A 53886-nucleotide genomic window follows, 5' to 3' on the forward strand; every position below is an offset into this window, starting at 1 on the left:
AATCAGTCCAAACTTTGGGGTGCACATCACGATGGGTACCCCTTTTTATCATGCAGCCGCGACGAAGGCTCAGCCATTCCCCTCCAACCACTTCAGGAAGTCGTCGACCCGCGACCGGCTCACCACCATCTCGAACTCAGGACGCGGACGTGCCGTGATCTTCAGCCGGTTGCCCAGATATTTCACGATGCTGACGATCGCCGGCATGGCGATGATGCAACTGCGCGATATGCGGAAAAACCGCCCGGGATCCAGTTCGTCCGAAAGGACGTCGAGCGACTGATCCACAACATAGCGGTTGTTATCGCTCGTGACAAGGTAGGTGTTTTTCTCTTCCGAGTAGAAATAGGCGATGTCGGTGGTTTGTACCGGAACGATCCGGTCGTTGAAACGCACGACATAACGCTGTTTGTATTCGCGCGGGCCGCGGATCGCGTTCAGCAATACGTCGGGGTCGATGCCCCCGCTCCGCACCCGGCAACGCTCCACGGCACGCCGCAGCGCTGCGGGGTCGATCGGTTTGAGCAGATAGTCGATGCTGTTGACCTCGAACGCCCGCACGGCGTAATTGTCATATGCGGTGGTCATGATGACCCGCGCCGTCACGTCCGCCTGGCGGAATATCTCGAAGCAATCCCCGTCGGAGAGCTCCACGTCCATGAAAATCACATCGGCACTGTTCCCCGGCGTGCGCAGCCAGAGCACCGTCTCCCTGACCGAGCCGGTCGTCCCGACGATCCGTACGTCGGGAAAATGCTGGGTCAGCGCTCGCGCCAGGTTTGCCTGGGCCATCATTTCGTCTTCTACGATCAGTACGTTCATATTACAGCAACGGTAAGGTGACACAATATTCGGTATCGGTACGGCGTATCCCGATCGGGATGCCCGACAGGTCGAGGTATTGCTGGCGGATGTAGTTCAGCCCCACACGGGTCGAGGTAGTGCCGGATACCTTCAGCTGAAGGTTGTTCGACACCGTCACGGCTCCGGCCCCGGCGACGATGCGGATCACCAGCGGCCGGTCGGCCCCCACCGAGTTATGCTTGATGGCGTTTTCGATCAGCAGCTGCACCGAGCAGGGCAGGACATGGCGGTTCATGGCCTCGTCCGGAATGTCGGTCTCCACGCGAAACCCCTCGGGGAAACGCACCTGCAACAGGTCGACGTACATCCCCACGAAAGCCATCTCCTCGCGCAGGCGCACGAGCGTCTCCTCCTCGTTCTGGAGCATGTAACGGTAGATGCCCGCCAGTTTATGGATGTAGGCGCTGGCCTGCTCCGTGCGCTGCTCGCAGACCAGGCAGTCGAGGATATTGAGCGAGTTGAACAGGAAATGGGGGTTGACCTGCTGTTTGAGTTTCATGTAACGGAACTGCGCCTGGTGCGCCTTGCCGCGCTCGGCACGCAGCACGGCACGTGCGACCAGGGCGTAATCAACCATAAATACGACCGAATAGAGGGTCACCTCGACCAGCAGGGTGACGATCCACAGTTGCAGGAACTCCCGTGCGGAGAACGAGCGGTCGAAGGCGAACGGCAGGTGCAACCCCGTAATGAGCGCCACGCAGGCCGACGTGAGCAGCACGAACAGGAGGAACGCCGCGATTTCGGCGATCAGACCGTGCCGGGTTTCACGCCTGCGCGTATGCCGGACATAGATGATATTGACGCACAGCAGGATAATCAGTGCCGCGGAATTGGAAGCCAGCATGTCGGCCATGTGGTAGAGGCGGTCTGTGGAAAAGGAGGGCGAGGCGAAAAGCTCGACATAGGCCAGCCTCAGCACGAAAATCACCCCCACGGCCAGCAGCAGCAACCCGATGCGGGGCGTCCAGGCCGAGGAGCGGCTCGCCGTGTCGTCGCCGCGGCGGAACAACTTGGTGAACCACACGATGCTCCAGCCCAGAATCTCGGTGGTTATGAAGGTCGAGACGGCATGCACCACGGGCGGGGCGTGCAATAACAGCTCGATCAGCTGCGCACCGCCCGTACCCAGTAGGTAGCCGATCACGTTGACGACGATCACGCTGGCAGCGGTGAACTCCACGTTCAGGCCGCGTTTGAGGCAGATCAGCACGATCAGCACGATCGTCAGCAGCGTCAGCACCAACTCGTCGTTGATCCCCGCCAGATGGCATGAAAGGGCGACCACGGCATGGAGCACGGCGAACAGGTGGATGATTCCGGACACTTTGAGCGATCGCATATAGGCTGACTGAGGCTGTATTAAAGTATATACGGGTTTTGTTTATTTATGAATAAAGGTAGTGTTTTTCCGCGGAAATTCCAAATCGTCCCCCGCGGGCTACCGTTCGTCGCAAAAATCCGCCCGTTCATCCGGCTGAACCTTCCGTTCGTCGCCCTGCGGTTCGCCGTCCGGATTTTTTTATTAAAATTTGTATAACCTGAAAACCAACCGAAAAACCGAAATGACCAAGCCTAAACTCTCATTTTGGCAGATTTGGAACCTCAGCTTCGGCTTCCTCGGCGTGCAGATCGGATATTCGCTCCAGAATTCCAACACGTCGAGCATCTTCGAATCGCTGGGGGCAGATGTCAGCCACCTGAGCTACTTCTGGCTGGCGGCACCGCTGGCCGGCATGATCGTCCAGCCCATCGTGGGGCTTTTTTCCGACGGCACCTGGACGCGCTGGGGCCGCCGCATCCCCTACATCCTGGGCGGGTCGCTGATCTCGGCGCTGGCGCTGGTGCTCATGCCCAACTGCCCCAAACTGCTCGCCTTCGCCCCGCTCGCCATGGGGGCTTTCATCCTGCTGTTCATGGATTTGTCGTTCAACGTCACGATGCAGCCCTTCCGGGCGCTGGTGGCCGACATGCTCGACGATTCGCAGAAGACACAGGGCTACGTGGTACAAACCTTCCTGATAAACCTCGGTGCGGTCGTCGGCGCTATCCTGCCGCTCGTCATGACATGGCTCGGCGTGTCGGACGAGGCCGCTCCGGGGCATGTTTCGCCGCACATCGCCTACTCCTACTATGCCGGGGGCGCGATCCTGCTGCTCACGGTGCTCGTCACCTCGTTCAAGACACGGGAATATCCGCCCGGGGAGTTCGCCCGCTACAACAACCTCTCCGAGGAGGACGCCAAACCGGTGAGCTTCGTCGGCCTCATGCGCAACGTCCCCGGCGTGATGGTGCGGCTGGGCGTCACGCAGTTCTTCTCGTGGGCGGCGCTCTTCCTGATGTGGACTTACCTCAAACCTGCCATCACGGGTGTGGTCACCGACCATGCCACGGGCGAAGTACTCTCGGCCGGTGCCACGCAGACCTGGGTCGGCGTGCTCAACGGCACCTACCCCATCCCCGCCTGCATCGCCGCCCTGTTCCTCGGGCGCGTCGCCGCGCGCTACGGCAACAAACCCGTCTACGCGGCCTGCCTGCTCGCCGGGGCGCTGGGCTTAGCGGGGTTGTGCCTGCTGCACGACCAGTACGCGCTGATGCTCCCGATGGTGGGGATCGGCATCGCCTGGGCGGGCATCCTCGCCATGCCCTACGCCATCCTGTCGCGCGCAGTCGAGCCACGCCGCATGGGCGTATACATGGGTATCTTCAATTTCACGATCACCGTCCCCCAGATCGTCATCGGACTGACCGGCGGTGCCATCGTCAAGTACTGCTTCGCCTCCGACGCGGCCGACATGCTGGCGCTCGCCGGGGTCTTCATGCTGCTGGCCGCCGTGTCGGTCTTCCTGGTCAAAGAACACAAGGCCCAATGACCTACAATCCATAAAATCAACTTATAAACTAACCAAAATTCTTATGAAACGATTTTTAACTATGTGTGCGGGTATCTTGCTCATATGTCAATTTACCCCCCCCCTCACGCTGGCGCAAAACGCTGGTTATGAGGTTAAAGGCGTAGTTGTCGACAAGTCCGGAATGCCGATCCTGGGCGCTACCGTCGTCGAAAAGGGCACGACCAACGGCGTCTCGACGGGCATCGACGGCGACTATGCCATCCGCGCCGCCGGCCCCGAATCGGTCATCGAAGTCAGCTATGTCGGTTACAAGACCGTCAGCCTGGTGGCCAGTTCGTCGCTGCTGGCACACCTCACGCTCGAAGAGGATGCCATGGGCATCGACGACGTGGTGGTGATCGGCTACGGTTCGGTCAAGAAGAACGACATGACCGGTTCGGTCGTGGCAATCAAGGCCGAAGAGTTCAACCGCGGAGCCGTGGTCTCCACGCAGGACATGCTCAAGGGCAAGGTTCCGGGCGTACACATCATCCCCGGCGACGGCGGCCCCGGATCGAGCGCCACCATCCGCGTGCGCGGTGCGGCTTCGCTCAACGCCTCGAACGACCCGCTGATCGTGATCGACGGGGTACCCATCGCAGTCGACGGCGGCAAGGGTATGGCCAACCCGCTGGAGACGATCAACCCCAACGACATCGAATCCTTCACCGTGCTCAAGGACGCTTCGGCGGCGGCCATCTACGGTTCGCGTGCTTCGAACGGCGTCATCCTCGTCACCACCAAGAAGGGGCGCGGCAACACGCCCCGCGTATCGTACAGCGGCAGCGTGAGCGTCCAGACCAACTCCGACGAGCTGCCCGTGATGTCCCCCGGCGAGTTCCGCACCTACATCGACCAGGTATACCCCGCAGGTACGACCACGGGCGACAAGGTGCAGTCGATGCTCGGCGACAAGAACACCAACTGGCAGGACTTGGTCTTCCGCACCGCCATTTCGCATGACCACAACGTCAGCCTGATCGGCAACATCAACGACCGCATGCCCTACCGCGCATCGGTGGGCTATACCAACCAGCAGGGTACGCTCGAAACGTCGAAATACGAACGCGGGACGCTCGACCTGAGCCTCTCGCCCAACTTCTTCGACAAGCATCTCACGGTCAACCTCAACGCCAAGGGCGTCATCACGTCGCAGCGCTACGCCTCGGGCGGCGTGGTGGGTTCGGCGGCCTTCTTCAACCCCACGATCGACCCCTATTTCCGCAACGACGACGGTTCGATCGACTACACGACCACCAACGGATACTGGAACTACGGATCGGGCCGCGGCGAGGACTTCACGCCCAACACCCTGCTGGGCGCAGGCCCGCTCTCGCAGCTCTACGACCGCGACAATACGGCGCGTGCCAAGCGTTTCATCGGCAACGCCCAGATCGACTATAAGGTTCACGGCTTCGAGGCGCTGCGCTTCAACCTCAACCTCGGCCTCGACGTATCGAGCGCCAAGACCTACGACGGCGTGAACCCCGGCTCGTTCCAGGCATACACCGACACCGAGGCCCGCGGCTGGGGACAGTATTCGTGGACGACGAACTTCCGCCGCAACCAGCTGCTCGAATTCTACGCCAACTTCAACAAGGAGTGGGGCATCCACCACCTCGACGTGATGGCCGGTTATTCGTGGCAGCATTTCTACAGCTCCGACCACTCGGTATCCTATTTCAACGAAACGCACGAGCAGAAAGGCGAGGATTCGCGCTACCCGTTCAACCGCCAGGAGAATTACCTGCTCTCGTTCTACGGACGCCTGAACTATTCGATCGCCTCGAAATACCTCTTCACCTTCACGCTGCGTGACGACGCCTCATCGCGTTTCTCGAAGGATACCCGCTGGGGCCTCTTCCCTTCGGGCGCCTTTGCGTGGAACATCGCCGAGGAGAATTTCCTGAAGGATTCGCGTGCCGTCTCGGCCCTCAAGCTGCGCGTCGGCGTGGGGCAGACCGGGCAGCAGGAGATCGGCTCCAATTATCCCTACCTGGCGCGTTACTACATGTCGACCGACGTCTATAAGACCTATTACATGGGCAGCGCCGGGCACATGTTCTACCTCACGCCGGGCGCCTACGACCCCAACATCAAATGGGAGACCACGACGACCTACAACGTCGGACTCGACTTCGGGTTCCTCGGCGGCCGCATCAACGGTAGCGTCGACTGGTACCTGCGCCAGACGGACGACCTTCTGAACAGCGTCATCACCCCCATGGGCTCGAACTTCGGCAACACGGTGCTCACCAACATCGGCTCGATGGAGAACAAGGGCGTGGAATTCAACCTGAATTTCATCCCCGTGCAGACCAAGGACTGGAACCTCACGGTCGGCTTCAACGGCACGTTCCAGCACACCGAGTTCACCAAGCTCAACAACACCGACGACCCCGACTACAACATCCAGACGGGAAGCATCACCAAGGGCACGGGCAACCTGCTCCAGATCCACAAGGTAGGCTATGCGCCCTACACTTTCTACTGTTTCCAGCAGGTATACGACCAGGACGGCAATCCGATCCAGAACGCGCTGGTCGACCGTGACAAGGACGGCAAGATCACACAGGCCGACCGCTATGTGACCGACAAGAGCCCCAACCCCGACTTCTTCTACGGCATCAGCCTCAAGCTGAGCTACAAGAACTGGGACTTCGGCTTCAACGGCCACGGTTCGGCGGGCAACTGGGTCTTCAACGACTTCGCCTCGGCCAACTCGACGTCCAACATCGACATCAACGCCGGCAACCTGCCCAACTTCGCACGGCTGGTCAAGAAGACCGGCTTTACGAAGGCCAACAGCGGCGAGCAGTGGTATTCGGACATGTTCCTCGAAAACGCCTCGTTCTTCCGCATGGACGACATCAACCTCGGCTACACGTTCAACAAGATCGGCAACTGGAAGGGTTCGATGCGCGTCGCCTTCGGCGTGCAGAACGTATTCGTCATCACCGATTACAGCGGCGTAGACCCCGAAATACCGGGTGTCAACGGCATCGACGGCTCGATCTGGCCGCGCCCGCGCACCTATTCGCTGCGTCTGAATGTAAACTTCTAAAAACGAACGAACCATGAAAATCGACATAAAACATTTCGCCTTGGCGGCGGCAGGTGCAGCGATGCTGCTCACTTCGTGCATCGGGGATCTCGACACCCTGCCCCTCAACCCGTCCGACTCGACCTCGGAGACCGTCTACGGGAAAGACGAGAACGGCTACCTGGCCGGGCTCACCAAACTCTATTTCAATTTCGTCTCGAACGACACCACCGACCTGCAGGTCAGCGACGGCGGCGCCTCGGAGCTCATCCGCGCATTCTGGACGATCCAGGAGGTTACGGCCGACGCCTGCAAATGCGCCTGGGAGAACGACGCCTGGGTACGCGCCATGAATACCGACACGTGGTCCGACGCCGACAACGACGCGACCTACGCCGTCTACGTACGTACGTTGCAGGGCATCGCCTACGTGAACGAGTACCTGCGCCAGACCGCCTCGGACAAACTCTCCGACCGCGGCGTGAGCAGCGAACTGGCCGCCAGGATCCAGAGCTTCCGCGCCGAGGCCCGTTTCCTGCGCGCCTATTTCTACTGGATCGCCCTCGACGTGTTCGGCGACGTGCCGTTCACGACCGAGACCTCGCCCTTCGGCGGCGGTGTGAACCCCAAACAGGCCTCGCGCAAGGATGTCTTCGACTACTGCATCTCGGAGCTGACCGACCTGGCTTCGGACGAAAGCGCGATGCCTGCCGCACGCTCGAACTACCCGCGTGCCGACAAGGGTGCGGTCAACGGCCTGCTGGCCCGCATGTACCTCAATGCCGAGGTTTATGCCGGCACCCCGATGTGGACGGAGGCCAAATCCGCCTGCGAAGCGATCTTCGGCATGGGCTACTCGCTCTGCCCGGAGTATTCCGACCTCTTCCGCGGCGACAACGGCGAGAACGCCGACGCCCTGAAGGAGATCATCTTCGGCGTGGCATACGACGCCGAGCAGACGCAGTCCTACGGCGGCACGTCGTACCTGACGCTGGCAGCCATCGCCGCCACCGACGTGACGGCCGAACAGAAGATCAACGGCGTGAACAACGGCTGGGCCGGCATCCGCGTACCCTACGAATACGTGCAGAAATATTTCAACGCCCGCAACGCGGACTACACCACGGGCGAATATACGGTCAGTGACAAACGCGGCGGAATGTTCTACATCAAAGGCCGCCAGGAGTCGATGAACGATGCGCTCTATGTCTTCCTCAACGGGTGGACTTGCCTCAAGTTCAACAATATCCCCCACAACATGACCAACGACGAATTCCTTGCCACGGCTGCATCGAAGGCATACAGCGACATCGACTTCCCGATGATCCGCCTGGGCGAGATCTACCTGATCTACGCCGAGGCCTGCATGAACCTGGGACAGGCCAACACCGCGCTGCCGAAACTCCAGGAGCTGAGCAACCGTGCCGGGGTATCGGCCCCCTCGTCGGTCACGGCCGACTACCTACTCGAGGAGCGTGCCCGCGAGCTGATGTGGGAGGGGCACCGCCGCACCGACCTGATCCGCTACGGCAAGTTCACCACCCCGTCGTTCCTCTGGACATACAAGGGCGGCACCTTCACCGGACAGGGGTTCGATGATTACATGAAAATCTTTGCCATCCCTTCGTCGGAGCTCGCTTCCAACCCCGAACTGCACCAGAATCCCGGCTACGGAAACGCAACCGATAAATAACCAACCCTAAAAATCGTACGACTATGAAAATTACACGATATGCGATGATGCTGGCGGCTGCGACGGGACTCCTCTCCGCCTGCCAAAAGCTCGACGAGGTAAAGGCCTACGACCCCGACAAGGTCGTGGCGCCCGTGCTGCATGCGCTGCCCGGGGAGATCGTCATTACGCCCGACAACATGGGCTCGACGCAGACCTTCACCTGGGACGCCGCCGACTTCGGCGTCCGCACCCAGATCAACTACTCGATCGAAGCCTCGTACAACGACGGTGCGAAACTGGTGCTCTTCACGGGTATGGACGGCACCTCGTCCGAGCAGACCTATGAAAGCCTCAACAACATCCTTGCGCTTTCCGTCGAAGACGGCGGCCTGGGAGTACCCTCGGGCGAACCTACGGACGTGGATTTCTACATCAGCGCCACGATCGGCACCGACTTCGAAAAATTCTACTCCGCCCCCGTCACCGTCCGCATGACCGTGACCACGGCCGAGCGCACCTACCCGACGGTCTGGGTGATCGGCGATTACTGCGGCTGGAACCACGGTAACTCTCAGTTCCTGTTCAGCTTCTCGGGCGACGAGATCACCTACGAAGCCATCGTGGACTTCGGCGAAAAGGCCGCCAACGGCTTCAAGCTCACCGGCATCGCAGGCTGGGACGACACGTGCAACTGGGGCACCGACGGCGATGCCCCGGCCCCCGATCCCGAAGCAGCCTCCATCTCGCTAATCTCCAGCGGCGGCTCCGGAAACATCATGGCCTATTCCAAGCGCTTCTACCGCCTCGTATTCGACCGTTCGACATTGACGTTAAGCAACAAGCTGTCGTTCAACTCGATGGGCATTATCGGCGATGCCACCCCGGGCGGCTGGGACACCGACACGGAGATGAATTTCGACACCCAAAAACAGCGTTTCTGGGTCGACGTCACACTGAGCGCCGGGGAATTCAAATTCCGTGCGGACAACGACTGGACGATAAACTTCGGCGGGGCGGACGGACACCTTTCGCAGAACGGCGACAACATCAAGGCCACGGCGGGCAATTACCGCGTATACGCCACCCTGAACAACTCTGCGGAGATCACCTACGAACTCAATGCCGGCGACTACGGCGCGGGCGGCGGCGAAGAACCCGACCCGGGGCCGGAAACGGCCGACTGGTACATCCACGGCCAGACCGTCGCAACCCCCGACTGGGGCCCGACGGCCATGGAGAGCGCCAGCTCGAACATCGTGGCCTACAAGGCCGCAGGAATCGAGGTAGCCGCCAACTCGGAATTCCTCTTCAAGAGCGGCGACGAGTCGCAGTGGATCGGGGCCGACGCCGCATTCGCCGGCAGCAACCCCTACACCTGCACGATCGGCTCGGCCTTCAAGGTTTCCGCCGACAAGGTCAATGCCGTGATCGCCGAAGCCGGCACGTACGACTACTGGCTGCTGCCCGAGGCGGGACGCGCCTACGTGATGGCCGCAGGCGCCAAGCCCGAGCTGGTCGCCGACACATGGGGACTGGTCGGCAACATCACCGGATGGGGTGACCTGGGCGACTTCTCCATGAGCGAGGAGGGCGCGTACCTCGTTCGCAAAGGCGTAGCCCTGACCACCGCCAGCGAGTTCAAGATCCGCTTCAACAACGCCTGGGACGACTCCAAGAACTACGGCACGGCGTCGGGCGGTGCGGTCGATATCAACAAGGCCGTAGACATCATCACCAGCGGCGGTTCGCAGAACATGAAAGTCCAGCTCGACGGCACCTACGACATCTATTTCGACCTCGCGAATTCGCAGATATACATCATGTCCGAGGGCAAGACCCCGGCAGAGGCCGAATAACGGCCACCCTTTCACGGGACGGCGCACAGGCTGCCGTCCCGTTTCTGGCCTGCCGTCCCTGACCGGGCGGCAGGCCCCGAAACGAACTTTAACCAAGATTCCGCTATGAAAAAATTTCTTTTCCTGCTGCTGGCACTCGTACTTTCCGTATCCGTGTCGTGCAGCGACGACAAGACCGGCGATACCGGCGGCAGTATGCTCTCCGTGACCCCCACGGAGATAGAATTCGAAGCCGCGGGCGGCAGCCGGCTGCTCGACCTGCGCACCGATGCGGGCGCGTGGTCGCTGACGCAGAGCGACAATACCGCATGGTGCACACCGGCCCTCACATCGGGCAAAACCTCCACGTCGTTCGCGGTCACGGCGATCGCAAACGAGTCGTCGAAACGCTCCGCGACGCTTACCTTCACCGCCCCGGGCTGCGATCCGGTCGTCGTCACCGTGACACAGAGCGGCGATGCCTCCCAGGATTTCGAGGGCGAGCAGGTCGTCGCCCAGCCCGATGCGTGGGACAACCGCAAACGCGCCGACATAAGCTACCAGCTGCTGGTATACAGCTTCGCCGACGGCAACGGCGACAAGGTGGGCGACCTGCCGGGGCTGACCCGGCGGCTCGACTACATCGACGCACTCGGCGCCTCGGCCGTGTGGCTCTCACCGATCCATCCGGCGGCTTCGTACCACGGTTACGACGTGCTCGACTACGAGGCGGTCAACCCCGCCTTCGGGTCGGACGCCGACCTGAGGGCATTCATCGACGCGGCCCATGCCCGCGGCATCCGGGTCTACCTGGATTACGTGCTCAACCATACGGGCAAAGACCACCCGTGGTTCAAATCGGCCGCCGCGTCCGAAGGGAGCCCTTACCGTGACCGCTATATCTTCTCCGAAGACCCGCAGGCCGACATCGCGGCCGGGCGGATCGACCAGATCGCCACGGAAGGCGCCGCAGGCTACGATGCCGGACAATGGTTCTCGACCGACACGGGGGCGGGTGCCGCCGGGCGCTTCAAGTTCGTACTCGACTGGACAAATGCCGACAGCCCGACGGTGACCGTTACCGAAACGACCGACGCCGCGGACGCGGACAACACGCAGGGCGGCCCGGACGACAAGTACCTCTATTTCGGCAACGGCACGAGCAAACGCTTCTACACCAGGGGCGGCAACAGCTACGAACTGACGCTCGACTTCGATTCCGACTGGGGATTCCTCGTCCGCACCTCGACCACGTCGTGGGCCGCAGGCACCAAATACGGCGCCCCGGACAACCGGACGATCATCCGGTTCGGGGAGCCCTTCACCCTGACATCGAACCGCTCGGCCGACCCGGCCAACGTGCAGTTCTCGCTGCCGACGATGTACCATTCGCACTTCTGGACGGCGGCATTCGCCGACCTCAACTACGGCAAAGCCGCCGAGGCGGAGCAGTCCGGGGCGTTCAAGGCCGTCGCCGAAGCGGCTGACAAGTGGGTACGCATGGGCGTGGACGGGTTCCGCCTCGATGCCGTGAAGCACATCTACCACAACGCCTACAACGACGAGAACCCCACGTTCCTCAAGAAATTCTACGACCGCATGAACGAGACCTACAAGGCCGCCGGCGGAGAGGGCGATTTCTACATGGTGGGCGAGATGCTCGACGAAGCGGACAAGGCGGCACCCTATTACCGGGGGCTGCCGGCACTGTTCGAATTCACGTTCTGGTACAAGCTCAAATGGGCGCTGCAAAACGGCATCGGATGCTATTTCGTCAAGGACATCCTCGACGTGCAGCCCCTCTACGCACAGTACCGCAGCGATTACATCGAAGCCACGAAACTTTCGAACCACGACGAGGATCGCACGGGCTCCGACCTGGGGCAGTCCGTCGAAAAGATGAAGGTGGCGGCCGCCGTACTGCTCACGGCGCAGGGCGCACCCTACATTTACCAGGGCGAAGAGCTCGGGTACTGGGGCACCAAATCCAACGGCGACGAATATGTCCGCGCCCCGATCCTGTGGGACAAGGCGGGCAACGAACTGGCTTCGGGAAGCCTCTCAGGCAAGATCGACATGCAGATGCTGACCGCAGCGATCTCGGTCGAGGCGCAGGCCGACGACGACGGTTCGCTGCTCAACCTCTACCGCACGTTCGCCCGGCTGCGCAACACCTACCCCGTGCTGGCGCAGGGCAAGATGGTCAAACACCCGGTCTACAACGACGGCAACACCTCGCAGCAATCCATCGCGGCCTGGTACCGCGAGCTGGACGGCGAACGGATGCTCGTCGTGCACAACTTCGGCCGGGAGGAGCAGATACTGACCCTTACCGACCAACCGGACAAGGCCGTAGGCGTCTCAGGTGAAGTGAAGCTCCAGCGCGGCGACGCTTCGTCGAAACTGCTCATGGGTGCCTGGTCGTCGGTCGTGTTCACGCTCTAAACGACCCGCCATGAAACGGTTGCCCGCATTACTTCTCGCAATGGTACTGGTTGCCTGCGGCACACGGCCGCAGCAACCGGCCGCCCACCCCGACTGGAGTTACAACTCGGTCGTCTACGAAATGAACGTGCGCCAGTACACCCCCGAAGGGACGCTGACGGCAGCCGCACGCGAACTGCCCCGGCTCAGAGAACTGGGCGTGGACGTCGTCTGGCTGATGCCCGTCTACCCCATCGGCGTCAAGGAGCGCAAGGGAACCCTCGGCTCGTACTACGCCATCTCCGACTACGAAGCCGTCAACCCCGAATTCGGCACGCTGGAGGATTTCGACCGGTTCGTAGCCGACGCCCACAGACTCGGGCTGCGCGTAATCCTGGACTGGGTGGCCAACCACACCTCGCCCGATGCCCGCTGGATCGAGGAGCATCCGGCCGACTGGTATGTGCGCGACTCGCTGGGCAACACCATCGTGCAGTACGACTGGACGGACATCGCCAAGCTCGACTACGGCAACACGGACATGCGTGCCGCAATGGCGGCCGCCATGCGTTTCTGGCTCAACCGCGGCATCGACGGATTCCGCTGCGACATGGCGTGCGAGGTACCCATCGACTTCTGGCAGCAGACGCTGCCCGCACTGCGGAAGGAGTACCCCGGCATCTACCTGCTCGCCGAGGGCGAAGCCCCCGCATTGCACGACGGGGCGTTCGACGCCTCGTATGCGTGGGAACTGCACCACCTGCTGAACGACATCGCACAGGGACGCAAAAGCGCCGCAGACCTGCGTGCCTACGTCGCCAGAGACTCCGCTGCCATGCCGCGCGAGGCGTTCCGCCTGATGTTCACCTCGAACCACGACGAAAACTCGTGGGCCGGGACGGAATTCGAGCGCATGGGCGACGCAGCACGCGTGATGGCGTTGCTGACCTTCACGCTGCCCAACGGGCAGCCGCTCGTCTATACCGGACAGGAGATGGGGTTCGACCACCGCTTCGAGTTCTTCGAGAAAGACCCCGTACCCGCGTGGGAACATAACGGGTTTACGGATTTCTACACCGCACTGATCCGGCTGCGCCACGAGAACCCGGCGCTCGCGGCCGGAGAACGCGGCGGGCAGGCCGCATACCCGCTCGGAGAACGAACACCCGACGGCCTGATGCTGTTTTCCCGCACGGCCGGCGGCAACGAGGTGACAGTCGCTGCGAACCTCAGCGCGGAGGAGGTCGCATTCGACCTGCCGTTCGAGGGCTCGCGCCGCGAGTTCTTCACCGGGAAGGAATACACGGGCGGCACCCGCACCGTGCTTCCCGCATGGCAGTGGCTGGTCTTCGCACAAGACAGGAGATAAGGGTTGCGGACATGCGCCGGGGATGCGCGGAAACAGCGCCGGGAACCCGATAGCACCCGACGGGAATAGACAGTAAACCATCCGAGAAGCACGGGGATGCGCATGAGAAGCACAAGGATGCCCCGGGCGAAACGGGAATCGCTGGAAACCGATTTTTTGCTAACTTTACAAACGACGATATTTTGAACCGATTTTTCATGACACTCGCAGCAGCCGGACTGCTCTCCTGCACAGGGACAGGACAGTCCGCATTCGACCCCGCCTCGGTGGCAGACGCCTCGGGCGAGGTTACCCGCGTCGAACCCCTCTCGTGGTGGACGGGAATGCAGACCCCGCTCCAGTTGCTCGTCAACGGGGCCGGCATCGCGGCATACGACGTCCGCATCGAAGGCGGACAGGGCGTCGGGGTGAAGGCCCGCCACAAGGCCGACAGTCCCAATTACCTATTCGTGGACGTGGAGGTGAAACCCGACGCGGAGCCGGGCACCTACTACCTCGTATTCTCGCAGGGGGAACGGCAGTTCAAGGTTCCCTATGAGATCGCGGCACGCGCCGAAGGCTCGGCCGCACGCAAGAGTTTCACCACGGCCGACATGATCTACCTCCTGATGCCCGACCGCTTCGCCAACGGCGATGCGTCGAACGACTCGACGCCCCACACGCGGGAGCGCGCCGACCGCAGCGCCTTCTTCGGCCGCCACGGGGGCGACCTGCAGGGGATGATCGACCACCTGGATTACATCGCAGGGCTGGGCGCCACGGCCGTATGGCCCACGCCGCTGCTGCTGGACGACGAACCCGAAGGTTCGTACCACGGCTACGCCTGCGGCGACTACTACCGCATAGACCCCCGGTTCGGCTCGAACGAACTGTATCGGGAGTTCGTCGGCAAAGCCCACGAGCACGGGCTGAAGGTGATTATGGACATCGTCACCAACCACTGCGGCACGGGCCACTGGTGGATGAAAGACCTACCTTTCAGGGACTGGATACACCAGTTCCCCGAATACACCGGGACGAACGTCTGCTTCTCGACGAACATGGATCCCAACGCTTCGCGCTACGACCTCGACCTGCAGGAGAGCGGCTGGTTCGTGCCGTCGATGCCCGACATGAACCTCGACAATCCCTACGTGCTGCAATATTTCAAGCAATGGGCCGTGTGGTGGATCGAGTATGCCGGCCTGGACGGGTTCCGCGTCGACACCTACCCCTACAACGAGAAGGTGCCGATGAGCGAGTGGTGCGCGGCCGTACGCAGGGAATACCCTGATTTCAACATCGTGGGCGAATGCTGGACGTCGTCGATCCCGCAACTGGCATACTGGCAGGGCGGCAATCCCAACAAGGACGGCTTCGACTCACACCTGCCGTCGATCATGGATTTCCCGCTGCAGGAGGCCATCTGCCGGGCGCTGCCCACCGACTCGCTCCGCTGGGGCGAGGGCATGACGCGCGTCTACGACTGCCTGTCGCACGATTTCGTCTACCATGACCTGTCGAAAATGATGATCTTCGTCGCCAACCACGACACCGACCGCATCGGCGACATCGTACGCAGAAACCCCGACCGGCTGAAACTCTCGATGGCGATGCTGGCCACGATGCGCGGCATCCCGCAGATATTCTCGGGCGACGAGATGATGTTCACCTCGAAAGACCTCTCGCAGGGACACGGCGGGCTGCGCGTGGATTTCCCCGGCGGCTGGGAGGGCGACGCGGTGAACCTGTTCGACCCCGCGCAGCGCGATGCGGTACAGGCGGGGCTCTTCGACTACACGCAGCGGCTCTTCCAATGGCGCAAGTCGAAGCCCGTGATCCACAACGGCCGCACGATGCACTTCCTCTCGCGCGACAACACCTACGCCTATTTCCGTTATGACGACACCGACGCGGTATTCGTCTTCATCAACAACTCGCGGGGCAAGAAACAGGTGCCGTGGTCGCACTATGCCGAGATCGCCTCGGGGCTAAGCGACGGGCGCAACGTCCTGACGGGCGAAGCCACGGAGGTGGACGATGCCACCACGGTCGGCCCGCGGCAGGCGCTGATCGTAGAATTCAAACGTAAATAACAAGACCGAACCATGAAGAAAATATTTTTATATATCTCCGCGCTGCTGGCCGGTGCAGCCTGCACGGCACAGGAGACGCTCCTCTCGCCCGACGGCCGCCTCCGCCTGGAATTCAGCCTGGCGGATGGAGGCCGCCCCACCTATACGCTCGATTACAAGGAGCGCCCCGTGATCCTGCCCAGCGGCATGGGGCTCGAACTGCGCGGCGAAGCCCCGAAGCTGGAATTCGGAGCTGAAATCCGCAAGGGCGAACCGGGGCGCCCGGTATCGCTCTACGACGGGTTCACCCTCGGGCAGGTGGCCCGCAGCGAGTCCGACCAGACATGGCGTCCCGTATGGGGCGAGCAGGCCGAGATCCGCGACCGCTATAACGAAATGGCCGTCACGCTGCGGCAGGCCGCGACAGGCCGCGACATGACGATCCGCTTCCGGCTCTACGACGACGGGCTCGGATTCCGCTACGAATTCCCCGAACAGGAGTCGCTGACCTATTTCGTCATCGGCGAGGAGAAAACACAGTTCGCCATGACGGGCGACCACACGGCGTTCTGGATCCCGGGCGACTACGACACGCAGGAGTACGACTACACGGAGTCGAAGCTCTCGCAGATACGGGAGCTGATGCCCGGCGCCATCACGCCCAACTCGTCGCAGACGCCCTTCTCGCCCACGGGCGTACAGACGGCCCTGCAGATGAAGAGCGACGACGGGCTCTACATCAACATCCACGAAGCGGCGCTGGTCGACTATGCGTGCATGCACCTCGACCTGGACGACCGGAATTTCATCTTCACCTCGCACCTTACGCCCGACGCACAGGGGTGGAAAGGCTACATGCAGGCGCCCTGCCATACCCCGTGGCGCACGGTGACGGTCTCGGACGACGCCCGCGACATCCTCGCCTCGCATTTGATCCTGAACCTCAACGAGCCGTGCGCCTATGACGACACCTCGTGGATCAAGCCCGTGAAATACATGGGCGTATGGTGGGAAATGATCACCGGCAAGAGCGACTGGGCCTATACGCGCGACGTGCCGTCGGTACAGCTCGGCGTGACGGATTACGCCCGATGCAGGCCCAGCGGCCGCCACGGCGCCAACAACGAGAACGTGAAGCGGTACATCGACTTCGCGGCGGCACACGGGTTCGACCAGCTGCTCGTCGAAGGCTGGAACGTCGGCTGGGAGGACTGGTTCGGGCACACGAAGGATTACGTCTTCGATTTCGTGACCCCCTACCCCGATTTCGACATCGCCGCACTGAACGAATATGCGCACGGGAAAGGCATCCGGCTGATGATGCACCATGAAACGTCGGCTTCGGTGCGCAACTACGAACGCCACCTGGAAGCGGCCTACCGCCTGATGAACAAATACGGGTACAACTCGGTCAAGAGCGGGTACGTGGGCGACATCCTGCCCCGCGGCGAGCACCATTACGGGCAGTGGATGAACAACCACTACCTCTATGCCGTCCGCCGGGCCGCCGACCACAAGATCATGGTCAACGCCCACGAGGCGGTGCGCCCAACGGGCCTCTGCCGCACCTACCCCAACCTGATCGGCAACGAGTCGGCACGCGGCACGGAGTACCAGGCGTTCGGCGGCTCGAAGCCCCACCATGTGACGATCCTGCCCTTCACGCGCCTGCAGGGCGGCCCGATGGACTACACACCCGGCATCTTCGTGATGGACGTCGCGGAGGTCAACCCCGGCAACCACTCGCACGTCAACGCGACGCTCGCCAACCAGCTGGCGTTGTACGTGACGATGTACTCGCCGCTGCAGATGGCGGCAGACCTGCCCGAACACTATGAAAAATACATGGACGCGTTCCAATTCATCAAGGACGTGGCCATCGATTGGGACGAGAGCCGCTACCTGCTGGCCGAGCCGGGCGACTACATCGTCGTGGCGCGCAAGGCCAAAGGCACGGGCGAGTGGTTCGTGGGCGGCGTGACGGACGAGAACCGCCGTACGGTGACGCTCCCGTTCGACTACCTCGCCCCCGGCAAGGAGTATGTGGCGACGCTCTACGCCGATGCCCCCGATGCCGATTACCAGACCAATCCGCAGGCGTATGTCATCCGCACCGGGAAGGTCGGACAACGCACGGAACTCGACGTGGAGATGGCGCGCGGCGGAGGCTTTGCAATCTCCATACGCGAGGCAACCGACGCAGACCGCAAACTCCGCAGGCTGAAATAACGGAATTTGCCGTTCGCACGGCGATCATGCCGGGAGCCCGCACAGCCGGCGCCGGTGCAGAACCCGTCCCCCGGCACGGCCGCGGACGGCAGCAGACCGCCCGGCCTCCACTGCCAGTAGGCACGCGACACTCGGCAATGTCCGGCAGCGGCAACGGAATGCCCGCACAGCCCCCTCAAAAAATCCTTTGCCCCTTGTTCCATAGGAACAGGGGCTTTTTTATGCGTATTTTTAAATTATTTTGCTATTTTTGCCCTCGGTACCACCCAATATTCACGCTCAAAATCAAAACCATGACACTCAACGAATACCAGCAGCACGCACTCGAAACGGCAATCTATCCCGAAAATCGTCGCATCATCTACCCCACGCTCGGGCTTACGGGCGAGGCGGGCGAAGTGGCCGACAAGGTCAAAAAGGTCATCCGCGACGCCCACGAGGAGTTCTCGGACGAGAAGCGGCTGGAGATCGTCAAGGAGATCGGCGACGTATTGTGGTACTGCGCGACGCTCGCCCGCGACCTGGGGTACGAACTGGACGACGTGGCGCAGATGAACGTCGACAAACTCCGCTCGCGCATGCAACGCCACATCATCTCGGGCAGCGGCGACAACCGCTAAGGACATGGAAGATTATATCTTACGGGAGATCAACAGGATCGGGGAGCTGATCGCCGCCCTGATGGCCAAAATCGGGCTGATGAGACAATCAGCCTCCCCGGAGCAGATACGGACGACGGCCAAGACGGAGCTGGCCGAGAAACTGGACATCGACATCGACACGTTGCTGGATGAGGCGGATTTCATCGGCCGGCTTACGGACGAATACGGGTTCGGCGACCAGGAACTGGACAAGTTCGCCGAACTGCTCTTCGACATGGCGGCCGCATCGGAGCAGCACGCGGAACGGCTGCGCCTCGCGGCTGCCGTCGGCGCGATATACAGTTATCTCGACGCAAAGAAAGCCCCGGCGTCGCTGAACCGCTACTACATTCTCAAAGACCTGGACAAGTACATCAAAGAACCTTAATAAATGGAACAGGAAAAACAACTTACGTCATTGCCCGAGAACGCCTACCGGGAACTCAAACCGGGCGAAGAGTACACGCCCATCATGCCCGCCTCATCGTCGCCCAGGGAGGTGACGCCCTACTCGGTCACGATGGGTATCGTCATGGCCATCGTCTTCTCGGCCGCCGCGGCCTTCCTCGGCCTGAAGGTCGGGCAGGTATTCGAAGCGGCGATCCCGATCGCCATCATCGCCGTCGGCATGGGCAACGTGATGGGTAAGAGGAACATGCTGGGACAGAACGTCATCATCCAGTCGATCGGCGCCTCGTCGGGTGTGATCGTCGCGGGTGCCATCTTCACCCTCCCGGCGCTCTACATCCTCGGGCTCGACGCGGCATTTTACCAGGTGTTCCTCTCGTCGCTCTTCGGCGGGCTGCTGGGCATCGTGCTGCTGATCCCGTTCCGCAAATATTTCGTCAAGGAGATGCACGGGAAATACCCCTTCCCCGAGGCTACGGCCACGACCGAGGTGCTGATCTCGGGCGAGAAGGGCGGCAACCAGGCCAAACTGCTGGCCGTGGCAGGTCTCATAGGCGGCCTCTACGACTTCGCGGTAGGCACGTTCGGCATGTGGACGGAGTCGGTATCGACGCGCATCTGTGCGTGGGGACAGGTGGCAGCCGACAAGTTCAAGGTGGTATTCTCGCTCAACACGTCGGCCGCCGTATTGGGCCTGGGCTACATCATCGGATTGAAATACGCCATGATCATCACGGCGGGTTCGTGCCTGGTGTGGTTCCTCGTCGTACCGCTCGTCGGGTCGCTGGCCGACACGATCGACCCGGCGGCCATGGCCTCGCTGCTGGGCGTGACGCGCGCCGACATCCTCGCCGACCCCGCCAGCATCTTCACGGCAGAAAACCTCTTCGCCTTCATCGGCAAACCGCTCGGCATCGGAGGCATCGCCATGGCGGGCATCATCGGCATCGTCAAGCAGTCGAAGATCATCCGCCAGGCCGTAGGGCTGGCCGTATCGGAACTGGGGGGGGGCAACAAAACCGCCCCGGCTGCGGTAGAACGCACGCAGCGCGACCTGACGATGAAGCGGATCCTCACGATCCTGATCGCCACGCTCATCTCGGTCTTCGTATTCTTCCACTTCGGCCTGCTGGACGGCTGGATACAATCCGTCACGGCCATCCTGATCGTCTTCGTCATCGCGTTCCTCTTCACGACCGTGGCGGCCAACGCCATCGCCATTGTCGGCACGAACCCCGTGTCGGGCATGACGCTGATGACGCTGATCCTCTCGTCGCTGGTATTGGTGAGCGTCGGGCTGAACGGCACGACGGGCATGACGGCGGCGCTGATCATCGGCGGCGTGGTCTGCACGGCGCTCTCGATGGCCGGAGGGTTCATCACCGACCTGAAGATCGGTTACTGGCTCGGCACGACGCCCCGCAAGCAGGAGGCCTGGAAATTCCTCGGCACGTTCGTTGCTGCGGCGACCGTGGCGGGCGTGATGATCATCCTCAACAAATCGTACGGGTTCGTGGGCGAAGGCGCCCTCGTAGCCCCGCAGGCCAACGCCATGGCAGCGGTAATTCAGCCCCTGATGACGGGCGGGCAGACCCCGTGGATGCTCTACTTCTGCGGCGCGGCACTGGCGCTGGTGCTGACCTCGATCGGTGTTCCGGCCCTCGCATTCGCGCTGGGCATGTTCATCCCGATGGAGCTGAACGCACCGCTGGTCGTGGGCGGCCTGGTGGCATGGTTCGTATCGAACCGTTCGAAGGACGAGGGGCTCAACAAGGCGCGTTTCGACCGCGGAACGCTCATCGCCTCGGGCTTCATCGCCGGCGGCGCGCTGATGGGCGTGGTGAGCGCCCTGCTCAAGTTCGCCGAGGTGGACTGGTTCCTGAGCGGCTGGGCGGACTCGAACGCCGCCGAGTGGACGGGGCTGGCGATGTACCTCGTACTGATCGGCTATTTCGCATGGCACACGCTCCGGGCAAAAAAAGAGGAATAAACCATAAACAGATATTGTCATGGATTTAAAAGAAAGATTCCTGAAATACGTCTCCTACGACACCCAGTCGTCGGAGGAGAGCACGACGTTCCCTTCGACCGAAAAACAGAAAGTACTGCTGGCCGCCCTGCGCGACGAAATGGAGGCATTGGGCATGACCGAGGTCTCGATGGATCAGTACGGTTACGTGATGGGCACCGTCCCTGCGACGCCGGGTTGCGAGAATGCCCCGGTGATCGGGTTCATCGCCCATGTGGACACCTCGCCCGACATGAGCGGCAAGGACGTCAAACCCCGCGTCATCGAGGAGTACGACGGCTGCGACATCGCACTGAACGGCCAGCTGACGATGCGGGTCGCGGATTTCCCCGAGCTGGAGTTCTTCAAGGGGCACACGCTGATCCATACCGACGGCACGACGCTGCTGGGTGCCGACGACAAGGCGGGCGTGGCGGAAATCATGACCGCCGCCGAGTACCTGCTCGCACACCCGGAGGTGAAACACGGCAAAATCCGCATCGGCTTCACGCCCGACGAGGAGGTGGGCCGCGGGGTCGATTTCTTCGACGTCAGGGCCTTCGGCGCCGACTTCGCCTACACGGTAGACGGCGGTATGGAGGGTGAGCTGGAGTACGAGAACTTCAACGCCGCGAGCGCCAAAATCGACATCCAGGGGCGCAACGTCCACCCGGGATACGCCAAGAACAAGATGGTCAATGCGCTCGACGTGGCGTGCGAACTGCAAGGGCTGCTGCCGGCCGCCGAACGTCCGCAGTACACCGAAGGATACGAAGGGTTCTACCACTGCGTAGGGCTGAACGGCACGGTCGAGAAAGCCTCGGTCAGCTATATCATCCGCGACCACGATGCGGAGAAATTCGAGCAGAAAAAGGTATTCATGTGGGCCTGCGTCGACCTTTTGAAGAAGAAATACGGCGACGGGGTGCTGACCCTGACGCTCAAAGACCAGTATTTCAACATGCGCAAGATGGTCGAGCCGCACCCGCAGGTGATCGACAAGGCGCTCAGGGCCATGGAAATGGCCGGCGTGAACCCGATCGTACGCCCCATACGCGGCGGTACGGACGGCGCACGCCTGTCGTTCATGGGGCTGCCCTGCCCCAACCTCTTCACGGGGGGCATGAACTTCCACGGCAAATTCGAATATTGCTCGCTCACCACTATGCACAAGGCAGTGCAGGTGATCCTGAACCTGGCGCAGTTGTGGGCGGAATAACATAACGTATATATGGATAGCTTCGGTTTTCTGAAAGTGGCGGCAGCCGTGCCGCACGTACGGGTCGGCGACTGCGATTTCAATGCGGAGCGCATGGCCGCTATGGCCGACGAAGCGGCACAGCGGGGCGTGGAGATCGTCGCGTTCCCCGAGTTGGCCCTGACGGCCTACACCTGCGGCGACCTGCTGCTGCAACCCGCACTGCTCGACGCGGCCGACGAGGCGTTAGCAAGACTGGTACGCGACACGCGCAAGCTGCCGCTGACGATGATCGCGGGGGCACCGCTGCGCCACGCTCAGACGCTCTACAACTGCGCCGTGGTCTTCACGCAGGGGCGCATACTGGGCGTCGTCCCCAAAACCTATATCCCCGACTATACGGAATTCTACGAGAACCGCTGGTTCGCATCGGGCGCAGGCATCTCCGAAGAGACGATCCCCGTCGCGGGGCAGGCTGCGGATTTCGGCGCAGGCCTCACGTTCGAGGTCAACGGCACGGAGTTCGGCGTGGAGCTGTGCGAAGACCTCTGGACGGCAGTGCCGCCCTCGTCGCACATGGCACTCAGCGGCGCGAAGGTGATCTTCAACCTCTCGGCATCGCCCGAGGCCGTCGGCAAGCACGCCTACCTGCGGCAGCTCGTAGCGCAACAGTCGGCACGCACGATAGGGGGTTATGTCTACTGCTCGGCCGGCTTCGGCGAATCATCGACTGACCTGGTATTCGCCGGGAACGGCATCATCGCCGAAAACGGAAAGATCCTGCGCGAAGCGAAGCGTTTCGTGCTCGAAGAGCAGTTGGTGGTGGCCGACCTCGACATCGAGCGGCTGGAATTCGAACGCCTCAGGAACACCTCGTTCCGCGTGAATGAAGGCGCGGCGGAGAACACCGTGATCGAAATGGAAATCCCCGAAGGGCTGCGCGCGGCGGCGCTCGACCGCGAAATCGACCCGATGCCGTTCGTGCCGCAGGACGAAGCGCACCGCAGCCAGCGCTGCGAGGAGATCTTCCAGATACAGTCGCACGGGCTGGCCAAGCGGCTGGTACACACGCGCTGCGAGAAGGCCGTGGTCGGCATCTCGGGCGGGCTCGACTCGACGCTGGCGCTGCTCGTGGCGGTACGCACGTTCGACAAGCTGCAACTCGACCGCACGGGAATCATCGGCATCACGATGCCCGGGTTCGGCACCACGGATCGCACTTACAACAATGCGCTGGAACTGATGCGCAGCCTGGGCGTCACCGTGCGCGAAATCCCGATCCGCGACGCCTGCCTGCAACACTTCAGGGACATCGGGCTCGACCCCGAAGACCGCTCGGCGGCCTACGAGAACAGCCAGGCACGCGAACGCACGCAGATACTGATGGACGTCGCCAACATGGAGGGCGGGCTGGTAGTCGGCACGGGCGACCTGAGCGAACTGGCCCTGGGATGGGCGACTTACAACGGCGACCAGATGTCGATGTACGGCGTGAACGCCTCGGTGCCCAAGACGCTGGTGCGCCATCTGGTAAAATGGGTGGCCGACACCGAATCGGATGCGGGGGCCCGCGCCACGCTGCTCGACATCATCGACACGCCGGTCAGCCCGGAATTGCTGCCGGCGGACAAGGACGGCAGGATCAGCCAGAAGACCGAAGACCTGGTAGGCCCTTACGAACTGCACGATTTCTTCCTCTACAACTTCATCCGCGGAGGTTACCGCCCGGCAAAGATCCTGTTCCTGGCCGAACAGGCATTCCGCGGCAGCTACGACCACGCTACGATCCGGAAATGGCTGGAGGTATTCTTCCGCCGCTTCTTCTCGCAGCAGTTCAAGCGCTCGGCAATGCCCGACGGCCCGAAGGTCGGTTCGGTGGCCCTGTCGCCCCGGGGCGACTGGCGTATGCCTTCGGACGCCTCGGCAGCCGTATGGCTCAAGGAGCTCGAAACACTGTAACCCGTAAATACGAATAAATAAAAATGAAGAAAACCCTTTTGTCCATCGCCGCGGCACTGCTGCTCGCAGGCGGCGCCGCATCGGCACAGGACTGGCAGGAAGCACTGAAAAAGGCCGCGACGGAGGCCGCAGACAAGGCGACAGGCGGCAAACTGACCCAATATGCGCTGGTCGGGACATGGAACTACTCCGCTCCGGGCGTGAAATTCGAAGGCAACGACCTGCTGAGCCAGCTCGGGGGATCGGCGCTCGAAGGTACCGTCAAAAGCCAGCTCGACAAGGTCTACCAAACGGTGGGCATCAAGCCCGGCGCAGGTTCGGTCACGTTCGGCAAAGACGGCGCATTCAGTACCCAAATGGGCAATTACAAATTGTCGGGCACCTATACGTTCGACCCTTCGACCCATGTGGCCGCGATGAAATTCGCCAAGGAGAAGCTCGGCAAGGAAAAGCTCGACCTGGGCGAGGTTCCGGGGCACGTCTACCTCAGCGGGACGAAGATGGTACTGGTCTTCCCGGTCAGCAAGCTCATCGAGATCATCAAATCATACGGCAGCAAAATCTCGTCGATGGAGACCATCGTCGCCCTGCTCGAACAGTACAAGAACGTATACATCGGATTCGAATTCAGCAAGGAAACGGGAGAAAATGCGAAATAGTTGAAAAAAATTCATAATTTTTTCAAAATGACAGATTCACGGCGGATCTGTCATTTTTTATTACGGATATTTACCGATCGCTCCCCGCACTTCCCCGGACAGTAAGCAGATGGGGTGCAGAAGTCGCAAACGGCATAAGTAAAATATTTTAGCAATTTCTTAAAGAACTTGCAAAACTCGAACAGATACATTATTTTTACCACCGAACAGATTCCACAAACCCTTAAACACAGATTGACTATGAACGAGCAAGCACATCAGTACGTCGAAGATTTCATGGCGCAACTAATCCTCCGCAATCCCAATGAGCCGGAATTCCACCAGGCCGTCCGCGAGGTCGCCGAATCGCTGGCTCCTCACATCGTGGCGAGCCCCGTATTGCAGAAAATGAAAGTTCTGGAACGCATCGCGGAACCCGAGCGCGTCATCATTTTCCGTGTGCCCTGGCTCAACGACAAAGGCGAGATCGAGATCAACCGCGGCTACCGCGTGCAGATGAACAGCGCCATCGGCCCCTACAAGGGCGGCATCCGCTTCCACCCTTCGGTCAACCTGTCGATCCTGAAGTTCCTCGCCTTCGAACAGACCTTCAAGAACAGCCTCACGACGCTGCCGATGGGCGGCGGCAAGGGCGGTTCGGATTTCAACCCCAAGGGGCGCTCGGACAACGAGGTGATGAAATTCTGCCAGTCGTTCATGACCGAATTGCAGCGCCACATCGGACAGGACACCGACGTCCCGGCAGGCGACATCGGCGTCGGCGGCCGTGAAATCGGCTTCATGTTCGGACAGTACAAGCGCCTGCGCGACGAATTCACGGGAACGCTCACCGGCAAGGGACGCGACTGGGGCGGCAGCCCGCTGCGCCCCGAAGCGACGGGCTACGGCACCTGCTACTTCGCACAGGAGATGCTCGCCACGCGCAAGGAGTCGTTCAAAGGCAAGACCGTCTGCATCTCGGGATCGGGCAACGTGGCACAGTATGCCTGCCAGAAGGCGACGCAACTCGGTGCGAAGGTCGTGACGCTCTCCGATTCGTCGGGTTACATCCACGACCCCGAAGGCATCGACGAGGCAAAACTGGAATATGTAATGGAATTGAAAAATATCTTCCGCGGACGTATCAAGGAGTACGCCGACCGCTATCCGTCGGCCAAGTACTACCCCGGCGAGCGCCCGTGGGGCGTGAAGTGCGACATCGCCATGCCGTGCGCCACGCAGAACGAGCTGAACGGAGACCAGGCTCAGGCGCTCGTGGACAACGGCTGCATCTGCGTAGCCGAAGGGGCGAACATGCCCTCGACCCCCGATGCCATCCGCATCTTCCAGCAGCACAAGCTGCTCTTCGCCCCGGGCAAGGCTGCCAATGCCGGTGGCGTTGCGACCTCGGGGCTCGAAATGACGCAGAACTCGATGCGTATCACCTGGTCGCCCGAAGAGGTCGACGCAAAACTCCGCTCGATCATGGTGAACATCCACTCGGTATGCGTGCAGTACGGCACCCAGCCCGACGGCTACATCAACTACGTAGTCGGAGCCAACATCGGAGGCTTCATGAAGGTCGCCAACGCCATGCTGGCGCAGGGTTGCGTATAACCGGCAGCCAAGTATTAAGTATGGGAAATCCCGGGCTTCCGTAACAGAAGCCCGGGATTTTTTATTGTCCGTGCGCGAATTATCCGTGTGCGAAGAGTATCGTGCCGAGGGGGGGGGTGCGGAGGAGGGATTCGTGCGGAGACCCGCACCGGAAGCATATCCGGCCCGAAAACGGATTACAGGAACAGCACAGCCAGCGTCGCGACGGCAAAGCCGCCACAGAAACCCGCAAGCACCTGTTGTCCGTTATGGCAGCCGAGGTAAAGGCGTGCAGAAGCCAGCGCGCCCGCACAGAGGATGGCCACCATCAGCGGCACCATCATGTTGCCTACGCCCGCAACGTTCATCACCACCAGCAGTGCCACGGCAGCGCCCATGGCCGTAAGGTGCAGGCTGATCTTCCAGTAGAACGACACGACGAGGCAGAGCACTTCGCAGCACGCCGCGGCGATCATGAACTTGCGCAGGAAGATCGCCGACGGGATCTTGGCGATGGTGATGGCGCAAAGCACGTAGCAGACCGCCCCGACCAGCAGCGGCAGCAGCCGCTCGCGCCGGTTGTCCACCTTAAAGTCGGAAATACGGCCCAGCGAGCGCAGCACGCCCAACGCCAGCAGGGGGATGATCATCGCATAGAGCACGACGACCCACAGCAGGTAGAACTTCACATTGGCGGGATAATGCGCGAAAACGGTGAGCGTCAGCAACACGACGATCAGGTAGAGGGGCAGCAGGAACGGGTGCAGCACCCACGATATTCCGTTCGAAAGTTTCTTATACATCATTCAAATTTATCACGGCCTCCCGCCCCGCAGCTGTCCGGCAATTGTCCATCCGGCGGGAAGGCATATTTCCGGCAGTACGGCCGCCCGGTAAAAGGGCGTACGCGAAGCCGCCGGGTCGAAATTTCGCTATATCTGTTTGCGGAGCCGGGCGACGGGAATGCCCAGCATCTCGCGGTATTTGGCCACCGTGCGCCGGGCGATGCGGTAACCCTTGCCGTTGAGGATGTCCATCAGCGTCTCGTCCGTCAGCGGATGGCGCTTATCCTCGTCGTCGATACACTCCTGCAGGATATTCTTGATCTCGTAACTCGACACTTCCTCGCCGCTGTCGGTCTGCATCGCCTCCGAGAAGAGCGACTTCAGCAGGATGATGCCGAACTGCGTCTGCACGTACTTGCTGTTCACCACGCGCGAGATGGTCGACACATCCAGCCCCGTGCGGTCGGCGATGTCCTTGAGGATCATCGGCCGCAGTTTCGACTTGTCGCCGTCCTTGAAATATTCCTGCTGGTAGTCCAGAATGGTCTGCATCGTACGCATAAGCGTATCGTGGCGCTGCTTGATGGCCGAAATGAACCACTTGGCCGAGTCGATCTTGTTCTTCACGAACTGGATCGCCTCCTTGTCCTTCTCGCGGACAAGGCCGTCGGCACCTACCATTTCGCGGATCATGTCCATATAGCGGCGGTTGACGCGCACCTCGGGGACATTATACGAATTGAGCGACAGCTGGAAATGCCCGTCCTGATAGTCGAGGATGAAGTCGGGGATGATGTAGGGCGTCGTGTCGGTTCCGCCCTCGGCATAGAGGTTGCCGGGCTTGGGCGACAGGTGCCTGATCTCGGCGATGGCCTCGCGGAAATCGTCCTCGGAAACCTGCAGGCGCGACATCAGTTTTTCGTAATGCTTCTTGACGAACTCGTCGAAATAGGCAGTCAGTATCTTGCGCGCCAGCCGGCGGGGCCGCGAATTGACGGGTATCTGCGCCATTTGCAGCAACAGGCACTCCTGGAGATTGCGGGCGCCGATGCCGGCGGGTTCCAGTTCATGGATGATGCCGAGCAGTTTCTCCAGCTCCTCGGCCGAGGTCTCGATCCCGACCGTGAAGGCGATGTCGTCGGCCACGGACTCCAGGTCGCGGCGCAGGTAACCGTCCTCGTCGATGCTCCCGACCAGGTATACGGCCAGTTTCATCTCGCGCTCGGAAAGGTTGCGGAACCCCAGTTGTTCGATCAGGTACTCCTGCAACGAACGGCCCTCGGTCAGGAATACCGGGCGCTGCTTGTCGTCCTTCGAGTAGTTATTGATACGGCTTTTATAGGAAGGGGTGTCGTCTTCACGCAAATATTCGTCGACCGAAATCTGCTGGGGCTGTTCCTCGTCCTCGGCAGCACGATCCTCTTCCTCCAGCACGATATTGTCTTCGATCTCCTGTTTGATACGCTGTTCGAGCTGCACGGTGGGCAGCTCCAGCAACTTGATCATCTGAATCTGCTGGGGCGAGAGCTTCTGCTGAAGCGACAGTACCTGTTTCTGATTAATAGCCATACTTTTTCCAAATTAAGAATTAAAGGATTCTGAATTTGGTTTCTTCTTCGGGGTTAATATACAACACAAACGGCCGCAACCGGAAAATCGTATGGGGAAGCGCGATTCCGAGGCTTGCGCCGCACGGCCCGGACAGGTAAATATCCGGGTTATGCGCCGGTACGAAACAGCCTTCCCGGGCGGTTAAAATTCGGCGTTCTTCGGCGTGCGCGGGAAAGGCTGCACGTCACGGATGTTGGTCATGCCCGTCACGAAAAGCAGCAACCGGTCGAAGCCCAGGCCGAAGCCCGAGTGCGGGGCCGAACCCCAGCGGCGGGTATCGAGATACCACCAGAGTTCCCGTTCGTTCATACCGAGCTCCCGCACCCTTGCACGAAGCTTGCCATAATCGGCCTCGCGCTCCGAACCGCCGATGATTTCGCCGATTCCGGGGAATAATACGTCCATGGCGCGTACCGTCTTGCCGTCGTCGTTCTGCTTCATGTAGAAGGCCTTGATATCCTTGGGGTAGTTGATCAGGATAACCGGACGCTTGAAATGCTCCTCCACGAGGTAACGCTCATGCTCGGACTGCAGGTCGCACCCCCAGTCGCAGGGGAATTCGAACTTGCGGCCCGAAGCCTTCAGGATCTCGACGCCTTCGGTGTAATCGAGGCGCTTGAAATCGTTGTGCAGCACGAAGTTCAGACGTTCCAGCAACCCCTTGTCCCACATCTTGTTCATGAACTCGAGGTCTTCGGCACAGTTGTCCAGCGCATATTGGATCAGGTACTTGAGGAAATCCTCGGCCAGTTCCATGTTGTCCTCCAGTTCGTAGAAGGCAGCCTCGGGCTCGATCATCCAGAACTCCGACGCATGGCGCGGGGTGTTCGAGTTCTCGGCGCGGAACGTGGGGCCGAACGTATAGATACGTCCCAGCGAGAGGGCTCCCAGTTCGCCTTCGAGCTGGCCCGAGACGGTCAGGTTGCACGACTTGCCGAAGAAGTCCTGCGCATAGTCGACCTTGCCCTCATCGGTCTTGGGGACATCGTTCAGGTCGAGGGTCGTCACCTGGAACATGGCGCCTGCGCCCTCGCAGTCCGAAGCCGTGATGAGCGGCGTATGGAAATAATAGAAGCCCTGTTTGTTGAAATACTCGTGGATGGCATACGCCATGGCGTGGCGGATGCGCAACACGGCACCGAAGGTATTGGTTCGCGGACGCAGGTAGGCAATTTCGCGCAGGAACTCCAGCGAGTGCCCCTTCTTCTGGAGGGGATAGGTTTCGGGGTCGGCCGTGCCGTACACCTCGATCTTCGCGGCCTGCACCTCGACCCGCTGCCCCGACCCGAGCGATTCGACGAGCCGTCCGTCGACGCGGATGCAGGCGCCCGTGGTAATCGGCTTGAGCTGCTCCTCGTCGAATTTCGAAAGGTCGACGACCACCTGTATGTTCGCAACGCACGATCCGTCGTTCAGGGCGATGAACGCCACGTTCTTGTTTCCGCGCTTGGTGCGCACCCATCCCTTGACGACAATGTCGGTGTCCACGACGCCCGACTTCAGAATTTCTACGATTCTCTGCGTTTTCATATGATCAATTTTATCTATGCCTTTAACGGCTCTTTTTCCATCTTACAAAGATACCCATTATTTGCGATTTGGCAAAAAAAAAGTACCTTTGCCTAACCTATATTAAGAACACACGCATGAAACGTACGATACTGCTGACGGCGGCCATCCTCTGCGCCGCAGGCGCCCGGGCGCAGGAGGCATACGACCTGCTGATCCCCGAACCCGAAACCCCGGTAGCGCTCCGCCCCGTCGAAGGGGGCCGCATTTACCGCACGGAGGTCATTCCCTACGACAAGCGCCATGACGCCGATGCCCGCAACTTAGCGGGCGCCGACGCATATATGGCCTACACGCCCGAACCGTTCGCCGCATCGGGCGACGCGGTTGCCGTCGGGCAGGTGGTCGAAATACCCTACGTGTGGACGGACGGGGTCGTCTACCTGCATCTGGAAAACATAGGCACGGCCTACACCCTCACGGTCAACGACAGCAAGGTGGCCGAAGTCGAAGACCCTTCGACGCCCGCCGAATTCGCATTGACGCCCTACATCCGCGAAGGCAAGAACGCCATCGCGCTGACGCTGCGCCGCAGTGCCGCCGACCGGATCAACGCCGTCCCCGCCTCGCGCAAGGCTTTCGAGAACTGTTACCTTTACACGCAGACCAAACGTTCGATCCGCGATTTCGAGATCGCGCTCGTGCCCGACTCGACACGCAAATTCGGCGTGCTGGAGCTGGCGATCGTCGCGCAGAACGGTTTCAACTACGACGAACCCGTGACCGTAGGCTACGACATCTACTCGCCGCAGGGCAAGCTGCTCGAGTTCAACATGCAGGAGGTCACGATTCCCGGACGTTCGACCGACACCGTGCGCTTCACGCCCTTCATCTACGGCACCAACGCCAACAAGTGGGAGCCGGGCGCCAAGAACCCGCCGCTCTACAAGGTGATGCTCTTCACGCGCCGCGACGGGGCTTACCGCGAATACATGCCGCTGAAGATCGGCTTCGGCAAGACGGAGCTCGTCGACGGGCGCCTCACGCGCTTCGACAAGGAGCTGAAACTGGTCAAGGCCGGGTACAACGCCGCTGCCGACCGCAAGACGACCCTCGCGGAGCTGAAAGCGCTCAAGGCCAAGGGCAATAATACGATATGCCCCGACTATCCGCAGCCGGGGTGGTTCTATGACCTGTGCGACGAGCTGGGGCTTTACGTCATCGACTGCGCCAACATCAACGCACCCGAAAAGCGTGACGACCGGAAGGTCGGCGGCACGCCGTCGAACGACCCGTCGCTGGCGGACGAATACCTCGAACGCGTGAAGGCGATGTACTACCGTTCGCGCAACCATTCGTGCGTCATCGCATTCGCGCTGGGCGGCGAATCGGGCAACGGATACAACATGTACAAAGCCTATGAGTGGCTCAAGTCGGTGGAGAAGTCGCGCCCGGTGATCTGTGCGGATGCCGACGGCGAGTGGAATTCGGATTTGTAGGCAATGACCGTCGAACTGATCGTCATAGGTAAAACCGATTCGAAGGAGATCGCAGCGCTGGTCGAGATGTACGCCCGGCGTGTGAATTTTTACTGCAAGTTCGCGGTCACGGCCCTGCCCGACGTCCGAAACACCAGGAACCTCACGGTAAAACAACAGCGTACGGCCGAAGGCGAGGCCATCCTGCGCCAGACAACGGACGGCGACTACGTCGTACTGCTCGACGAGCGGGGCGAGGAGATGCGCTCGGTGGAATTCGCCTACTGGCTTCAGAAACGGATGAACAGCGGCGTGAAACGCCTGGTACTGGTGATCGGCGGCCCCTACGGATTCTCGGACGAGGTTTACAGGCGCGCCGATGCGAAACTGTCGCTCTCGCGCATGACCTTCTCGCACCAGATCGTGCGGGCGATCTTCGCCGAACAGATATACCGGGCCTTCACCATCCTCAACAACGAACCCTACCACCACGAATAGAACGATGCAGCAGCGCCCCGCCATAGCCGTCGTAGCCCCCAACGTCCTGATGGGCGTCGGGCTGAAAGCCATCCTGGAAAAGATCATCCCGATGGCCGACGTGGAGCTTTTCGGCGATTTCGAAACATTCGCGCAGGCAACCCCGGAACGGTTCTTCCACTTCTTCGTCGCGGCACAGCTGTTCGTCACGCACAGTTCGTATTTCCGCCCGCTGCGCCACAAGACGATCCTGCTTTGCAACGGGCAGCCGCAGCCGGCCTATGCGGACATGCACAGAATCGACGTCTGCACCAGCGAAGAGACCGTCGTACGCGATATCCTGCGTATGCACCACGGGGCGCACCACCACGAGCACGACATCGCAGGCGCCGCTCACCCCGCAATCGCACAGCTCTCGGGACGCGAAGCCGAGGTACTGGCCCTCATCGCCCGGGGCTATATGAACAAGGAGATCGCCGACCGCCTGCAAATCGGGCTGACGACGGTCATCTCCCACCGCCGCAACATCATGGAAAAGCTGGGCATTCGCTCGGTGGCCGGGCTGGCAATCTACGCCATGACGGCCGGATATGTCGCGGGCGACGAACTCTGAGCGCCTCCTCACAAATTAGGATTGCAGCTTCCGAAATAATTCCGTTACTTTGCAGTTGAATTAAACGTCTTATCGTGCACCGCAAACAACTGTTCATAGCACTCCTGCTGCTGCCGCTCCTGTCGGCTGCCGCGGGGAGGCATTCGTCTGCGCCACTCCCGGCAGCGGAAACCGCGGCGGTACGTGCGGCTGCCCAAGGACAGGCGGAAACGGAAGTACAGGCCGGGGCGGCAGAGCAGGCGACAACCGCAGGACAGGCCGTAAACGGAGGCTCCGCGGGAATCGGGGGACAAGCAGGAAACGCAGGGCAGGCCACGTTCGGGAAATACCCGGCGACCGAAGACAATTCGACAGCCGAAGCGACCACAGACGCGGGCGAGGCCGACCCCGCGGGCGTCGACACGGTGATCGTGGTGGACAAGGTACAGGTAACGGCCATCAAACAGGGCATGGTGCTGCGCTCGCAGCCCGTGGCGGCAGCCATCGTCGGCAGCCGCGCCATCGAACGGGGGCATGTCGACGCCCTGAAAAACCTCTCGCAGAACGTCCCCAACTTCTACGTCCCCGACTACGGGTCGCGCATGACCTCGTCGATCTACGTCCGCGGGCTCGGGGCACGGATCGACCAGCCGGTCATGGGGCTCAACATCGACAACGTTCCGGTGCTGAACAAGGACAATTACGACATGGAACTGGCCGACGCAGAGCGCATCGAAGTGCTGCGGGGCCCGCAGTCGACGCTCTACGGGCGCAACACGATGGGCGGCGTCATCAACGTATACACGCTCTCGCCGCTCGCATACGAGGGTGTCCGCCTGAGCGCCGAATACGGCAGCGGCGACAGCTACCGGTTCAGGGCTTCGTCCTATTACAGGATAAACCCCGACCTGGGCATGGCCGTGACGGGCTATTACACGCATACGGGCGGATTCTTCGAGAACCTCGCAACGGGCGAAAAATGCGACTGGGAGCGGATGGGCGGCGGACGCTGGAAGGCGCAGTGGCGCAACCGTGCGGGATTGCGGATCGACAATACGCTTTCCTTCTCGGTGCTCGAACAGGGCGGGTATCCCTATGCCTACGTCGGCGAGGAGATCGTGCACGACGGGCAGACGGTCATCCGCCCGGGCGAGATACGCTACAACGACCCGTGCTCCTACCGCCGCACGACCCTCAGCGACGGGCTCACGGTGCGCTACGACGCCGGCAGTTTCTCGGTGGCCTCGATCACCAGCTACCAGTATTCCGACGACGAGATGATCCTCGACCAGGATTTCCTGCCCCTTTCGTATTTCACGCTCAAACAGGCGCGTACGGAACACACTCTCACCGAGGACATTGTATTCCGCTCGCACGAACGGGGGGCGTACCGCTGGCTGCTGGGCGCATTCGGATTCTACCGCCACGGCGTGATGAACGCCCCGGTGCATTTCAAGCAGACCGGCATCGAGGAGCTGATACTCAGCAACGCCAACGAACACGACCCGCAATACACCTACGACGCATGGGACAACGACGAGTTGCTGCTGGGCAGCCGCTTCCGCAACCCCTCGGCAGGCGGAGCGCTCTACCACGAATCGAACTACACGGCCGGACGCTGGCGCTTCACCGCGGGCCTGCGCTTCGACTACGAGCACACCCGCCTGCGCTACCGCAGCTCCACGCAGACCGGCTACACGGCGACCGACCGCGTGAGCGGCACGACGGGGCACTACCCCCTGTCGATCGACATCCGCAATACGCTCAAGCGGAATTTCACCGAAGTACTGCCGAAATTCTCGGTGCTCTATGCCTTCGACGAGATACACAACCTCTACGTTTCGGTGGCCAAAGGGTACAAGGCCGGCGGGTTCAACACGCAGATGTTCTCCGACGTGCTCCAGCAGAAGATGATGAACGAAATGGGGTTCGGGACGGTCTACGACGCGGATAAAGTCGTGAGCTACGAACCCGAATACAGTTGGAACTACGAATTGGGCGGGCACTTTTCGTGCATGGAAGGCGCCGTGCGGGGCGATTTCGCGCTCTTCTACATCGACTGCCGCGACCAGCAGCTCACAATCTTCCCCGAAGGGACGACCACCGGGCGCATGATGACCAATGCCGGACGCACGCGCAGCTTCGGCGGCGAGTTGTCGCTGCAGGTATCGCCGTGGCAGAACCTCGACATCAATGCGGCCTATGGATACACAAATGCCAAATTCGTCCGTTATAACGACGGGAAAACCGATTACAAGGGCAACTACCTGCCCTACGCGCCGCAGCATACGCTGTCCGCAAATGGGGCGTGGACGATCCCCACGGGGGTGCAGTGGCTCGGAAATATCGTCCTGCAGGCCGGTGTCCGCTGCGCGGGGCGCATCTGGTGGAACGAGGAGAATTCGCTCTCGCAGCCATTTTATGCGCTGGTCGAAGCCTCCCTGCGTTTCGAACAGAAACACTATTCGGTCGACATATGGGGGCGCAACCTCGCGGACGCGGGTTACAACGTATTTTATTTCAAGTCCATCGGCAACGAATTCGTACAGCGCGGACGTCCCAGGACATTCGGCATAACACTGAATATTAACCTATAACGACAATAAAACAATGAAAAAACTCCTTATCCTGCTCGCCCTCGCGGCCTGTGCGGCATGCAACACCGAAGACGACAACGATAACCGGCAGACAGCCACTTTCGGGGGCACGCTCACCATTACCAGCAACCAGACCCCGTCGGCGACACCCTTTGTGACAAACAACATAAGTTTCGAACTTACGGAAGACAACAGCGGCCTATTCAAGCTCACGATGTACAACGTGCGTTTCGCGCAGTCCATGCCGATGTCACTCAATATCGTTATCCCCGAACTGAAATACGAGGACTCGGACGGCGACGGCATCTACGAACTAACGAGCACGGCCGATCCGATCATCCCCTACATCGGCGGCAAACCGTATTACGACCCGCAAACCGGCAAGGGATTCGCAATCCCGATGTTCACCGGCAGGCTCGCCAACGGCGTCCTGGAGGTGATCTTCACCTGCCGCAACGCGAAGATTCCCGTGGGCGACGAGACACTCGACCACAAGGCCGTGTACAAGGGAACGATTCTTTTGTAACTTTGCACCGAAAAACGTAACGATATGAAGGCAGAATACAAACCATTCGTAGACGAGCTCATCGAGCTCTGCATCAAGGAGGACATCGGCGACGGCGACCACACGTCGCTCTCGTGCATCCCCTCCGACGAACACGGCCGCATGCGCCTGCTGTGCAAGCAGGAGGGAATCATCGCCGGCATCGAGATCGCGCAGGTCGTATTCCACCGTCTCGACCCGGAGATGGAATTCGAGCAGGTACTCAGCGACGGCGACCGCGTGAAGCCCGGCGACGTGGCGTTCTACGTCTCGGGACGCCTGCGCTCGCTGCTGCAGGCCGAACGCATCATCCTCAACATCATGCAGCGCATGAGCGGCGTGGCTACGCAGACCGCCGTTTACGTCGACCGCCTCGCAGGGCTGCATACCCGGGTGCTCGACACGCGCAAGACCACGCCCGGCATGCGCGTGCTGGACAAGATGGCCGTGAAGATCGGCGGCGGCGAGAACCACCGCATGGGACTTTTCGACATGATCCTGCTGAAGGACAACCACATCGACTTCGCGGGCGGCATCCGCAAAGCCATCCACGGCGCCCGCGAGTACCTCCGGGCCAAGGGCAAGGATATTCCCATCGAGTGCGAAGTACGTTCGCTGGAGGACATCGACGAGGTGTTCGCCGCGGGCGGCGTCGACCGCATCATGTTCGACAATTTCACGCCCGCAATGACCCGCGAGGCCGTGCAGAAAGTCGCAGGCCGCTGCGAGACCGAATCGAGCGGCGGCATCACGCTCTCGACGATGCGCGACTACGCCGAATGCGGCGTCGACTTCATCTCGGTCGGTGCCCTGACGCACCAGATCAAGTCGCTCGACATGTCGCTCAAGGCCTGCGAATAATCAGGACGCGCTGTCGTCACAGAATCGTCCGGACAACGGTTAATCCATGAAACGCCTGCTCCATACCCCGCTGGCCCTGTTACTACGGCGCATCGTACTGCTCTATGCGGTACTGATGCTCTGCCGCGCGGTTTTCTATCTCTACAATACGCAGTTGCTGGGGACGATCGGCCGGGGTGAGTTGTGGCAGCTGCTCGCCGGGGCGCTCAAGTTCGACACGGCATCGGTCATCTATGCCAACGGGGTATTCATCCTGCTGGCGTTGCTGCCCCTGCATGTGCGCGAACGCGGCTGGTACCGCAAACTGATGTACTGGTACTACGTCGCAGTGAACGCCGTGCTGGTCGTGGCTGTCAACATGTCCGACTGCGTCTATTTCCGGTACACGCAGAAACGGTTCACCGCCGATGAAATCTTCTTTGCCGACAACAGCAATTCGGTGCAGCTCGTCGGTAAGTTCATGGCTGAAAACTGGTACCTGGTACTCGTCGCCGCAGCCCTCGTGGCGCTGCTGGCATGGGGTTACGGCCGCAAGGTGCGCGAGGAAAGCCTGCTGAGCCGCGGCTGGGCCTACTACGTCGGAAGTACGGTGATCTTCACCGCAGGCGCAGGGCTCTCGATCGCAGGTATGCGCGGCGGCATGACCCGCATGACACGGCCGATCACCCTTTCGAACGCCACCCTCTATACCGACGACAGCGGCAAGGCGAACCTCATCCTGAGCAACCCGTTCTGCATCCTGCGGACGATCGGCAGCGCGGGAAGCGTCAATTACAAAAAATATTTCACCCCCGAAGAGCTGCCGCAGCATTTCACGCCCGTACACCAGCCCGCGGACAGCGCGGCGGTGAACCTGACAGGGCGCAACGTCATGGTCTTCATCATGGAGAGCATGTCAGCCGAGCATTCGGCCTACCTGATGCCGGAGGTTTATGCCGGGCGGGAAACCAAGGGCTTCACGCCGTTCCTCGACTCGCTGATGCGCGGCGGCCTCTGTTTCAAACGCATGTATGCCAACGGCACGCGCTCGATACAGGCCATGCCCTCGGTGCTGGGCAGCATCCCTTCGTTCCGGACGCCGTTCGTACTGATGCCGCAATCGCTCGGTGAAAGCCGGCAGTTGCCGGCCATGCTCCGCGACCAGGGTTATTCGACGGCATTCTTCTGCGGCTCGGAATACGGCTCGATGGGATTCGGGGCTTACGCCCGCTCGGCAGGCGTCGAACGGCTCGTCAGCCGCGAGGACTACGAGGCGAAGTACGGCAAAGGCGATTTCGACGAGTACTGGGGCATTTGGGACGAACCGTTCCTGCAATTCACGGGCGAGGAGCTCTCCCAGATGCCGGAACCTTTCTTCGCCACGCTGTTCACCCTCTCGTCGCACCACCCGTTCGTCGTCCCGGCACAATACGAAGACAAACTCCCGGACGGATACACGAAGATACACAAGGGCGTGGCCTACGACGACAACGCCTTCCGGCTCTTCTTCGAGCGCTTCGGAAGCGAAGAATGGTTCCGCCGCACGCTCTTCGTATTCGTAGCCGACCATGTGTCCTCCGAAAAATTCGCCGCCCAAACCCGCAGCTATCCGGGCAACTACCATATCATCGGCTTCATGTATACCCCCGACGGCGCCTTGCGGGGCGAGGTCAGCGAAGTCGTGCAGCAGCTCGACATCATGCCCACGCTCCTGGGGCTGCTGGGCAACAGGGAGCCCTATTTCGCATTCGGGCGCGACGTGCTGAACGAACCGCAGCGACCGCAATGGTCGGTGAGCTGGGACGGGGCGTTCCAGGCCGTGACGAACGACGGCACGATCCGCTTCGACGACGCGCAGGAGACACCGGCGGCGTCAAGCGCCGGGGACTCCCTCCTGCAGGACTTCCGCGCCCTTGTCCAGCAATACTATTCCCACGCAGAAAAAAAGAGTTACATCGTCCATGATTGAATTCAAACCCGTGCGCCTCGAGGATAAACAGACCATCGAGCGCTATACCATGCCCTCGGGCATCTATAACTGCGACCTTGCATTCGCCAACATGTACTGCTGGCAGGCGATGTATCGCAGTGCCTGGGCCGAGATCGACGGCTTCCTGGTGATCCGCTTCCAGATCGGGGGCGGGGAGAAGATCGGGTACATGCAACCCGTCGGCGAAGGGGATTTCGCCCGGATCATCCCCGCCCTGCGCGAAGATGCCCATGCGCACGGCCAGCGGCTGCGCATCATCGGCCTTACGGACGAGGGGCGCGAGATGGTTCGCAACATGCACGCCGGGCTGTTCGCGTTCGAATCCGACCGCGGGATGGAAGATTACGTTTACAACGCCGACGACCTGCGCAACCTCACGGGACGCAAATACCAGCCCAAACGCAACCACATCAACCGTTTCATGGCGGAGTACCCCGGTTTCCGGTACGAGCAACTCACGCGCGAGCGGTTCGGGGAGTGCATGCAGCTCGAACGCGAATGGCGCCGGGCCCACGAAGGGCACACCTCGGAGCTGTGCGCCGAACAGCGGGCCATGCAGCGGGCTTTCGAACATTTCGAAGAACTGGAAATGCTCGGCGGCTGTATCTACGTGGGCGACAGGCTGATCGCGTTCACATACGGTTCGGCGGTCAACGACCATACGTTCGACACGCATGTCGAGAAGGCGGACACCGACTACGACGGCGCCTTCACGATCATCAACAAACTCTTCGCACAGCACCTTCCCGCGCGTTTCACGATGATAAACCGCGAGGAAGACCTCGGGATCGACGGGTTGCGCCAGTCGAAGCTCTCCTACCACCCCGCCGTCATCCAGCACAAATATGCGGCCATCCACCTGCACCCGGATGAAATCGCCTGCAAGGAGCTGTGGACGGCTGCATTCGGCGACGACGAACAGTTCGTCGACTCGTTCCTGATGCGCTATTACAGCCGCCGCAGGATGCTGACGGCCGAATGCGAAGGGCGTACGGCGGCCATGCTCCACCTCGTGCCGTTCGAGAGCGAGCTGGGACGGTCGACCTACATCTACGGCGTAGCGACAGCGCCCGAATTCCGCCGCCGGGGACTGGCCGGCAAGCTGATGCGCGAAGCGATGCGGCTCATCGGCGAGCAGGGCGACGAGGCGGCCTTCCTGATCCCGAGCGAGGAGTGGCTGCACGGGTTCTATGCAAAATACGGCTTCGAAGGCACCGTCCCGGTGACATTCTCATCGCAAGACGGCTTCGATTTCGGGACGGGCGACGCCTCGAAAGACAGGGCCATGGTCTGGCGGCGAGCCCCCGGGGCTCCGCTGCCCGAGGCACTGCACTGCAACTACGCGAACAAGTAGCAGCCCCGCATATTCCGCCACAGCAGGAAGTGCGCTATCGTTCCCGCGATAAGAAAGCCGCAGACTTTACAGTCTGCGGCTTTCCGTTTTGCATATCGTCACCTAAAGTCGTCAGAATATGGTTCCGCCGTCCACCTTGGTCGTAGTCCAGGGGACTTCTTTCACCGAAGAAATCACGGCCTCCTGACCGACAACCGTCAACGTAATTTCGTACTCCACGCCAGCCAGCAGCGACGGCATGGTATCGGCCTTAATGTTTGCTGTGAATTCTTTGCCGTCGATCGTGCAGGTCACGGCAATGGTAGGCTGACCGGCCATAGGTATTACAAGCGCCTTTTCGCCGGCGGCCAGGGTAAGCGTCGCCGTTCCGACCGGATCCACCTTGCCGTCTACCATGTTAAGCGTGCCGGTCGCATAGATTCCACCGGTAATCTGTACCTGGGTGAGATTGGCAGCACCTGTGTATCCATTGCCGGCCGTTGCCAGAAATGAGAGTTTGGAATAGGCGTGCCCCATCTCAACGGCGACAGCTCCCGCATTGGCAGCATTGACAGACTGGTGCTGGTAGATCAAATCCTGTGCGGCCGCATCCTTTTGCGCCGTCAGCGTATATTCGGCACCACTAGCAGAAGTAGTCACGGCCAAAGCCGCAGGCGCCCATGCCACCAGCGTACCGCCCGTACGATCCACCAAAATAGGATCGCCCTCGACAGTCCATGCATCGGCACTATATTTCACCAGTTTCGTTGCAGCGGTAACGCCGGGAATAAAAACATTGAAATCGGCTGCGTACGGTTTCGCCTCGGCACGCGTAACAACATCGAGTGTCGTCACACCTACGAAATGTACAGGCGCGATTTCAGGCTGGGGGGGGTAACTTCGTCCTGTTTATCGCAAGAACAGAAAACGGCCGAAGTCATGGCTGCAGCGGCAGCGGCATAGTAAAAAAGTTTCATTTAGATAGTTTATTAAATTGTTATACATTTTTTGGACGGCCTGCAACCCGCTCAAACGAATTCAACCGACAGCCCCAATTATCCTCTCTTACAGAACGAAATCATTTACATAACACATAATTGTTTACTTCGCAACACACAATTTCGCTCTTTAATGACATTCAAAGTTAAATAAAAACCATCACATTGTACCATATGAACCGCAGAAGCATACATAAAAAGCATTTTTGTATACCATATCGAGCTACTTAATATATCTTGTGGGCGGATATGATTACAGCTTCCTAAAAATCGACGGAAAAGGCGCCTGAACCCGGCAAAATACCGGACATGCATTGCTCGAAGCAGGCCGCAGAAAAACCGCCCTCCCCAACGGCAAAGGCCGGAAAAAGGCAAGGCACTAAAAAACCCGAAGTGAAAACTTCGGGTTTTGCGGGGGAGAGCCCGGAGGCGAACAACGCCCGGGTCAGGCGATTCGGGGCTATTTCCGTGCGATACGCCGCAGGAAGCACTCGATCGTATTCTCCATCAGGCAGCAGATCGTCATCGGCCCCACGCCGCCGGGAACAGGGGTGATGACCGACGCCTTGGGCTCGATAGCAGCGAAATCGACGTCACCGCACAGCTTGCCGGTTTCGGGATCGCGGTTGACCCCCACGTCGATCACCACGGCACCGTCACGCACCATATCCGCCGTTACGAACTTCGGGCGGCCGATCGCCACGACCAGGATGTCGGCGCGGCGCGTCACCTCGCCCAGGTTACGCGTACGGCTGTGCGCCATGGTCACGGTGGCATTGGCATCCAACAGCAATTTCGAGACGGGAAGCCCGACGATATTGCTGCGGCCGATCACCACGGCCTCCTTGCCGGCGATCTCCACGCCCGCAGCCCGCAGCATCTTGAGGATACCTTTCGGCGTACAGGGCAGCGTACAGGGCTGTTTCTGCCACAAAGCCGCCACATTGAGGGGATGGAAGCCGTCGACATCCTTCCCCTTGTCGATCGCGGCGATCACCTTGTCCTCGTCGATATGCTTGGGCAGGGGCAGCTGCACCAGGATTCCGTCGACGCCTTCGTCGGCATTCAGGTCGGCGATGATGCCGAGCAACTCGGCCTCGCAGACCGACTCCGGCTTGCGGATCGTCGTATTGCGGATGCCGACTTCGGCCGAGGCCTTGGCCTTGCCCGTCACATAGGAGACGCTGCCCGGGTCTTCGCCCACGAGGATTACGACCAGATGCGGCACGCGTCCGTATTTCGCGCCGAAAGTAGCCACTTCGGCGGCCATTTCGGCCTTGAGTTTTGCTGAGAGTTCTTTTCCGCTGATAACCATACCTTATATATAACTATTTTTCAAATGCCCAATGTCCGATGTCGGTGCGGTGGAAGAGGTTGTCGCATCCGATGCGTGCGACATCCCGCAGCGCATTGGCGCGTGCCTCGGCCAGCGTGGCCCCTTTGCCCACGACGAACAGCACGCGGCCGCCCGAGGTGAGGATGCGGCTGCCGTCGGTCTTCGTCCCCATGTGGTAAAGGGCGCCTTCCACCCGGTCGAGCCCCTTGATCTCGCAGCCCTTTTCATAGGCTCCGGGATAGCCTTTCGAGGCGAGCACGATGCCGAGCGTGGCGAAATCGTGCCATACGAGCTGCGTATCGCCGCCGTCGGCCACAGCGCAGAAGATATCCACGATGTCGCTTTTCAGGCGCGGCAGCACGACCTCGGTTTCGGGGTCGCCGAAACGGGCGTTGAATTCGATGACCTTGATCCCTTGCGGGGTCTTCATCAGGCCGCCGTAAAGCACGCCTTCGAACGGGCAGCCCTCGGCGACCATCGCGTCGGCGGTCGGTTGCAACACCTTCTCGAGCGCATAGCGTTCGTCCTCGGCCGTAATGAACGGCAGGGGCGAATATGCGCCCATACCGCCCGTATTGGGCCCCTTGTCGCCGTCGAATGCCCGCTTGTGATCCTGCGCCAGCACCATCGGCCATACCTTATGCCCGGAGACGAAGCACATGAACGAAAATTCAGGCCCCGTGAGGAAATCCTCGACGACGACCTTGCCCGCGCCGAATTTGTCGTCGAGCAACATGTCCTTCAGGGCGGCGTCGGCCTCCTCCATCGTCTCGGCGATCACCACGCCCTTGCCCGCGGCCAGCCCGTCGTATTTCAGCACGGCAGGCAGCGGACGCGAAGCGACATAGTCCATCGCCGCGGCATAATCGGTGAAGGCCCGGTAACCGGCCGTCGGAATGGCGTATTTGGCCATCAGATCTTTGGCGAACTCCTTGCTCGACTCGATACGCGCGGCAGCCTTCGTAGGGCCGAAAGCCCGCAGCCCGGCGGCCTTGAACGCATCGACCACACCCGCCGCCAACGCCACCTCGGGGCCGACGACCGTAAGGCAGATCCCGTTCTGCGCCGCAAAATCGCGCAGCCGCTCCACCTCCGTCTCGCGGATAGCCACGCACTCGGCCTGCGCCGCAATACCCGCATTGCCGGGGGCGCAAAATATCTTCTCCACCTGGGGCGAGCGCGACAGCGCATCCACAATTGCATGTTCACGGCCACCGCCGCCAATAACCAAAACTTTCATACGAATACGAATTAACAGTTTCCACCGCCGTTATGCCGCCGGACGATGTATGCACGGCCTGCTGCCGACCACAAGTCCGGCACTCTCCCCAAGCCCCTCCCTCGGGAGAGGCTTGTCGCAGCGGCAAAAGTTTTTATTTATACCGTCCGATTTCCGATCGCCACGGAAGCGGATTTCACCTTGGCGAAATCCGGTTCGGGCGGGGCACAAGCATCCTGTTTCCCGCCCGAAGCGGGCACGGCGAGACGAAAGGTGCCGCGATAATCGAAAATCAATGTTTGAAATGGCGCTCGCCCGTGAATACCATGGCGATACCCTTCTCGTCGGCCTTCCGGATCGAGTCCTCGTCACGTACCGAACCGCCCGGCTGCACGATGGCCGTCACGCCGTATTCGGCAGCCAGCGTCACGCAGTCGTCAAAGGGGAAGAAGCCGTCCGAAGCCAGCACCAGTCCTTCGGTAACGCCGGCGGCATGCGCCTGCCGGAGTGCGATCTCGGCCGAGCCGATGCGGTTCATCTGCCCGGCGCCCACGCCCAGCGTACGGCCGTCCCTGACGGCGACGATGGCGTTCGACTTGACGTGCTTGACGATATGCCAGCCGAAATTCAGGTCGTCCATCTGTGCCGCGGCGGGTTTTGCCTTCGTCACGCACATATCGGCCGTGACGGTTTTCGTCGCCACGTCGAGATCCTGCACCAGCAGGCCGCCGTTGACGCTGACATATTGCTTGGGGTCGACGGCCCCCTGCTGCATATCGACCTCCAGCAGCCGCAGGTTTTTCTTCGTGCAGAGCACTTCGAGCGCCCCTTCGTCGAATTTCGGCGCCATGATGATCTCGAGGAAGATCGGTTTCATCAACTCGGCCGCCTCGCGCGTTACGGTGCGGTTCGTGGCGACGATACCCCCGAAGATCGACACCTTGTCGGCCTCGTAAGCCTTCGTCCAGGCATCCACGACATCCTTGCCGACGGCAGCACCGCAGGGATTCATGTGTTTGAGCCCCACGCAGAACGGCTCATCGAACTCGCGGACGATGCACAGCGCGGCATTGGCATCCTGGATATTGTTGTACGACAACTCCTTGCCGTTGAGCTGACGGGCGAAAGCCAGCGAATAGGGAACCTTCGTCTGCTCGCGGTAGAACTTGGCCGACTGGTGGGGATTCTCCCCGTAGCGCAGCGACTGCACGAGGTCGAATTCGAGGAACAGCTTCTCGTTAAGCCCGGCCTGTGCACGCATATAGGCCGCGATCATCGCATCGTACTCGGCCGTATGGGTGTATGCCTTGGCGGAAAGTTTCAGGCGCGTAGCCTTTTCGGTATTGCCGGCAGTGCGGATCTCGTTCAAAATCAAGTCATAGTCCGCAGGGTCGCAGACCACCGTGACGTCGGCCCAGTTCTTGGCGGCCGAACGCAGCATCGAAGGGCCGCCGATGTCGATGTTCTCGATGGCGTCCTCCATCTTCACATCGGGTTTGGCAATGGTCTGGCGGAACGGGTAGAGGTTCACGCAGACCATGTCGATAAATTCGATATTGTTATCTTTCAGGGCTTTCAGGTGTTCGGGATCGTCGCGTCGCGCCAGCAGGCCGCCGTGCACGTTGGGGTGCAGGGTCTTGACGCGGCCGTCGCAGATCTCGGGAAAGCCCGTCACGTCGCTGATGTTGATTACTTCCACCCCGCTGTCGGCCAGCAGTTTCATCGTGCCGCCCGTGGCGATCACCTCCCAGCCCAGGGCACGCAGGCCCTTGGCGAAATCAACGACACCCGTTTTGTCGCTGACACTGATTAATGCACGCATATCGTTATTATTCCTTTAATAATTTATTAATCGTTTCTATATAAAGCGGATATTCCACCGCATGAATCCGGGCTTCCAGCTCGGCGATGTCGTCGCCGTCGTATCCGAACGCCCGCTGGGAGATGATCTTCCCGCCGTCGAGCGTCGCATCGACATAGTGGATCGTCACACCAAAGACCTTGACGCCGTATTCCAGCGCCTGTTCGATGGCATGCGCCCCGCGGAATGCCGGCAGCAGCGAAGGATGGATGTTGACGATCCGCCCGCCGTAAGCCCCCAGCAGCACATCGCCGACGATGCGCATGTACCCCGCCAGGCAGACCAGCTCCACGCCGGCTTCGTCGAGCCGCCGCACGATCTCGCGCTCGTAGTCGGCCTTCGAGGCATACTCTTTCGGGGCGAATACGAATGCCTCGACCCCGTGCCCCGCAGCCCGCTGCACGACCCCGGCGCCGGGTTTGTCGCAGACCATCAGCACCACCCGGGCCGGGATCTCCCCCCGCTCGCAGGCCGTGGCGATGGCCTCGAAGTTCGTGCCGCTGCCGCTGGCAAAGACCGCAAGGCGTCGCACGGCCTTAGCGGATTACGACACCCTCGGTGTCCGTGACGCGTCCGATGACGGCCGCCTTCTCGCCCTGCTCCGCAAGGATGGCGATGGCTTTCCCCGCCTGCGACGCATCGAGGGCGATGACCATGCCGATGCCCATGTTGAAGATGTTGAACATCTCGCGGTGCGCCACCTTGCCGTATTTCTCGAGGAAGCGGAACACGGGCAGGATCTCCCAAGTGCCCTCCTCGATTTCGAGCCCCTGCCCTCCGTGCAGGATGCGGGGGATATTTTCGTCGAAACCTCCGCCCGTGATATGGCTGATGCCGTGTACGTCGCAGCTGCGGATCACTTCGAGCACCTGCTTCACGTAGATCTTCGTCGGGGTGAGCAGCACTTCGCCCAGCAGTTTGTTCGACAACTCGGGATAGACCTTGTGCAGATCCAGGCAGTTATCCGCAAGGATCTTACGCACGAGGCTGAAGCCGTTGGAGTGCACGCCGCTCGAGGCGATGCCCACCAGCACATCGCCGGCCCTGACCTTCGATCCGTCGATGAGCTTCGATTTCTCGACCACGCCGACCGTGAAACCGGCGATGTCGTACTCGCCCTCGGAGTACATGCCCGGCATTTCGGCCGTCTCGCCGCCGACCAGCGCACAACCCGCCTGGCGGCAGCCGTCGGCAACACCGCTCACGATGGCCTCGATCTTCTGGGGTTCGTTATGGCCTACGGCGACATAGTCGAGGAACACCAGCGGCTCGGCACCCTGCGCCAGCACGTCGTTGACGCACATGGCCACGGCATCGACGCCGATCGTGTCGTGCTTGTCCATCTCGAACGCCAGCTTGAGCTTCGTGCCCACGCCGTCGGTACCGCTCACCAGCACCGGCTCCTTCACGTTCAGCGCCGAGAGGTCGAACATGCCTCCGAATGCACCGATATTGCCCATCACGCCCAGGCGCGAGGTCGATGCCACGTGTTTCTTGATGCGCCGCACCACTTCGTATCCAGCCTCGAGGTTCACACCGGCCTTCTCATAACTCTGTGCCATTATAATCTTCCTTTTAAAGTAGTCCTTAACATTTTACGTCTTTGTTCACCTCATCGACCGACTGGTACAACGCCGTGGGATAGTGCCCCGTGAAGCAGGCCATGCACAAATCCTTGCGGTTCCCCGCCCTGAGCAGCGCCCCGGGCGACAGGAACGCCAGCGAATCGGCGCATATCTCCTCGCGGACACCGTCCACCTCCTTGCGCGCCGAGATCAGCTCGTCGCGGGTCGAGGTATCCACCCCGTAGAAGCAGGGGTGCGTCATCGGGGGACTGGCAATGCGCACGTGCACCTCGGTGGCCCCCGCCTCCTTGAGCATCGTGACGATGCGGCGCGAGGTCGTACCGCGCACGATCGAATCGTCGACCAGCACCACGCGCTTGCCCTTGACGATCGTCCGCACGGCCGAGAGCTTCATGCGCACCCCTTTCTCGCGCAGCTCCTGCGAAGGCTGGATGAACGTACGGCCGATGTACTTGTTCTTGATAAGCCCCATTTCATACGGCAGGCCGCTCGCCTCGGCATAGCCCATCGCGGCGCTGAGGCTCGAGTCGGGAACCCCGACCACGATGTCCGCCTCGGCAGGCGCCTCGCCGAAGAGCAGGCGCCCCGACTCCTTGCGGTAGGCATGGACGTTGCACCCTTCGATGTCACTGTCGGGACGTGCAAAGTAGATATACTCCATCGAGCACATCTCGCAACGCTTATACTGCGAGAAATCGCGGCTCCGGATGCCCTCGCTGTCGATCGTGACGATCTCGCCCGGCTCGACGTCGCGGACGAACTCCGCACCCAGCACGTCGAAGGCACAGGTTTCGCTCGACACGACATAACCGTCGCCCAGCCGGCCGATCGACAGCGGCCGCAGGCCGTATTTGTCACGGCAGGCATAGATGCGATTGGCGGTCATGATCAGGAATGCAAAAGCCCCCTCGATCATGTTCAGCGCGTCGATGATCGAATAGATGCGCGGACGGTCGTGATACTTGGTCTCCTTCTTGATCAGGTGCGCCAGGATTTCGCTGTCCGAGGTCGACTGGAACAGGCTCCCCTTGTTCTCGAGGTAAATACGCAGCAGCGCCGAATTGACGATATTGCCGTTGTGCGCCAGCGCGAAATCGCCCGTGTTGTGGCGGAAAAGGAACGGTTGCACGTTCTCGATGCCACCACCGCCGGCGGTGGGATAGCGCACATGCCCGATGGCCATGTCGCCCTTGAGCGTCGAGAGGTTTCCCTCGCCGAACACCTCGGTCACCAGGCCGCCGCCCTTGATGCGGCGGAACGTCGCGTCCCGGTCGACGGTCACGATACCGGCACCCTCCTGTCCGCGGTGCTGCAAGGCATGCAGGCCATAGTAGGTCAGCGACGCTGCGTCCTTGACTCCGAAGACGCCGAACACCCCGCACTCCTCATGCAACTCGCGGTCGCTAATCTGCCCCATCACCATTACCCGACGATTTTCTGCAAACGTGCCAAAATCTCCTCGTAAGCCTCGCGCACCTTGCCCAGGTCACGACGGAAACGGTCTTTGTCGAGTTTCTCGTTGGTCGTCATGTCCCACAGGCGGCAGGTGTCGGGCGACACCTCGTCGGCGAGCACGATCTCCCCGTCCGACGTACGGCCGAACTCGATCTTGAAGTCCACGAGTTTGATGTTCATCTTGGCGAAAAGGTTGCGCAGGATCTCGTTGATACGCGAGGTCATGGCGTAGATCAGTTCGAGTTCCTCGTAGGTCACGGCACCCAATGCCACGGCGTGGTGGTCGTTGATCAGCGGGTCGCCCAGCTCGTCCTTCTTGTAGCAGATGTCGTAGATGACGTTCGACGGCTGCGTACCCTCCTCGATACCGAGGCGCTGGGCCATCGAACCGGCGATGACATTGCGCACGATCACCTCCAGCGGGATGATCGTCACCCGGCGGCACACCTGGTCGCGGTCGTTGATCGTCTCGATATAGTGGGTCTTGACACCCGACTTCTGAAGCTCCTTGAAAATCAGGGTCGAGATGGCGTTGTTCAGCACGCCCTTGTTTTCGATCGTGGCTTTCTTGATGTTGTTGAAAGCCGTTGCCGCATCCTTGTAGTGGATGATGATCTTGTCGGGATCGTCGGTGCGGAAAACCTGTTTTGCCTTGCCTTCGTAGAGCATTTCGAGCTGTTTCATGGTGTTTGTGAGTTTAAGTTTTATATTGTACTAATTTTTGCGGAAATAGTCGACGGCATTGCGGAACAGCGACTGCTCCTTCTCGCCTGCGATATTTTTGAAGAGGTTTTTCTCGTAACGCTCCGTATGCCCCATCTTGCCGAGGATCTGGCCGTCACGCGACACCAGGCCCTCGATGGCATACGACGAACCGTTGGGGTTGTACGGCGCCTCGGCCGTCGCACGCCCTTCGGGATCGACATACTGGAAGGCCACCTGCCCGTTGGCGAACAGCTCCCGGGCAAGTTCTTCGCTCACGACGAACTTGCCTTCGCCGTGGCTGACAGCGATCGAGTGGATGTCGCCCAGGCCAAAGCCCGCGAGCCACGGGGAGTTGAGCGTCGAGACGCGCGTCGAGACGATCTGCGAAATATGGCGGGTGATGTCGTGGCGGAACAGCGTCGGCGAATCCTTGGTCACCATGCCCAGGCGGCCGTAAGGCAGCAGGCCGGATTTGACGAGCGCCTGGAAACCGTTGCAGATGCCGAGGATCAGCCCTCCGCGGTCGAGCAACGCATGGATTTCATCGCGTATATCCTTATTGTTGAGTACGTTGACGATAAACTTGGCGCTGCCGTCGGGTTCGTCGCCCGACGAGAAGCCGCCGCTCAGCACGAAGATATGGGCGCGGCGGATATGTTCCTTCATTTCGCGGATCGAACGCAGGATGTCGTCGCCCCCGAGGTTGCACAACACGCTCATTTCGACCTCGGCCCCGGCCTTGCGGAATGCTTTGGCCGTGTCGTAGTCGCAGTTGGTGCCCGGGAACACGGGGATATAGACCAGCGGATGTTCGACGGCTTCGCCCCGATAGGCGAAAGTCCGGGGTGCGGGCTCCGAGGTCATCACCCCGGCATGGTTCTCCCCCTTGTCGGGGTAAACGGCCGCGAATTTCTCGGTATTGGCCTTGTAGAGGGCGTCGAGCGGCATTTTCACGCCGTTGACGGTCAACGCCCCTTCGGCTGCGGTCATACCCAGCAGCCCGGCCGCAGGATGGGTCAGTTCGACGGCGCTCTCGACAAGGATCGAACCATAGGCGTATCCGAAGAGTTCCGCCTCGTCCATCTCCACCTCGGCGCCGATGCGGTTGCCGAAAGCCATCTTGGCAAGACCTTCGGCGACACCTCCGAAGCCCACCGACCATGCGGCGAGGATATTGCCGCGTTCGATATTTTCGCTGACAAAGCCGAAGTTGTCCTTCAGCTGCGCCGTGTCGGGCATATGGTTCTCCCTGGGCGTATGGCGCACCAGGTAGATACGGTTGCCGGCCTTCTTGAAATCGGTCGAAATGACCGTCCCGGCATTCACCGTCGTGATGCCGAAGGCCATCAGCATGGGCGGGACGTTGATATGCTGGAACGTGCCCGACATCGAGTCCTTGCCGCCGATCGAGGGCAGGCCCAGTTCGACCTGCATCTTCAGCGCACCGAGCAGGGCACCCAGCGGCTTGCCCCACGAGCGGGGATCGCGGGTCATGCGTTCGAAATATTCCTGGTATGAGTAACGCATCCTGTCATAACGCGCGCCCGCAGCCACGACCTTGGCAGCAGCTTCGACGACGGCATACGCAGCACCGTGGTAAGGGCTCCACGAGGCCAGGTAGGGATTGTAGCCGAAGGCCATGATGCTGGCCGTGTCGGTGTAACCGTCGGTCGGGAGTTTCTGCACCGACACCTGCGTTTCGCTGCCCTGCGTGCGGCCGCCGAACGGCATCAGCACGGTGGAACGGCCGATCGTCGAATCGAACATTTCGATCAGGCCGCGCTGCGAGACGACATTGTTGTCGCGCAGGTTCTCCTCGAAGCGTTCGGCAAACGTCGCGCCCACGACCTCACGGGCAAAGGGATCGCGGTTCTCCACCTCACCGATCATGGCTTCGGCATAGTGCTTCGCCCCGGCGCTGTCGATGAATTCACGCGCGAGGTCTACGACTTTGCGCCCTTTGTTGAACATCCGCATACGGGCCGTATCCGTCACGTCGGCCACCTCGACCGCCTCGATATTCTCCTCGCGGCAGTATTCCATGAACCGGGCGACGTCTTTCGCCTCGACGACTACGGCCATGCGCTCCTGCGACTCGCTGATCGCCAGTTCCGTGGAATTCAGGCCGCTGTACTTGGTCTTCACGCGGTCGAGATAAATATCCAGCCCGTCGGCCAGCTCGCCGATGGCGACGCTGACGCCGCCGGCGCCGAAGTCGTTCGATTTCTTGATGAGCCGCGTCACCTCGGGGCGGCGGAACAGGCGTTCGAGTTTGCGCTCCTCGGGGGCATTGCCCTTCTGCACCTCGCTGCCGCAGGTTTCGAGCGACTTAGTATTGTGCTCTTTCGACGAACCCGTGGCGCCGCCGATACCGTCACGCCCCGTGCGGCCACCCAGCATGACAATCTTGTCGCCCGGGACGGGTTTTTCGCGGCGGACGTTTTCAGCCTTCACGGCACCGACCACGGCACCGACTTCGAGGCGCTTGGCCACATAGTCGTCGTGGTAAATCTCGCGCACATGGGTCGTTGCCAGCCCGATCTGATTGCCGTAACTGGAGTAGCCCGCGGCGGCCTTCTTCGAAATGACGCTCTGCGGGAGCTTGCCTTCGAGCGTATCGGACACCTTCTGGTAGATATTGCCGGCACCCGTTACACGCATGGCCTGGTAGACGTAGCTGCGCCCCGACAACGGGTCGCGGATAGCGCCGCCCAGACAGGTCGAAGCGCCGCCGAACGGCTCGATCTCGGTCGGGTGGTTATGGGTTTCGTTCTTGAATTGCAGGAGCCACTTCTCGGTCGCCCCGTCGACATCGACATCGACGTATACCGAGCAGGCGTTGTTCTCGTCGCTCACTTCCAGGTCGTCCAGCAGCCCTTTCTTGCGCAGGTAGCGGGCGCCGATGGTCGCCATGTCCATCAGGCAGATGCTCTTGTGCTCGCGCCCCAGTTCGCGGCGGATGCGCAGGTAGAGGGCCAGCGAATCCTCGATCTCGTCCTTTACGAACGATTCCTCGACCGTGATGCCCTCCAGCTCGGTGGTGAAGGTCGTATGGCGGCAATGGTCGCTCCAATAGGTGTCGAGGATGCGCAGCTCGGTCTCATAGGGATCGCGCCCCTCGGCACGGAAATATTTCACCACCTCGCGCAGGTCGTCGGCATTCATCGCCAGCCCGTACCGCTTGCAGCAGGGTTCCAGTTCGGCGTCGGTCATCTTGGTGAAGCCTTCCAGCACGGCGACGGGCTTCACCTCGGCCTGTTCCATGTCGGTCAGCACGTCCAGATTCTTCTCACGCGACTCGACCGCGTTGATATAGTAATGGCGGATGCGCGCCAGGTCTTCGTCGGAAACGGCATCGTCGAACAGCAACAGCTTCGACGAGCGGATGCGCACCTGGGCCGACGGGTCGATCAGCCGCACGCAGTCGACGGCCGACGCGGCACGTTGGTCGAACTGGCCGGGGAGGTACTCCACGGCGATGTATTTCCGTCCCGCCAGGTCGCACGAATCGGTCACGCTGTCGGTTACCACTTCGCCGAAGACGCTGTAACGGCTCTTTTCGAGCAGCTCTCGGCTGAACCCGAACAGGTCGTAGACGTTGAGCAACTGCAGACTGCGGATGTCCAGGTTCAGATTGGTGTTCAGCTCCCGGCGCAGGCTGTCGGCCTCGACCCGGAAACGGGGATGTTTCTCAACAAAAATCCGGTAGTTTTCCATGTTATTTCGTTTGCACTTATTTTACGAATCTGTCGGCCCACGCGGCACCGTATTCCCCGGCGTCCATCCCGACGAAGGTGATATGCCCCATCTTGCGCTTCGGACGGCTCTCGGTCTTGCCGTAAAGGTGGACATGGACACCCGGGCGGTTTTCGGCGGCGATTCTCTCGGCCGCTTCGAGATCCTGCCCCAGGATATTCTTCATCACGGTCGGCGCCACGAGCTGCGGCTCCTGCAACGGTTCGCCCAGCAGGAAGCGCACCAGCTCGCGGAACTGGTTGGTCGTGCACCCCTCGATGGTATAGTGCCCCGAATTGTGGGGCCGCGGCGCCATTTCGTTGAAATAGAACTCCCCGTCGCGGATGAAGAACTCGATGGCGAGGATCCCGCGGTAGCGGCAGGATTTCATGAACCGCTC

General features: G+C 60.9%; 38 protein-coding genes. 23 read left to right on the plus strand and 15 right to left on the minus strand.

The window, feature by feature from the left end; all coding sequences use genetic code 11:
• Positions 1-69 precede the first annotated feature (69 nt).
• Both QVP03_RS04895 and QVP03_RS04900 read right to left on the minus strand, forming a co-directional pair.
• Entirely contained in the window at positions 70-822 is a 753-nt protein-coding gene (locus QVP03_RS04895) for a LytR/AlgR family response regulator transcription factor (protein WP_022332448.1), read from the minus strand.
• A gap of 1 nt (position 823) precedes the next feature.
• Entirely contained in the window at positions 824-2206 is a 1383-nt protein-coding gene (locus tag QVP03_RS04900) for a sensor histidine kinase (protein WP_022332449.1), read from the minus strand.
• Positions 2207-2429: 223 nt separating this feature from the next.
• Between QVP03_RS04900 and QVP03_RS04905 the strand changes: the two genes are divergently transcribed.
• The 15 genes from QVP03_RS04905 to gdhA all read left to right on the plus strand — a co-directional run bounded on the left by QVP03_RS04905 (position 2430) and on the right by gdhA (position 26856).
• A complete protein-coding gene (locus QVP03_RS04905) occupies positions 2430-3737 on the plus strand; it encodes an MFS transporter (RefSeq protein ID WP_022332450.1) in 1308 nt (435 codons plus the stop codon).
• A gap of 43 nt (positions 3738-3780) precedes the next feature.
• The gene (locus QVP03_RS04910) at positions 3781-6822 is read left to right on the plus strand and encodes a SusC/RagA family TonB-linked outer membrane protein (protein ID WP_026318237.1); all 3042 of its coding nucleotides are present in this window, start codon (positions 3781-3783) and stop codon (positions 6820-6822) included.
• Positions 6823-6835: 13 nt separating this feature from the next.
• Positions 6836-8494 (plus strand): RagB/SusD family nutrient uptake outer membrane protein, encoded by a 1659-nt coding sequence (locus QVP03_RS04915; RefSeq protein WP_022332452.1) that lies wholly within the window; start codon positions 6836-6838, stop codon positions 8492-8494.
• A 23-nt stretch (positions 8495-8517) separates the two neighbouring features.
• Positions 8518-10332: a SusE domain-containing protein gene (locus QVP03_RS04920; RefSeq protein WP_022332453.1), complete on the plus strand. Its 1815-nt coding sequence runs from the start codon at positions 8518-8520 to the stop codon at positions 10330-10332.
• Between the two features lie 105 nt (positions 10333-10437).
• Positions 10438-12756, plus strand: coding sequence for an alpha-amylase family glycosyl hydrolase (locus QVP03_RS04925; RefSeq protein ID WP_022332454.1), 2319 nt, complete (start codon positions 10438-10440; stop codon positions 12754-12756).
• Between the two features lie 40 nt (positions 12757-12796).
• Positions 12797-14104, plus strand: coding sequence for an alpha-amylase family glycosyl hydrolase (locus tag QVP03_RS04930; RefSeq protein ID WP_117506445.1), 1308 nt, complete (start codon positions 12797-12799; stop codon positions 14102-14104).
• A 197-nt stretch (positions 14105-14301) separates the two neighbouring features.
• Positions 14302-16179: a glycoside hydrolase family 13 protein gene (locus QVP03_RS04935; RefSeq protein ID WP_022332456.1), complete on the plus strand. Its 1878-nt coding sequence runs from the start codon at positions 14302-14304 to the stop codon at positions 16177-16179.
• Positions 16180-16191: 12 nt separating this feature from the next.
• Positions 16192-18387 (plus strand): glycoside hydrolase family 97 protein, encoded by a 2196-nt coding sequence (locus QVP03_RS04940; protein ID WP_022332457.1) that lies wholly within the window; start codon positions 16192-16194, stop codon positions 18385-18387.
• A gap of 293 nt (positions 18388-18680) precedes the next feature.
• Positions 18681-19007 (plus strand): nucleoside triphosphate pyrophosphohydrolase family protein, encoded by a 327-nt coding sequence (locus QVP03_RS04945; RefSeq protein ID WP_022332459.1) that lies wholly within the window; start codon positions 18681-18683, stop codon positions 19005-19007.
• A 4-nt stretch (positions 19008-19011) separates the two neighbouring features.
• The gene (locus QVP03_RS04950) at positions 19012-19416 is read left to right on the plus strand and encodes a hypothetical protein (RefSeq protein WP_022332460.1); all 405 of its coding nucleotides are present in this window, start codon (positions 19012-19014) and stop codon (positions 19414-19416) included.
• A gap of 3 nt (positions 19417-19419) precedes the next feature.
• Positions 19420-21426, plus strand: coding sequence for an OPT family oligopeptide transporter (locus QVP03_RS04955; RefSeq protein ID WP_022332461.1), 2007 nt, complete (start codon positions 19420-19422; stop codon positions 21424-21426).
• A 19-nt stretch (positions 21427-21445) separates the two neighbouring features.
• Positions 21446-22663 carry a peptidase T gene (pepT, locus tag QVP03_RS04960; protein WP_022332462.1) on the plus strand — a complete coding sequence of 406 codons (1218 nt, stop codon included), beginning with the start codon at positions 21446-21448 and terminating at the stop codon, positions 22661-22663.
• Positions 22664-22675: 12 nt separating this feature from the next.
• Entirely contained in the window at positions 22676-24601 is a 1926-nt protein-coding gene (locus tag QVP03_RS04965) for an NAD(+) synthase (protein WP_022332463.1), read from the plus strand.
• A gap of 23 nt (positions 24602-24624) precedes the next feature.
• The gene (locus QVP03_RS04970; protein ID WP_022332464.1) at positions 24625-25260 is read left to right on the plus strand and encodes a DUF4923 family protein; all 636 of its coding nucleotides are present in this window, start codon (positions 24625-24627) and stop codon (positions 25258-25260) included.
• A 240-nt stretch (positions 25261-25500) separates the two neighbouring features.
• Entirely contained in the window at positions 25501-26856 is a 1356-nt protein-coding gene (gdhA, locus tag QVP03_RS04975; RefSeq protein WP_022332465.1) for an NADP-specific glutamate dehydrogenase, read from the plus strand.
• A 176-nt stretch (positions 26857-27032) separates the two neighbouring features.
• Here the strand turns inward: gdhA and QVP03_RS04980 are convergent, their stop codons facing one another.
• The 3 genes from QVP03_RS04980 to asnS all read right to left on the minus strand — a co-directional run bounded on the left by QVP03_RS04980 (position 27033) and on the right by asnS (position 30761).
• Complete coding sequence (locus tag QVP03_RS04980; protein ID WP_022332466.1) at positions 27033-27641, minus strand: hypothetical protein; 609 nt, start codon at positions 27639-27641, stop codon at positions 27033-27035.
• Positions 27642-27767: 126 nt separating this feature from the next.
• A complete protein-coding gene (gene rpoN, locus QVP03_RS04985; protein ID WP_018695123.1) occupies positions 27768-29189 on the minus strand; it encodes an RNA polymerase factor sigma-54 in 1422 nt (473 codons plus the stop codon).
• A 183-nt stretch (positions 29190-29372) separates the two neighbouring features.
• On the minus strand, positions 29373-30761 hold the full coding sequence (gene asnS, locus QVP03_RS04990) for an asparagine--tRNA ligase (protein WP_022332467.1): 1389 nt from the start codon (positions 30759-30761) through the stop codon (positions 29373-29375).
• Positions 30762-30877: 116 nt separating this feature from the next.
• Here asnS and QVP03_RS04995 point away from each other — a divergent pair, with 116 nt between their 5' ends.
• The 8 genes from QVP03_RS04995 to QVP03_RS05030 all read left to right on the plus strand — a co-directional run bounded on the left by QVP03_RS04995 (position 30878) and on the right by QVP03_RS05030 (position 40612).
• Positions 30878-32239 carry a glycoside hydrolase family 2 TIM barrel-domain containing protein gene (locus QVP03_RS04995; protein WP_022332468.1) on the plus strand — a complete coding sequence of 454 codons (1362 nt, stop codon included), beginning with the start codon at positions 30878-30880 and terminating at the stop codon, positions 32237-32239.
• 3 nt (positions 32240-32242) lie between these two features.
• On the plus strand, positions 32243-32716 hold the full coding sequence (gene rlmH, locus QVP03_RS05000; RefSeq protein ID WP_022332469.1) for a 23S rRNA (pseudouridine(1915)-N(3))-methyltransferase RlmH: 474 nt from the start codon (positions 32243-32245) through the stop codon (positions 32714-32716).
• Positions 32717-32720: 4 nt separating this feature from the next.
• Positions 32721-33308 carry a helix-turn-helix transcriptional regulator gene (locus QVP03_RS05005; protein WP_022332470.1) on the plus strand — a complete coding sequence of 196 codons (588 nt, stop codon included), beginning with the start codon at positions 32721-32723 and terminating at the stop codon, positions 33306-33308.
• 74 nt (positions 33309-33382) lie between these two features.
• Positions 33383-35884 (plus strand): TonB-dependent receptor, encoded by a 2502-nt coding sequence (locus QVP03_RS05010; protein WP_022332471.1) that lies wholly within the window; start codon positions 33383-33385, stop codon positions 35882-35884.
• A 13-nt stretch (positions 35885-35897) separates the two neighbouring features.
• Complete coding sequence (locus QVP03_RS05015) at positions 35898-36410, plus strand: hypothetical protein (protein WP_022332472.1); 513 nt, start codon at positions 35898-35900, stop codon at positions 36408-36410.
• Between the two features lie 24 nt (positions 36411-36434).
• Entirely contained in the window at positions 36435-37289 is an 855-nt protein-coding gene (nadC, locus tag QVP03_RS05020) for a carboxylating nicotinate-nucleotide diphosphorylase (RefSeq protein WP_022332473.1), read from the plus strand.
• Positions 37290-37335: 46 nt separating this feature from the next.
• Positions 37336-39237 (plus strand): LTA synthase family protein, encoded by a 1902-nt coding sequence (locus tag QVP03_RS05025; RefSeq protein ID WP_022332474.1) that lies wholly within the window; start codon positions 37336-37338, stop codon positions 39235-39237.
• Positions 39230-40612, plus strand: coding sequence for a GNAT family N-acetyltransferase (locus QVP03_RS05030; RefSeq protein ID WP_022332475.1), 1383 nt, complete (start codon positions 39230-39232; stop codon positions 40610-40612). The genes QVP03_RS05025 and QVP03_RS05030 overlap by 8 nt, the downstream gene beginning before the upstream one ends.
• A gap of 111 nt (positions 40613-40723) precedes the next feature.
• On the opposite strand, the gene QVP03_RS05035 is transcribed toward QVP03_RS05030, so the two are convergent.
• From QVP03_RS05035 to QVP03_RS05080, 10 genes are all read right to left on the minus strand, one after another.
• Complete coding sequence (locus QVP03_RS05035) at positions 40724-41446, minus strand: fimbrillin family protein (RefSeq protein ID WP_278809209.1); 723 nt, start codon at positions 41444-41446, stop codon at positions 40724-40726.
• A 603-nt stretch (positions 41447-42049) separates the two neighbouring features.
• Positions 42050-42904: a bifunctional methylenetetrahydrofolate dehydrogenase/methenyltetrahydrofolate cyclohydrolase FolD gene (gene folD / locus QVP03_RS05040; protein ID WP_032136050.1), complete on the minus strand. Its 855-nt coding sequence runs from the start codon at positions 42902-42904 to the stop codon at positions 42050-42052.
• A gap of 13 nt (positions 42905-42917) precedes the next feature.
• Positions 42918-44165, minus strand: a complete 1248-nt coding sequence (gene purD, locus QVP03_RS05045; RefSeq protein WP_022332479.1) for a phosphoribosylamine--glycine ligase — start codon at positions 44163-44165, stop codon at positions 42918-42920.
• Between the two features lie 271 nt (positions 44166-44436).
• Positions 44437-45966 carry a bifunctional phosphoribosylaminoimidazolecarboxamide formyltransferase/IMP cyclohydrolase gene (gene purH, locus QVP03_RS05050; RefSeq protein WP_018695110.1) on the minus strand — a complete coding sequence of 510 codons (1530 nt, stop codon included), beginning with the start codon at positions 45964-45966 and terminating at the stop codon, positions 44437-44439.
• A 7-nt stretch (positions 45967-45973) separates the two neighbouring features.
• Positions 45974-46537, minus strand: a complete 564-nt coding sequence (gene purN, locus QVP03_RS05055) for a phosphoribosylglycinamide formyltransferase (RefSeq protein WP_022332480.1) — start codon at positions 46535-46537, stop codon at positions 45974-45976.
• Between the two features lie 4 nt (positions 46538-46541).
• Positions 46542-47567 (minus strand): phosphoribosylformylglycinamidine cyclo-ligase, encoded by a 1026-nt coding sequence (purM, locus tag QVP03_RS05060; protein ID WP_022332481.1) that lies wholly within the window; start codon positions 47565-47567, stop codon positions 46542-46544.
• Between the two features lie 25 nt (positions 47568-47592).
• Complete coding sequence (gene purF, locus QVP03_RS05065) at positions 47593-49014, minus strand: amidophosphoribosyltransferase (protein WP_022332482.1); 1422 nt, start codon at positions 49012-49014, stop codon at positions 47593-47595.
• Positions 49014-49730 (minus strand): phosphoribosylaminoimidazolesuccinocarboxamide synthase, encoded by a 717-nt coding sequence (purC, locus tag QVP03_RS05070; RefSeq protein WP_022332483.1) that lies wholly within the window; start codon positions 49728-49730, stop codon positions 49014-49016. Before purC ends, purF begins: the two co-directional genes overlap by 1 nt.
• A 30-nt stretch (positions 49731-49760) precedes the next feature.
• Complete coding sequence (locus QVP03_RS05075) at positions 49761-53468, minus strand: phosphoribosylformylglycinamidine synthase (protein WP_022332484.1); 3708 nt, start codon at positions 53466-53468, stop codon at positions 49761-49763.
• Between the two features lie 16 nt (positions 53469-53484).
• Positions 53485-53886: ATP-grasp domain-containing protein (locus QVP03_RS05080; protein ID WP_288210651.1), on the minus strand; the 402-nt coding region annotated here is incomplete at its 5' end.

It is taken from the genome of Alistipes sp. CAG:29, assembly GCF_000435435.1.
GTDB classification, from domain to species: domain Bacteria; phylum Bacteroidota; class Bacteroidia; order Bacteroidales; family Rikenellaceae; genus Alistipes; species Alistipes onderdonkii.

Bases quoted from the DNA above. Each gene is read 5' to 3' on its own strand.
- QVP03_RS04995 (WP_022332468.1), top strand. From the start codon at position 30,878: ATGAAACGTACGATACTGCTGACGGCGGCCATCCTCTGCGCCGCAGGC.
- QVP03_RS04940 (WP_022332457.1), top strand. From the start codon at position 16,192: ATGAAGAAAATATTTTTATATATCTCCGCGCTGCTGGCCGGTGCAGCC.
- QVP03_RS04980 (WP_022332466.1), bottom strand. From the start codon at position 27,641: ATGATGTATAAGAAACTTTCGAACGGAATATCGTGGGTGCTGCACCCG.
- asnS (WP_022332467.1), bottom strand. From the start codon at position 30,761: ATGAAAACGCAGAGAATCGTAGAAATTCTGAAGTCGGGCGTCGTGGAC.
- rpoN (WP_018695123.1), bottom strand. From the start codon at position 29,189: ATGGCTATTAATCAGAAACAGGTACTGTCGCTTCAGCAGAAGCTCTCG.
- QVP03_RS04955 (WP_022332461.1), top strand. From the start codon at position 19,420: ATGGAACAGGAAAAACAACTTACGTCATTGCCCGAGAACGCCTACCGG.
- QVP03_RS04895 (WP_022332448.1), bottom strand. From the start codon at position 822: ATGAACGTACTGATCGTAGAAGACGAAATGATGGCCCAGGCAAACCTG.
- QVP03_RS04950 (WP_022332460.1), top strand. From the start codon at position 19,012: ATGGAAGATTATATCTTACGGGAGATCAACAGGATCGGGGAGCTGATC.
- QVP03_RS04970 (WP_022332464.1), top strand. From the start codon at position 24,625: ATGAAGAAAACCCTTTTGTCCATCGCCGCGGCACTGCTGCTCGCAGGC.
- folD (WP_032136050.1), bottom strand. From the start codon at position 42,904: ATGGTTATCAGCGGAAAAGAACTCTCAGCAAAACTCAAGGCCGAAATG.
- QVP03_RS05015 (WP_022332472.1), top strand. From the start codon at position 35,898: ATGAAAAAACTCCTTATCCTGCTCGCCCTCGCGGCCTGTGCGGCATGC.
- QVP03_RS04915 (WP_022332452.1), top strand. From the start codon at position 6,836: ATGAAAATCGACATAAAACATTTCGCCTTGGCGGCGGCAGGTGCAGCG.
- QVP03_RS04965 (WP_022332463.1), top strand. From the start codon at position 22,676: ATGGATAGCTTCGGTTTTCTGAAAGTGGCGGCAGCCGTGCCGCACGTA.
- gdhA (WP_022332465.1), top strand. From the start codon at position 25,501: ATGAACGAGCAAGCACATCAGTACGTCGAAGATTTCATGGCGCAACTA.
- QVP03_RS04905 (WP_022332450.1), top strand. From the start codon at position 2,430: ATGACCAAGCCTAAACTCTCATTTTGGCAGATTTGGAACCTCAGCTTC.
- nadC (WP_022332473.1), top strand. From the start codon at position 36,435: ATGAAGGCAGAATACAAACCATTCGTAGACGAGCTCATCGAGCTCTGC.
- QVP03_RS04935 (WP_022332456.1), top strand. From the start codon at position 14,302: ATGACACTCGCAGCAGCCGGACTGCTCTCCTGCACAGGGACAGGACAG.
- pepT (WP_022332462.1), top strand. From the start codon at position 21,446: ATGGATTTAAAAGAAAGATTCCTGAAATACGTCTCCTACGACACCCAG.
- QVP03_RS04930 (WP_117506445.1), top strand. From the start codon at position 12,797: ATGGTACTGGTTGCCTGCGGCACACGGCCGCAGCAACCGGCCGCCCAC.
- purD (WP_022332479.1), bottom strand. From the start codon at position 44,165: ATGAAAGTTTTGGTTATTGGCGGCGGTGGCCGTGAACATGCAATTGTG.
- rlmH (WP_022332469.1), top strand. From the start codon at position 32,243: ATGACCGTCGAACTGATCGTCATAGGTAAAACCGATTCGAAGGAGATC.
- QVP03_RS05030 (WP_022332475.1), top strand. From the start codon at position 39,230: ATGATTGAATTCAAACCCGTGCGCCTCGAGGATAAACAGACCATCGAG.
- QVP03_RS05075 (WP_022332484.1), bottom strand. From the start codon at position 53,468: ATGGAAAACTACCGGATTTTTGTTGAGAAACATCCCCGTTTCCGGGTC.
- QVP03_RS04920 (WP_022332453.1), top strand. From the start codon at position 8,518: ATGAAAATTACACGATATGCGATGATGCTGGCGGCTGCGACGGGACTC.
- QVP03_RS04945 (WP_022332459.1), top strand. From the start codon at position 18,681: ATGACACTCAACGAATACCAGCAGCACGCACTCGAAACGGCAATCTAT.
- purF (WP_022332482.1), bottom strand. From the start codon at position 49,014: ATGGTGATGGGGCAGATTAGCGACCGCGAGTTGCATGAGGAGTGCGGG.
- QVP03_RS04910 (WP_026318237.1), top strand. From the start codon at position 3,781: ATGAAACGATTTTTAACTATGTGTGCGGGTATCTTGCTCATATGTCAA.
- QVP03_RS05005 (WP_022332470.1), top strand. From the start codon at position 32,721: ATGCAGCAGCGCCCCGCCATAGCCGTCGTAGCCCCCAACGTCCTGATG.
- purH (WP_018695110.1), bottom strand. From the start codon at position 45,966: ATGCGTGCATTAATCAGTGTCAGCGACAAAACGGGTGTCGTTGATTTC.
- QVP03_RS04900 (WP_022332449.1), bottom strand. From the start codon at position 2,206: ATGCGATCGCTCAAAGTGTCCGGAATCATCCACCTGTTCGCCGTGCTC.
- purC (WP_022332483.1), bottom strand. From the start codon at position 49,730: ATGAAACAGCTCGAAATGCTCTACGAAGGCAAGGCAAAACAGGTTTTC.
- QVP03_RS05025 (WP_022332474.1), top strand. From the start codon at position 37,336: ATGAAACGCCTGCTCCATACCCCGCTGGCCCTGTTACTACGGCGCATC.
- QVP03_RS04925 (WP_022332454.1), top strand. From the start codon at position 10,438: ATGAAAAAATTTCTTTTCCTGCTGCTGGCACTCGTACTTTCCGTATCC.
- purM (WP_022332481.1), bottom strand. From the start codon at position 47,567: ATGGCACAGAGTTATGAGAAGGCCGGTGTGAACCTCGAGGCTGGATAC.